The following is a 57,671-nucleotide window of genomic DNA, read 5'->3' as shown; positions in this document are numbered from 1 at the left end:
TCAATAGTCTTTTTGGTTATTAATTGATTGATATGATTATCCTCTACAACCAGAACTTTGAATACTTGACTTGAAGTCAAATCAACTTGAATATTACTTATTATTTCATTGGTTTTAGTTGCACTATATTCAAAATCGACAACAAAAGTGAATGTTGTACCCCTTCCTAATTCACTTTCAACAGCAATATCACTACCAAATAATTCCAAGAGTCTTTTAACTATTGATAAACCAAGACCTGTCCCCTGATAATCTACTTCTTTTCTTCCTACCTGAACAAATTTATCAAAGATTTTATCCTGATCCAAAGGAGCAATACCTATTCCATTATCTTTTATTTTAATCTCAATAGTATGTATTCCAGCAACTTCTTTAAGCTGATTTGCAATAAGATGAACATCACCATTTTTGGTAAATTTTAATGCATTACTTATCAAATTCATCAAAATTTGAGCAAACCGAAGTTTGTCACCAATTAAATTTTCTGGAATTAATTGATCGACATGCACATACACTTTATTATTATTCTTTTTAGCAATAAATGACAGTGAATTCTTTACCATATTTAATTCGTCGGTCAAATTGAATGTTAAATTATCCAACACAATTTTGTTTTCTTCAATTTTATTGATCTGTAAAATATCATTTACTAATGACAGCAAATAACGTGCTGAGAATTTTAAGGAATTCAAATGCGGACTTGAGGCAAGTTCTTTATGTTCTTCTAAAAGTAAATCAGTAATCCCTACTACACCATAAAGAGGGGTTCTTAATTCATGACTAATGGTTGATACAAATTGTGTTTTTAAAATAGCCGATTCTTGTGCCTTTTTATTGGCGACAATCAATTCCTCATTAGCCAACATCAAATCGGCGTTTGATTTCAGTCGAAACCTGTTATTTTTAATCAATGAATTCAGAAAAAGCAGCAATACAAAAATGGCAATTATAAAAAGTAACACAATGATTCTTGATTTTTTTAAACTCTGATATTGCAAATCCTTTTCATTTTCAATTTTATCAATAGTTCTTTTATATTCATCCAATTCAAAATTAATCCCTTCAACATTTGCTTTCTCTAATTTTTCATCAGCATAAATTTCATCATTGAGTTTAGTGTACAAATCTAGATTTTCATAGGCTCTTTTATAGTCTTTTCGTTGTAACAAAAATTTTGAAAATTCTAAATGAGAAAAAGACAAGTCTGATTTCGCATTAAGTTTTTTTCCAAGTCGAATGGCTTCTTTAAAATAAAACTCAGCTTTTACATCTTCATTTTTATAATTGAAATACATGCCGTTAAGCATGTTTAATACTACAAGAATTGAATTATTAGCATGCTTTTTATAATAGGCATTAATCATTTTCAAATTTTCCCGACCTTCTTTAAACTTGCCAATATCAAAAAAAGCCCAAGCTATATTAAGATTCGTAAAAGCCATTTGAGAAGAATCAGTTATTTTTTTACTATATTCAAGTGCTTTTCTATAATAAAGAATACCTTTTTCGTATTTCTTTTTTTCAAAACAATACATATTTCCAAGATTATTATTAATCCTCTGTTTTATAGTATCGTTTTCGGTGAAATTAGCATAAATCAAGGCTTTATTGTAGTAAAAAATAGCCTTGTCGAATTCGACTAAATCATTATAATTGGCCGCAACATTATTATAATTTTCGGCAATGAGAACATTGTCGTGTATAACTATCGATTTGCGCAAAGCTATTCTTGAAATCAGTAAAGATTTTTCAAAATTACCGGACTCACGAAGTTTGGTTGCTTGCGTAGTTAATTTATCAATTTCTCTTTTAATAGGCAATTGTGTTTGGCCATTTAAAGCTGCACCAAAGAAATTAAACCATAAAAAAACTAACAAAACTATCCTCATTGGGGGTATAAATAGTGGTTATTTCTCCAAATATACATCATAATCCATAGATATTTCACATTTTAATTCATAATGTTTTATAAATGTAACATTCAAATATAAAAATAAAAAAAGCAGTAACATCAAACAATGCCACTGCTTTTCATTTTATATTATGCCTCTTTAATTTTTACTTTTTATATCAAAAAAAGAGTGCTTTTCCTTAAATACCTGATTTCTCTTTTTCATCTTCCCATTTCCCAACTACGGAAGTTGCTAGGGCATTACCTAAAACGTTCGTAGCACTTCTAAACATATCACAAAAATGATCAATTGGTAGTATTAAAGCAATCCCTTCAATTGGAATTTTAAACATACCGCAGGTTGCCGCAACAACTACCAAACTGGCTCTTGGTACTCCAGCAATTCCTTTACTGGTTAGCATTAAAACAAAAAGCATTGTAAATTGAGTAGGATAATCCAAATGAATTCCATAGGCCTGAGCAATAAAAATCCCAGCAAAGGTCATATACATCATACTTCCGTCAAGGTTAAAAGAATACCCTAAAGGCAACATAAAAGAAACTATTTTATCTTTTACACCAAATCGTTCTAATTCTTCAGTTAATTTCGGAAAAACAGCTTCAGAACTTGTTGTACCAAAAGCAATAATCAACGGGCTTACAATATGTTTTAGTAATGTCTTCATTCTTTTTCCAAGAAAAAAGAATCCTATCATTATAAGTATTACCCAAAGTGTGCCAATACCAATAAGAAATGAACCAAAGAATTTGAAATAAGTAATAGCCAATTCTTGAAAATCTCGAACTGCAAAAACTCCTGCTATGGCACCAAAAACACCAATTGGAGCAAATTTCATTACAAAATTTACCATTTTTAAGACAATATGTGATGTTCTATCTAGAAAATCAATAACAGGTTTTGCATTGTCTCCTATTGAAGCAGCAGCTAATCCAAAGAAAATAGAAAAAATTACAATCTGTAAAATTTCATTGGTTGCCAATGCTTCAAAAAGACTTTTCGGCACTATATGTTCTATAAAATTCTCAAAAGATAAACTTTGAGTTTTTGCAGTTACATCAGTAGCTGTAGCTAAATCAATATTGGACAAATTTAATCCAACTCCCGGTTGCAATAAATTTACATACAACATTCCAATTAATAATGAAATAAAGGAAGCGGTAAAAAACCACGCCAAAGCTTTCCCTCCTATTCTACCTACTGCTTTTATATCCCCTAATTTTGCAATACCAACTACTAGAGTTGTAAAAACCAATGGCGCAATAATCATTTGAACTAATCGAATAAAAATTGTAGCCAACATTTTTATTTTATTACTAAATTCTTGTGCATTTTCTATAGTTGCTGTATTGTGAATAATAACACCCAGCACAGCTCCTAAGAGCATAGCTATTAAAATCTGTCCCGTAAGACCTTTAAAAAAAGATGGTTTTTTGCTTGTAATTGTAGTCATTTAATTAATTTCAAGATTAAAGCTCAGTATTTAGCTCGTCAAAACACTGAGTAAGCTTTGCAACTATTGATATGTTTTATTCAAAAGATAAAAATCAGCAAGAACCATTGCTGCCATTGCTTCAACAATTGGTACAGCGCGAGGAACAACACAAGGGTCATGGCGTCCTTTTCCTGTCATTTCGGTAATATTTCCTTTATTATCTAATGATTCTTGTTTTTGCATTATAGTAGCAACTGGTTTGAAAGCCACGCGGAAATAAATATCCATTCCATTACTTATTCCTCCTTGAATACCTCCCGAAAGGTTGGTTTGGGTGGTTCCATCTGGATTGTATAAATCATTGTGTTCACTTCCTTTCATTTTAGAACCTTCAAAACCACTTCCAAATTCGAAACCTTTTACAGCATTAATTGACAACATTGCCTTTCCTAGTTCGGCATGTAATTTATCAAATACCGGTTCTCCAAGTCCAACAGGCACATTTTGAATTACACAAGTAACAACACCTCCTACTGTATCGCCTTCTTTACGGATTTGTTTGATATAATCCTCCATTGTCGCAGCCATCGATTCATCCGGACAACGTACAGGATTGCTTTCTATTTTAGAAAAATCCAATTCATGGTAAGGCATATCCAAAGAAAGAGGACCTACAGCCGAAACATAAGCATTAATCTTAATATTTGAAAGCATTTGTTTGGCAATAGCTCCCGCCACTACTCTACTTGCCGTTTCACGAGCCGAACTTCTTCCTCCTCCACGATAATCTCTAAATCCATATTTCTGATCATACACATAATCAGCATGACTTGGTCTGTAGTTGTCTTTGATGTGCGAATAATCGTCTGATTTTTGATTCGTATTGGGAATAATAAAACCTATCGGAGTTCCAGTTGTTTTCCCTTCAAAAATTCCAGATAAAAACTGAACATCGTCTGGTTCTTTACGTTGCGTTACTATTGCAGATTGACCTGGTTTTCTTCTGGACATTTCAAACTGAATTGCATCCAAATCCAGTTGAATCCCTGATGGACAACCATCTATAATTCCACCCAATGCTTCTCCATGTGATTCCCCAAAAGTAGTTACTCTATATAGTGTACCGTAGCTATTTCCCGCCATTGTTTTAAAATTTTAGGCAAATGTAAGTCTTATGAATTAAACAAAAAATTTTAAATTAGTAATATTTCGCTATAATTTCACTCGAATTCGTTATAAAACACATGTTTTTTAACCAATAATAAACACCAAATTCTTAAAATACGATTGATGTTTTTGACCAGTATAATTTCAATTTATAATATATTTTCAAAACCGAAAAGACATTAATTTTTAAAAAAAAGCATAAACAACTGATAAAGAACACTTAATTCAATTTTTATGTTTTTTTTGTATTTTTATAAAACTTATTTTTTGCTAATCCTTGACTGAATTGATTAAGAGTAAATACTATTTCTTTTTATATTTGATAATTGCGTTTGCATTTTCCAGTCAAGCGCAAGAAAATATCTCAAAAAATGCAATTGGACTGCGATTGGGAAATAATTATGACTTGCGAATTGAAATCTCCTATCAAAAAAACTATCTGAAAAAATCGATTGGAGCTTGATTTTGGATGGAAAGAACACAATAATACCGATGTTTTAAAAATATCGGGGATTTATCAATGGCATTCGAAAACTGAAGACGAATCAGATTGGTATGATGGATTTGGTGGAGGATTAGGCTCTTGGAATACTCAAGATAATTACAAAAACGGATCTGCTGCTACAATGGCCTTTTTTGGTGTACTTACTTAATGGAGATGTCTGAATTGAATACAATTTTAAAGAAATTCCATTCCAAATTGCTATTGATTCAAGGCCTGAATTCATTTTTAATAATTACAAAAAAATGAGTTCGAATTTAATGTAGGTTTAGCAGTCCGTTAAAGATTCTATAATAAAAAAAACATCTAGTCCTAAAACAAGATGGTTTTCAAAAATTATTTATACTGATTGATTGCTTTTGCGTAAAGCGCTTCATAAATAGGAAGAATGTTTTTTATGTCGAATTTCTCCGCTACATGCAAAGCATTCTTCTTAAATTCAGCAAGAATACTATCGTCTTTTAATATTTTCAACGCATTTTGAGCCATTTCATTGATCTCACCTACGTCACTCAAATAGCCCGAAACACCGTCAAGATTGACTTCGGGTAAACCTCCAGAATTACTGGATATTACAGGAACTCCACATGCCATTGCTTCAAGTGCAGCCAATCCAAAACTTTCGGTTTCTGAAGGCAAAAGGAATAGATCCGTAAGACATAAAATTCTATCAATTTCATTACTATTACCAAAAAATATCACTTTATCCTGAATACCAAATTTTCGGCACATTCTTTCGGCCTTTTCCTTTTCAGGGCCATCCCCTACCATCATTAACTTGGCTGGAATTTCTTTTTGGATTTTATAAAATATTTTAATGATATCCGGAATTCGCTTAACTTTTCTAAAATTACTGATATGAGTGATTATCCGTTCATTTGGATTAGCCATAACCGAACGGCTGCAAGGAACACTTGGATCGTAATTATTTTTATCCAATTCAATAAAATTAGGAATTACCTGAATTTCATTTTTTATTTTGAATAATTTTAAGGTATCGTCTTTCAAACTTTGAGAAACCGATGTGACATAATCCGATTTATTGATGCTAAATGTTACTGCAGGTTTGTAAAAAGGATGGTTTCCCACCAAAGTGATATCGGTACCGTGAAGCGTTGTTACCATCGGAATATCAATTCCTTCGTCTTTCAACATTTGTTTTGCCATATAACCCGCATACGCATGAGGAATTGCATAATGTACATGCAATACTTCAATTTTGTACAATTTAACCATATCCACCAGCTTGCTGGATAAGGCTAACTCATAGGGTTGAAAGTGAAATAATGGATATTCTGGAACGATTACTTCGTGATAATGAACATTGGGATTTAATAATGCCAAACGCACTGGTTGACTATACGTTATAAAATGAATTTCGTGTCCTCTTCTAGCTAATTCAAGACCTAATTCTGTAGCAACTACGCCACTTCCTCCAAAAGTTGGATAACAAACAATTGCTATTTTCATGTATGATTTTTAATTGGAACGAAATTAAGGAGTTTAGACGGGGAATATTATAAAAAAAAAGTTAAAATTTAACTTTTTAGATTTCATTCATTTGAACCTAAATCACTTTTAATGCAGGTTTTGAAATGCCCAAATATTTTTACTGATCTATAAGTAATTACACTGATTTTGCTATTTTTTCCATAATGGAATAATCAGAACCAAATTTGCAAATAGCATCACATTGACTTCTCAACTCCGAAAACAAAATGTATTTGATATTCATTTTTGAGTTTTTTATAACTGGTCGGTTGAGTTGTTGAATAACATCTTTCTCTCGACTGTCTGGAATGATGATATAAAAAACTTCTTCTCCGTTAGAAATACTAAAATATAAATCAGATAATCGCAATATTCCGGAATAAATACTAGTGCTTTTCTCCACTTCAAAAGCTCCAACTATATTGTTTGTCCCTTTTTCAAACCAAAGAACATCGATTAATTTTATTGTATTTTGAGTGTCTTTGTCTGTTGGCAGTTCAGGGGATTTATTAATTGAAATGAAAGAAAATTTTTGTCCGTTAAATTCTTTATTCTTGTCATTGCTTGCTGGTGTTACATCATAATTCAATGACGCACCTATTTTCAATAAATGATACTGCATTTCATTGTGAAGATTATCGGCTAATTTTTCTTCTTGGATCTCTTTTTGACGCTTTAGGATATTTTTTTCAAATTTCGTTCGCTCTTCTTCGCTCAAATATTCATCGTTGCCAATTAACATTTTTTGGGTTCCAATTTCAAAACACAATCCTGCAATAGCTCCTAAATCATTCGATAATTCAGTTTTGTTTTGGGCATTGGTTTCTATTAATGTTTCTCGAATTTTAAGATATTCTGTCCAGCTACCTAATTTCTTTTTGTCTTTGAACAGAAAATTAAATCCGTTGAGAATGGCAGTGTTAAATGGAGGAAACCAAGTGGGATGCAAAAAATATAAAATGCTTGCAACTGCTGGTCCTAAACCTTTAATTTTTAATTCATCCAATTTTACGATTTCTTTTAAAACCTGTTCGCTACTTTTGGCATTGACACAGTTTTCAAGAAATTGTCCAAAAGCAATTTTATTATTCTGGTTTTCATAAATATCAGGAATCCGTAATTTTGGTTTCCAATAAAAAGGATGAGCAACCCCTACAAAAACTTGCTTTTGTTCGGCAATACAACTCAAAACAAATTCTAAACTACTGCCTTTGAAATCATTTGGAAATGTATTGTTTTTAATATCTTCTACAACCTGAAAAACACCACGACGAATCGTCCGAAATGCTTTTAATCTTTGATCATTATCTACAAACCAAGTATTGTAAACGCTTTCTGAATCAATTTTATATTGCTTTATGATTTGGGTAAAATTATCCATTTGTATTTATGTTGTTATTTAAAATTTATTTCAATAAAAACCGCTTTCTTTTCCAATTTATATTCGTTGTTTTTATGACATAAATAATCCTTTTAATAAACTGAACTTTAGCTTTGCTGTTTTATTGAAAATCCTAGCATATCATAAAACAAATGGCTCGTTTTTCACGAACCATTTGTTAAATAACTATTTTTTAGATTTTTCCTTATTGTTCTTTTGTTCCAACAATAAACAATGGGCGGCACAAGCATGGAGTTTGTAATTTTGATGTACATTACCCATATTATGACCTTTCGAATCCAGTATTTCACACTTTTCTCCTTCTGTTTTTCCAACATTAAGCACGTTTTCACCTTTAATGTTGTAATACGAACCATTCTTTTTAGCTTTACCCAACTTGTTCCCCTTAGAATCAATGACATTACCATTTGCATCAATAAAATAGATGGTTTTGCCTTCATTATTTTTCACGATATCCTCTTTGGTAATAAATCCTAATTTAGTACCGCCGTGGTTGTAAATTTCACCCTTTTTATTGATGTAAATTTTTTCATCAGAGGTGGAGTTTGATTTAGCTTGCGCATTAACACTTAACGAGATTACTAACAAAAACATAGTTAATAGCAATCCCTTTTTTGCTGAAATTAATCTTTGAATTCTCATAATAAAAATATTAAATTATCAGACAGTTCCGCTGTTGACCGGTCTTCAGTATCGCTGTTACCCGATTTTAATTTCTAAAACTTCAAATTCCTTACTATCAAAATATTTTCAATTACAGTTACTGAACCAAAACTACATTGTTACGGCTATATTATGAATTTCAATTACTGGTTTTAACCATCACATCTTCATTCCTGCCATTGGATCACTTCCTTTTCGGAACTTATATTCGCTGTTTATGGCGTAAGCTCCAGTAATTACCACTTTTTTTGAAGTATCTAAATCAGATTTGATTTCGATCATTCCATTGGTTTCGATTCCAGTTTCTACCATAACATTTTCAAACACCCCTGGTCTTTTTTCAACCCAAATATAGGAAGCATTTTCGTCTTGGATTACCGCATCAATTGGTATAAAAAGACCTTTAACATTGGATTGCGTTAATTTAACTGCCGCCTGCATTCCAGGTTTTAATTGTAAACCTTGATTGGGAATTTCCATTCGGATTAAAATCAATCGAGTGTCGGGATTGATTTCAGGATTGATAAAGGCAACTCGGGTCTTTATTATTTTATCCGGGAAATCAGTAAAAGTAACACTAGCTATTTGACCTATTTTTAGACTTTTCACATAGTTTACGTTTACTTGTGTTTCCAACCAAAGGCTGTTTAGATCAGCTAGTTTTATTATGGCTCCTCCTTCCATCACATAACTTCCTTCGGTGGCAATAATTTCTGAAACTGTTCCGCTATAAGTGCTGTAAAAAATTGTATTTGGTGAAACATCTTTATTGGTTTTAATGCTTTCAATTTGGGCATTGGTAAGACCGTAAAACAGCAATTTTTGCTTCGCACTGGCTAGCATATTTTTTGCGTTTTTTCCAAAATCTCCCGGCATTGACAGTTGCTTGTACGCCGTCAAATAATCCTGTTTGGCTATGGCGATATCTTCACTGTACAATTCATAAACAGCTTGATTTTTGGCAACATAATCTCCAACTGTCTTGAAAAACAATTTTTCAATTCGCCCCATCGCTCTTGATGAAACTGAATTGATTTTCTCTTGATTAATTGCCAAAGTACCTATATAACTTTGTTTTAAACTGCTTTGGGATGCCACAATGGACTGCGTGCTAATATTACCCAATCGAATTTGCGGTTTACTCAAGCTTATTTCATTAGGATCTTCATCATTTTTTTTTGTTGGAGATAATGTCATGTGACAAATGGGACATTTCCCTGGTTTGTCTTCTTTTACCTGTGGATCCATAGAGCAAGTGTAAAAAATGGTTTTGTCTGCCATTTCGTGACCATTATGGTTCTCTTTATTTTTGGAATTACAAGCTACTAAAAATATCATTAGTAGAATACTGATTTTTTTAATCGTTCTCATCCTTATTCGGTTTTGATGAAGCTTTCGCTATCAATTAGATATTGCGCGTTTTTGACAATTGTATCTCCTGCAGAAATACCTCCAATAATTTGAACAGAATCATCTATTTCTATACCCGTTTGTATGGCTGTTGCTTTGAATCCGTTGTCCATTTTAACAAAAACTATTTTTTTCTCACCCAAGCTAACCAAAGCTTGCTTTTGCAACCAAATAGCCTTTGCTGAATTTAATTGTACAACGCCTTGCAATCTCGCACCTATGGGTAATTCATAATTTTCATTATTCAGATATACCCGAATTTTATTGGTTTTATCCGTAGGATTTAATTGTGTTTCCACAAAATTTATTTTTGAGTAAATGATGTTCTTTTCATCCAATTCAGAAGTAATATCAATAGACTGATTGGTTTTAATTAGGCTATTGTTCCCTTGTAAAATATTGAAAACACCCCAAACTTTAACGGTATTCATCAACTTGAAAACAATTTGCCCTTTTTTAACATAACTTCCTTCTTTTATGTCCAATGTTTCGGTATTGCTACTTGCACTAGACATTGAAGAAATATTTGAATTAGCCATCTTTTCGGTTCCAGTAATAATTCCGTTAGCAGGACTATAAATAGCAATTATAGGATTCACTTTCTTAGCGGAAGCCAATGCATTTATCTGATTGTTTGTCATACCATAAAGCAATAATTTCTGTTTGGCCGAATTAATAATCGATGTGTTTTGACTATCATTGGAAATCAAATAGATAAAATTCTGTTGTTCAGTTAATAATTCAGGACTGTACAATTCAAATATCTTTTGCCCTCTTGTGACTCTTTGGTACTTATAATTGACGTACATTTTTTCAATTCGACCACTTATTCTGGCTGAGATATTTACCGCCGAATTCAAATCGTAAGTTACTATTCCAGGTAAACTGATTTCACTACGTATAACTGTGTCTTTTGCAATTGTGGTTTCATAATTACCTACGACAAAATTATCGGTACGTTTCAAAAGGTCGTCAATAGAATCATTTTTTTCGGAATGATCTTCGGTAACTTTTTCAACTAATGTCATTCCGCAAATAGGACAACTACCGGGTTTATCTCGAATGATTTCAGGATGCATTGAACAAGTGTAAACCTCATTTTGATGGTCCATTTCAGAATGTTTATCTGATTTTTTGCTAAAGAAATAAATTCCAGTTCCAACCAAAACTACGACCAAAAATAGTATTGCAAATTTTAAATATCTGTTCATAATTTTTCGGTTTCAAGTTGTTTTTCGATTTGCACTTGTGTTGTTAAAATCGATTTTAATTTGTCTAAAGCATCAATTTGTGTCATATTCATTGCTTCCCAAGCTTCTAACGCCACGAATAAATCTCCGGTATTGTTTTGCCAAGCTAGAATGGCGGTATCATAGTTTCGTTTTAATGCAGGAATAATATTCTCTTGTGTAATTTGGTATTGTTTTTTTAGGTTCAAAAACTCAGTATTCATGCCTTTTATCATTCCGCTTGCTTCGGTCGCAATCATTTGCTTTTGCCAATCCAAACTTTCGTTTTTTATGCGATAACTTTCCATATTGGCCTTATTCATTTTGGTAGACCAAGCCATAGGAATAGTCACCATTCCCATCAATGAAAATTGCTGTGGCTGATTCCCAAAAGCAAACATATGATCGTATTTTACGCCAAATTCTGGTCTTGTACCTGCTTTCTCTACCTCAATTTTAAAGTTGTTAATTTCTTTAGTTTTATCAATTGCTTTAATATCGCTTCGGTTGTTAATATAGGAAGACAAATCAGTTTCAAAAAGATTGAAATCTTTAATTTCATAATTGGAATCAATTTCAAAGTCCTCATTTTTATCACGAGCCATTAAGGTATTGAGCATATATTTCCGTTGTGACACATCATTTTCCAACATTACAATCATACTTTGCAAAGTGGCGTATTGCGATTTGGCCTTATAATACGATGATAATTTGTCCATATTATACTGGTAGCGTATTTCCATACTTTTAATCATGTAATTCAGGAGCTGAAGATTGTCTTGAGCTATCTTTATTTTTTTATTAATGATAATCCATTCAAAATAATAGGTTTTGGCTAATGCATTTAGCTGATTTAATGTAAAATTTTTATTTTCACTTTCGACCAATGACATGGCTTTCATCAAATTTTCATTTGCATTTAACTTAGAAGCATTCGGAATCATTTGGGTAACGCCTAACATATAATTCCCCATTCCCGGTCCCATTTCATTGGCTTTCCATAAATTGGCATTGTAAGGCGTCATAAAGAAACCCGTTTCTACTTGTGGTGCCATCCAACTTCTGGCGCCTTTGGCAGAAGCATCCATACTTTGAATATCGGCATCATACATTTTTAATTGTGGATTATTTGTTCTGATGGTACTCAAAACATTATCCAAAGTAAGTGTTTGGGCTTTACTATTTGCAAAGCTTAAAATCAAACAACTTAGAGCGATATAAAATTTATTCTTTAACATCTATCAGATTTATTTTTCCTTTTGTTCTCAATTCGTGAAGTTTCACCATTTCAAAAACAACGGGGGTTACTAATAATACATAAATCGTTGAAGTAATTGTCCCGCCTATGAGCGGAACAGTGATTGGGAGCATTACATCGGCTCCTGTTCCCGTTGCCCAAAGAATGGGTATTAATCCAAATAATGAAACCGAAACGGTCATCAATTTTGGACGCAATCGCTTGGCAGAACCTTCAATGATATATTCTCTTACTATTTCTTCTGTCAAGGTTTCTTTGGTATTTCCGTGTTTGGCAACCATTTTATTCATAGCATCATTGAGATAAATGGTAATCAACATAGCCGTTTCGACAGCCAAACCAAACAAAGCAATGAAACCTACGGCTACCGCAACCGACAAATTAATCCCATAAAAATAGACCATAAAAACACCCCCGATTAATGCAAACGGAACTGTTATCATAGTAATTAAAGCCTCTTTCATAGAATGATAGGTGAAGTATAAAATGAGGAAAATAATCACAACAACAATTGGTAAAATTAAACTCAACGTTTTATTGGCTCTGATTTGATTTTCCCACTGACCACTCCATTCCACATAATATCCTTTGGGCATTTTGGTAATCATTTCATTCAGTTTTGCCTGTGCTTCTTTAACCGTACTTCCTAAATCACGGTCTCGAACATTAAACAATACACTACCACGGAGCATTGCATTTTCGCTGTTTATCATGGGTGGACCATCGCTTATTTTTACATCGGCAACCGTTTCTAAGGGAATTGGACCAAATTCCATTGTTTGTACTTGGAGTTTTTTTAAGGCCTCAATACTGTTTCGGTATTCTTGTGCATATCGCGCATTGACCGAGAAACGCTGTCTTCCCTCGATGGTTGTGGTGAGTTTCATTCCGCCAATAGATGCTTCAACAACTGTATTTATGTCATCAATAGAAAGTCCATATCTGCCTATGACTTCACGTTTGGGTATAATGTCTATGTATTTCCCCCCTGTAATGGGTTCGGCATACAAATCTTTAACTCCCGAGGTTCCCTCCAAAGCCATTTTTATCTTTTGTGATAAAGCATTGATGGTGTCTAAACTTTCTCCGTAAATTTTTATACCCACATCGGTTCTGATACCAGTAGAAAGCATATTGATACGGTTAATAATAGGTTGCGTAAAACCATTGGTAACTCCCGGAATTTGCAGTTTGTTGTTGATTTCATTTATAATATCCGCTTTCTTTTTACCATCTCTCCATTCGTTGCGGGGTTTTAGCAAAACAATTGTTTCAATCATACTCACCGGACTGTTATCGGTTGCTGTATTGGCTCTACCTGCTTTTCCCAAAACATTGGCCACTTCGGGAATTGATTTTATCAATCGATCCTGAACCTGCAAAATCCGTTTCACTTCAGAATTGGACACATCAGGCAAAGTTACTGGCATAAACAAAATGGAGCCTTCGTCGAGCGGAGGCATAAATTCTGAACCCAAACGAGTAAACATCAATACGCCAATCAGCAGTGCCACAATATTGACAGCCAAAACTGTTTTCCTCCATTTCAAACAAAGCGTTAAAATGGGCGTGTAAATACTTTCCAATTTTCTGTTTATCGGATTTTTGTTTTCTGTACGAAGTTTGCCTTTGAGTAAAAAGCTAATCAACACAGGTGTAAGCGTAATCGCAAAAAAAGCATCCACAATTAGTATAAACGATTTTGTCCAAGCCAATGGACTGAACAGTTTGCCTTCCATGCCTGTAAGCAGGAACACGGGTAAAAAAGATGCAATTACGATTATTGTCGAATAAAACACACCGGGCCCAACCAATTTGGAAGAAGCTTCAATAAGTTTCAGTTTCTCCTCCGAAGTCAGCGGATCGTTTTCTTTTTTGAATATATTTTTCAGTTTATCTTTCATTTTTTAATATTTAGGGGAGACAAAAAATAGTGCATCTTTAAGAGTTTCTATTCCCCTTTAGGGATTAGGGGCTTCTTCCTGTTTCTCCGAAATTGTCCTGTACGCATTCTCGACCATTACAATTCCATCGTCAACCAAAACACCTATCGCCAAAGCAATTCCTGTAAGAGACATTATATTTGAAGATATCCCAAATGCCTGTAGAAAAATAAAGGCAACTGCAACAGATATCGGTATTTGAATCAAGATAATTAAAGCACTTCTCCAATGAAAAAGAAAAAGCAATACCACTATTGAAACGGCAATCATTTCTTCAAATAGTGTTCCTTTAACGGATTCGATTGCTTTCTCAATCAATTCGCTTCTGTCGTAAGAGGTTTTAAAAGTTACGCCCTCAGGCAATCCTTTCTCCACTTCTTTCATTTTAGCTTTGACTGCTTTTATTACTTTGTCTGCATTCTCTCCGTATCGCATCACTACAATACCACCGACGACTTCTCCTGTGCCATTTTCATCAAAAATTCCCAAACGCAAATCACCTCCCATTTGGATTGAACCAATGTCTTTTACCCTCACTGGAATAGAATTGTAATTTTTGATGGCAATTTCTTCTACGTCTTTTATGTTCTTTATATAACCTAAACCTCTAATGATGTATGACATATCACTCATTTCAAATTTCCGTCCTCCAACATCATTATTATTGGCTTTGACAGCATTCATCACTTCCATCATACTGACTTTGTAATGCTGCATTTTCAAAGGATCTAAAACCAATTGATATTGTTTTTCAAAACCTCCAAAAGAAGCTACTTCAGCAACTCCGGGAACGGTTTGCAAGGCAAATTTCACATACCAATCTTGCAAGGCTCTTTGCTCGCCTAAGTCCATACCATTGGCATTTAAGTGATACCAAAAAACATGACCAACACCTGTACCATCAGGCCCAAGCGTAGGAACCACATTTTGTGGCAGCAGCCGTTGGGCATAATTGAGCCTTTCTAAAACTCTTGTTTTTGCCCAATAAATATCAACGTTGTCCTCAAAAACAATATAGACGAAACTCATTCCAAACATAGAAGCACCGCGAATGTTCTTAACTTTTGGAATTCCCTGAAGATTTGAAACCAAAGGATAGGTTACTTGAGATTCGATAACTTGCGGGCTTCTTCCCATCCACTCCGTAAATACAATTACTTGATTTTCGGATAAATCGGGAATGGCATCTATAGGATTTTGTTGCACACTATAAACGCCCCAAGCAAATAAACAGGCCGAAACGAGCAAGACAACAAATCTATTTTTTAATGAAAATGATATTAATTTTTCTACCATAATGTTTTGGATAAATTTCCCTTTCAGAATAAATACTCCGGAAGGGAAATGAATTATTTCACTTCTACAGTCAATTTCATTCCACATTTTGGACATTTGTCATTTAGTTTGCCTTTAGCTTCTGGATGCATCGGACAAGCATAAACTTTATCAGTGACTGTGGTGTCTTTTACTATCATTGTTGAATCTTTCATTGTCATTGTTGAATCATGTTCCATCATTGGAGCATTTTTAGTTTCAATTTCTTTGTTTTTTTGGTTACAAGAAACCAATGTAAATGCCATAATTAAGGCTAAAAGGATTGCATTTTTCATTTTTATAAATTTTAGTAAACAGAGAATTGACTAAGCCAAAAGATTCGATTTAGTGAATTTTCGTTTTGTTTTTAGTTTAAATAATATTGAATTAAATAGGCTATAGAATAATAAAACAATAGTAAAAACTATGATTTAATAATTCAGTTAACCGATAATAGAATTGATTTTTAAAGCAAAAATTGCTTTGAATTTGACACACTTATGGCTATCAAAATCTGATTTAGCATATTTTTGGTATAAGCCATAAAGAATTGAAACCAGAAGAAATGTTGGTTTCATAGTTGCAAAAACCTTGTTTTCCTGAAGAGAAATTAAAACGATTAATAGTACTATTCCATTCAGCAATCGAAACAGAGCTATTACAAGAGGAAGCACAACCACATTTTGAATGATTGCATTTACCGCCACAACCATCATTGTTTTTGCTTTTTGAATGACTGTCTTTTTTGCAACAATCGTCATTGCACATTTTGGAAGAAATCTCTTTTCTAGAAGAATGATTTGCAGAATTCATTTCACATGCAAAAACATCACCTGGCGTCAGTAAGAAGCCAAACAGTATTAGTATTAAAATGTGAAATTTATTCATTTTTGTTTTCTTAATTTCAATTCAAATTTAATTAATTTATTTTGATTGATTCCTAATAAGGTGTTAAAAACGTAATACAGATAAATCAAAAAGGATGTTTATAAATTACAAAAGCCTTTTTCGAATCCAATCTAAAATTTCATTCTCTGAATCCGAACAGCATTTAAAATAGCCAATAATGCCACTCCAACATCGGCAAAAACTGCTTCCCACATTGTTGCCAAACCTCCAGCACCGAGGATTAAAACAACGGCTTTCACTACAAATGCCATCGTGATATTCTGCCAAACGATTTTTTTAGTTTGCTTTCCAATGTTTATTGCGGTATAAATTTTTGAAGGCTGGTCGTTTTGAATGACAATATCAGCCGTTTCGATAGTAGCATCACTTCCCAACCCGCCCATTGCGATTCCAGCATCGGCAAGTGCAATCACAGGCGCATCATTTACGCCATCACCAACAAAAGCGACTTTTAAATTTTGTGCTTTTAATGCTTCAACTTGTTCCGCTTTATTTTCTGGCAATAAATCTCCATAAGCCAATTCGATATTCAGTTCTTTTGCAACAGCATCAACAACAGCTTGCTTATCACCCGAAAGCATTATGGTTTTAACATTTATTTTATGCAAACTTTGAATAGCTACTTTGGAATCTTCTTTTATTTCATCGGCGATTAAAAAATAGCCCGAATACACTTTATTAATAGCTACAACTATAATGGTAAATGGCGAATTATCCAGTTCCAAATCATAATTAATATTGAATTTCTTCATTAAATTTACATTCCCAACTATTATTTCTCTATCATTTATTTTCCCTTTGAGTCCATGCCCTGCGATTTCTTCAACTTCAGTAACTTTTAAAGTTGGATCTAATCCTTTTACATATTCCACAATAGCAGTTCCCACAGGATGTGTAGATTTAGATTCTATTGCCGCAGTATATTGAACCAAATCTTGTTCCGAAATACCAGCAGCCACCACTTTTTGAACAGTAAATACCCCTTTGGTCAACGTTCCTGTTTTATCCAAAACAACTACTTGAATTGCTGCCATTATATCCAGAAAATTGGAACCTTTGAATAGAATTCCATTTTTGCTCGCGGCTCCAATTCCCCCAAAATACCCCAAAGGAATAGAAATCACCAAAGCACATGGACAAGAAATCACCAAGAAAACCAAGGATCGATACAGCCAATCACTGAACACATAATGGGCAACAAAAAACATAGGTACCAAACAAATTGCTAGTGCCAGATAGACTATAATTGGTGTATATAGGTTGGCAAACTTTCGAATAAACAATTCGGTTGGTGCTTTTTTGGTAGTTGCTTCTTGCACCATTTCCAAAATTTTAGAGAGCTTGCTATCATTATAAGCAGTCGTAACTTGGACTTCTGCAACAGTATTCAAGTTAATCATTCCTGCTAAAACAGTATCATTTTTTTTGTTTGTATTTGGCTTACTTTCACCTGTTAAAGCTGCAGTATTGAAAGTAGCACTTTCAGAAAGCAACTTTCCATCTAAAGCTAATTTTTCTCCCGGTTTTAATTGAATAATTGCTCCAATGCTAATTTCGGAAGCTTTTTTTGATATTATGTTATGTCCTTCTAAAACAGTTGCAAAATCAGGTCTTTGGTCTAATAATAATTTTATATTGGACTTAGCCTTTTTCACCGCTATCCCCTGAAAATTCTCACCAATACCGTAAAATAACATCACTGCAACTCCTTCAGGGAATTGCTCAATGGCAAATGCTCCTAACGTCGCTATTACCATCAATGAAAATTCTGAAAAAAATTGTCCGTTTTTAATACTCTCAAAAGTTTCTTTTAAAACGGGTAAACCAACCGGAATGTAAGCAACAATATACCAGCCTATTCGAACCCAATCTGTGAACCAAGTTTGAGGAAAATAATTATCGAAAACAATTCCTATCAGCAATAAGCAAAAAGAAATTACAGATGGTAAGAACATTTGATAATAGCTTCCCTCTCCGTGTGAATGATTGTGATCGTGACCATCTCCGTCATTATGATTTTGCGACGCACTATCAATCGAACAACAGCTTGAATTGTTTTTTTTTGCACTTGTTTTTTCTTTAATGGTACAACACGACTCTTTGCCATTTATATCTTGCTTTTCCATTTGTTTCATATCCAGATACTATTTATTTTTTATAGGAACTTAGCATCGCTATTCTCTATTTGTGATTGTGATTGTGATTAAAAAATCTGTTGATTTTATATTATTCTCTTTTTGTATTCGATAAAAAACAAGAAGTAAGCAATAACGAATGCTGTTGCTATAGCTGTAACCAAAAAGGTTGTATTTGCACCAAATTCATACCAAATAATTCCCGTCAACGAACTGGCAATCATAGCGCAAATACTTTGAAATGCTGAATACGTTCCAATTGCTGTTGCTGTATCCTTTTTATCAGAAACGTTACTAATCTAGGCTTTTGAAATACCTTCAGTTGCCGCAGCATATATTCCATAAATAAAAAACAATGAAGCAATAATGTAAATATTGGTACTAAGCGCCATTCCGAAATATACTATCGAAAATAACAAAAGTCCAAAAACAAACATTTTCTTGAGCCCTATTTTATCAGCGTAAAAACCTAATGGAAAAGCGCAAAGAGCATAGACTAAATTATAGAAAATATAAACTCCAATAACCGACGTATCATTTAAACCCGCTTGCTTGGCCTTTAGCAATAAAAAAACATCCGAACTGTTAAATACCGCGAAAGCCAAAAGTCCTATCAGTATTTTGCGATACCGCAACGGACTAGTTTTCCAATACTTCAGAAAAGACAAAAAAGAAGTTTTCTTTACTTCGGGTAAACTCTTTTTGTTTTTATCTTTCAAAAAAAAAGAAGAAGCTATTGCTAATAAACCAGGTATAAAAGCAATATAAAAAAGTGTTTTGTATTGCTGTGGATAAAAATAGAGATACAATAATGCCAAAGTGGGTTCAAAAACAGCACCAAAAGTATCCATAGAACGATGTAATCCAAATATCTTTCCTTTGGTCTCGACAGTTGCTTCATCCGATAGTATGGCATCTCTTGCAGCTGTACGAATCCCTTTTCCGAATCGATCCATTGCCCGCGAGAAGAAAATCCATATTGGAAATGAAAAAATGGCCATCATTGGCTTTGAAATCGAACTTAGTGCATATCCCAGTTGTACAAAAGGAATGCGTTTCCCTGAATCATCCGATAATTTCCCAAAATAACCTTTACTTAAACCTGCTAAAGCTTCTGCAAAACCTTCTAAAACCCCTATTAAAACAATTGAAAACCCTATTGTTTTTAAATAAATAGGCATTATGGGATACAACATTTCACTAGCAGTGTCAGTAAACAAACTGATTAAAGAGAGTATCCAAACTGTTCTAGAAATAGACTTAAATACTTTCATTTTCAATATCCTTAACATTCATTAACAAAAATAGGCATTATATCTATTCTTCTTCTCCGCTCCCTTTGGTTAGTTCCGATAATAAATAATATGCACCTTTGATTACCACTTTTGCATTCTCAGGAACTACATCAATTACCTTAACTTCTGTAAAGCCTAAATCTGAAGTGCCAATAGTCACTTTTATTTGTTGAAACCTGTTTTTTCCTATTGAAATAAAAATAAAATGATCATTGCCATTGTTGACAATAGCTTCCGTTGGCAGTGCCGTTGTGTTGTTATTATCAATTTTTACACGTGCTTCTACATACATTCCTGGCAACAGCGTTTCGGTTATCTCATTCATTTTGGCATGTACCAATACCGCTTGTTCATTTGGTTCAAATGCTTTATTGATAGCATAAATCTTGGCTGGATGTGTATGCGAAATATCATTCGCATCACTAAATAGTATTTCTTGTCCAATTTTTATTTTGTGAATATCCTTTTCAAAAACTTTTAAATCCAAATGTAAAAAACGATTGTCAATGATTTCAAACAATACAGCATTTGCGTCGGCATATTTACCCATACTCAAATTAATATGCTGTATATATCCGCTTATAGGTGCCGAAATAGCGATGCTTGAGGCAATGTTTTTTGACGATAACTTATTTGCGTTGATACCCAATTGCATCAATTTGGAACGTAAAGTTTCTTTTTTTGCTTGTGCAATCTGTAATTCTCTTTGAGCCTGCTGATAGGTTTTACCAGCATTTATATTATCGTCTCTCAACTCTTTTTGGCGTTGGTACTCTTTTTCTAAATAATTAAGGTTGGCATTATTTTCTAAATAATCTTGCTGCAATTGTATCACTTCAGTATTGGCAATTGTTGCCAGCGTTTTCCCTGCGGTCACATATTCTCCTTCTTGAACCAAAATGTTTCTTACAACACCACCCATCAATATACTCACTTGCGATTGATGTTGTGGAGGTAACGATAATTTTCCATTAATTTTTAAGGTTGTGGTTAAGTTTTTATTTTCAAAATTACCTAAATGTAAGTCTACCGCCTTTATTTGTGCATCTGTAAAAGTCACAACTGATTTATCTTCTACTACCTCTTTCGAATCATTAACTATTGGTATTTTATCTGCATTATTTTTACAGGAGAATAGAGCTAAAACAAGAAAGAATAAGGTTGCTATATTATTTTTCATTACTGTATTTTATTTATTTAGTAAAAATTGAATGTTGATTATCGTTTGATTGTAATTGTTCATTGCAATCAAATAATCATTCTTGATTTTGTTGGCATCTTTCAGGTTTTGGGTGTATTCAACATAACCGATGTCACCTGATTTGTATAGCCTCTGAGCCGAATTTACAATCGTTTCAGCCATTGGAATTCCCTCGTTTTTATAATAATTGAGTTGCTCCAAATATTGTTTTTGAAGCTGGTATTGTTGCAAATAAACAGTAACCAATTCCTGTTGTGATTTCTCCAATTCTTTTTTGGCAATTTCGGTTTCTAATTTTGCCACTTGCGTTTTTGCTTCAATTCCGTTTCTGAATAATGGAATATTAATTCCTACACTTCCATAATAAAACGGCGTTTCTTTGTCCATACTTTGTGCATTCACACCAACATTAAATGATGGATTTGCTTTGGCCTTTTCTGATTTTATAGTCAGTTCTTTTGCGATAATCTGCTGCTGCAAAAGCTTTAAAACTGGGTGATTCTTTACCAATGTACTATCGCTCAAATCAACTTCTTGCAATGTTTCATATTTTGCCGGAGCTTCATAAACTAAAACATTTCCTGTCCATTTTTGCAATTCAGCCAAATAAAAAGAGACTCGAGTATTGACCTCTGATAATTGCATTTTTAAATCTTTGTGTTGCAATGTGGCGCTAATTTTTTCGAGTTTATTACTTTCACCTACTTGAAATTTCTTGTCTGCATACTTTTCATAATCTGCAAAAAGAGCATCTATTTCAAGTAATAACTTGTACTGTTGCACATTGTAAATCCACATAAAATATGTACTTGAAACGTTTTTAATCAATTCGTTTTTGGTAACCGCTTCAAATGATTTGGCAACGGTTACATTTTGATTCAAAAGATTCCGATCTGCTTTATTCGACAATTTAAAACCTTGAGCAACTCCCAAATTGTAATCAAACCATTTACTGTTCATTTGCCCCAAATTACTATTAATATTGAATGGATCCAAAACTGTGGCCGTTTTTGTCAATGCCTGTTGTTGCTCCGTTTGTAAAGAAGCCTGTTGCATCGTTGGATAATTTTTGGTTGCCAAATCGAGTGCATTTTGCAAAGTAAAAGTTTGTGCATTTGCATTAAAAGAAAAACAAGTAAAAAACAAAACAACAATTGATGCAATTTTTGGATTTACTTTTATTTTTTTTGAAGACATGACTAAATAATATAACACAGGTAAAACAAATAAAGTTAGTAATGTCGAGGTCAATAAACCACCGATTACAACTGTTGCCAAAGGTTTTTGAACTTCCGAACCTGCACTTGTACTTAAAGCCATTGGCAGAAAACCTAATGATGCAACTGTTGCTGTTGCTAAAATTGGTCTTAATCGGGCACTGCTTCCTTTGTAAATACGTTGCAATAAATTGTCTTCTCCTTCCTCTTTTAACTGATTATAATAGCTGATTAATACGATTCCATTCAGAACAGCGACGCCAAAAAGCGCAATAAAACCTACACCCGCCGAAATACTAAAATTCATTCCTCGCCCCCATAAAGCTAAAACTCCACCAATAGAAGCCAAAGGAATCGCTGAAAAAATTATCGTTGCTTCCTTGAGAGAGCCGAACGACAAAAAGAGGAGAAAGAAAATAAGTAAAAGCGCAACCGGAACAGCCAATAGCAATCTACCTTTTGCTTCTTGAAGGTTTTGAAATTGCCCTCCATATTTTATGAAATAACCCTCTGGCAATTTTAATTTAGCATCGAGTTTCTTTTGGATTTCCAAAACTACGCTTTCTACATCTTTACCGCGAACATTGGCCTCAATGACAATTCTTCGCTGTGCCTCTTCCCTGCTTATTTGTGATGGTGCAGTTTTGAAAGATATTTCGGACACTTCGTTCAACGGAATTTGATTTCCGCTCGGCGTTGGAATTAACAAAGATTTTAAAGCGTCAATATCGGTATTTTCATTTTTAGGAATACGAACAACCAAATCAAACTTGCGTTCTCCCTCATACACCACTCCGGTTATCCCACCAGCATAAGCCGTGTTAAGAATGCGGTTTACTTCGGCAATATTCAATCCGTATTGTGCAATTTTGTTTCGATTATATTTCACAACCAATTGTGGCATTCCTGTAACTTGCTCTACTTTGATATCCGTGAGACCTTGAATTCCCCGTATAATTGGAACCACCTTATTTGCTTCCGAAAATAATTTATCCAAATCATCACCAAATATTTTTATGGCAATATCCGATTTTACCCCTGCAATCAGTTCATTAAAACGCATTTGAATGGGTTGTTCAAAAGATAAATTACAACCTGGAATCTGACTTAATTTTTCATTCATTTTCTCGGCCAAATCTTCTTTATTATCTGCTGTTGTCCAATAATTTTTATCTTTCAAAACCATAATAATATCAGCACTTTCTATAGGCATTGGATCAGTAGGAATTTCACTGGTCCCTATTTTACTAACTACTTCTTTTACCTCTGGGAATGCCAGTGCCAATTTTTCCAACTGTGTGCCCACTTCAATGCTTTGTGGCAAACTGCTTCCTTGACGAATTGTATAATTCATTGCAAAATCGCCTTCATCCAATTCAGGAATAAACTCACCTCCCAATGAATTAAAAATGAATATCGAAGCAATAAGCAAAAAACCTGCAATGCATATAACTTCAACTTTTCTTTTCAATGCAATAACCAAAACCGGGTGATACCAATTATTCAATTTATTGATAAATCGGTCGGTAAAATTCGGTTCGTTATTGATATTTTTACTTAAAAATATACTACTCGCCCATGGCACATAAGTTAGTGAAAGTAATAATGCACCAAGTATTGCGAAACTTACCGTTTGCGCCATTGGCATAAACATTTTGCCCTCTACTCCACTCAATACAAATAATGGTATGTAAACAATCAGGATTATAATTTGTCCAAAAATGGCAGAACTCATTATTTTTGAAGAACTTTTTATTACTTCATGGTCCATTTTCTTTTGAGAAAGAATATTGTTCTTATAGTGTTTAGAAAAAATATGCAAAGTAGCTTCAACAATAATTACGGCACCATCTACAATTAGTCCAAAATCCAAAGCTCCCATACTCATCAAATTGGCACTCAAGCCAAAGAGATTCATTATGATTATTGCAAAAAGCATTGCCAAAGGAATAACTGATGCTACAATTAAACCAGCTCTCAAACTTCCTAAAAACAACACTAAAACTAGTATCACAATTAATGCTCCTTCCAACAAATTGGCAGAAACCGTACTGACCGTTTTTTCAATAAGTTTGGTTCTGTCAACAAAAACATCAATTTTTACGCCTTTCGGCAAGGATTTTTCTATTGATTGTATTTTTCCTTTAACAAGTTCAATTACTCTAACAGCGTTCTCCCCTTTTTGCATTAGAACAACTCCTCCAACAGTTTCTCCTTTTCCATTTCTGGTCATAGCTCCATAACGTGGGGCAAAACCAAATTTAACTTCGGCAATGTCTTTTATCAAAATAGGGACACCTGAGTTGTTTTTTATGACAATATTATTGATGTCTTCAATATTTTGGATTAATCCTTCTCCACGAATAAAATATACATTAGGTCCTTTGTCAATGTAACTCCCGCCAGTGTTTTCATTGTTATTTTGTAACGCATCAAAAACTTCAATAAGAGTAAGATTATTGGCTGCCAATCTTTCGGGCTTTACAGAAACTTCGTATTGCTTTAATTTTCCACCAAAACTGCTCACATCTACAACTCCAACAGTACCTAATAATTGACGACGTACAATCCAATCCTGAATTGTTCTTAATTCAGTTAGATCATATTTCTCTTCATATCCTTTCTGGGGAACCAATACATATTGAAAAATTTCGCCAAGTCCTGTCGTTGGTGGCAATAATTCTGGTATTCCATATTGTTTCGGAATATTATCCGTCGTCATTTTTATTTTTTCATCAACCCGTTGGCGGGCAATATTAGCGGGTACATTATCTTTGAAAACAATTGTAATTACAGACAAACCCGAACGGCTTGTACTCCGTAATTCAATCATATCGGACAATGATTTGAATTCAGTTTCTAATGGATAAGTTATAAATTGCTCTACTTCTTGAGTAGCGAGGTTCGGTGCATTAGTTATTACTTGCACCTGATTATTCGTCACATCCGGTAATGCATCAACGCTTAATTGCGTAAATGAATAAACGCCAAACATAACAAAAATGGACAATAAGACTCCCGTAATCAACTTGTTGTTTACTGAAAATGTAATGATTTTTTGTACCATTGTTTTAATATAATGAATGAGAAATCAGACCCAAAAAGGTCCACTTTTTTCTGTGGAAAAGCCACAGCTCTCTATCCCAATCTTCAATACCAATTGGAATCAGGTTTCATTATACTATTTGAGGCGGTTGCCAAATACTTCCGAAGAAATTGGAAGCAAAAATTGATTTGTATTCAGGAATTTTATTTTCTATTGTCTTTTTGATAATGACTAAATCTAGACTACAAATAGTAGTATCAAAAGCAAAAACTTGCGAACTGCAACAATTGCAAATACAAAATGGAGAACAAGCGTCATAATCCTGATTATGTTCTGAACTACTTTTTTCTACAAGAGTTTGTGATAAACTATTCCCCCCCTTATCTGCACATGGCAAACAGGAAAGCAATAAAAATACAATTGATAATATAGTACTAGTCCATTTCACAAAAACAAAAATACGTTTTAAAATTTGAAAACCAAAATACAACTAAATGAGCACAAAGTGAATAATACAGTTACTCCCAAAGCTTTTTCTGGTGAGGAGCTCTTTTTTTGTTAATCCATTTATTCAATTTATAACACAAAAAAGCAGAACCACTACCTACAATAGCACCAGCTAAAACATCTGTCGGGTAATGTACACCCAAGTACATACGCGAATATCCTACCGCACCTGCCCATAAGAAAGATGGAGCAATAACATACCATTTTGGATAAGCCATACTCAATGATGTGGCTGTTGCAAATGCCGCTGAAGTATGAGCCGAAGGAAAAGAATAACTGGATTCTTCTGTGATATTATCAATTTCTGGATAAGAAACATAAGGTCTATCTCTTTTGGTAATGCTTTTCAACGCTAAAGAAATAAATGTAGAAGCTGCTAAAGATTCACCAATGAAAATTGCTTTTTTCTTTGTAATACTGTCTTTTTCAATTAATCCGACTGCATAAATAATGATAGGGGTGCCAATACTTACAGGCATGGCACTATTGGTAATCCCAATCATTGTTGATTCTAGATTTGTATTTCTATTTAAATTTATTTTCTTTAATAAATCTATATCAGAATTTTGGGCATTTGAAATTGAAAAACAAAAAAGAAATACTAAAAGTAAAAGGATTTTAGACATATTGATTTTGTAAAATTGGTTTAAAAAAATCGGCTATGCCAGCTATCCATAGCGGGAACTTCCCAAGATTCATTGAACTCCTCGATATTATTAACCAAATTATTAAAGACAATTGTATTTTCGGTAACTGCTTTATCTTTCGCCATTTTCTTAAAATCAATCAATGACTTGTGAGCAATATGATCTCCCAGTTTGAAGGTTACATTCATTTTATCCAACAAATCAACATTGTATTTTTTTTCCAAACTTTGGATAAACTCAACTGAAGAATCAATAGAACAACCAGTTGCTGCTTGAACTTCCTGATTCACGGCAATTATAATAAAACGATTGTATTTTAATAAATAGGAAGATTCAAGGCTAGTTCCGTGTGCAGCCCATTCGTTAAGGAAAGCTTGCAAATCGGTCTCGATTTCAGAAAACTCGGCATCCGAGAACTTTCTATTCGATTGATAAATCCAAATTCTAGATTCTTCGGGTAATTTTTCAAAAGGAACGTACATGGTATTTATAATTTTAGCCCCGATAGCTATCGGGAGCAGATTTATGATTTTAGAATTTATTGTTTCACAATATCTTTTAGTTTAAAAAGAAGAAACATAGCCAAATCCAACTTGCTTTCCATCGTAATAAGGAATAAACGCAGATTTTCTGTTTGGATTACTTTTCGACGCAAATAATTTATTTACAGTAGGAAACAGCCAATAGCCCGCTTTTGCACTTAATATCCCAATTCCTGCACCAGCAGCTACATCGGTGACCCAATGCCGATCATTATATACTCTAAATGCACCTGTGGCTGCGGCAACGACATAACCCGAAACACCATACCAAAGAGAAACATCTTTATATTCCTGATATAAAAATTCAGCTCCCATAAAAGCAGTTGCGGTATGTCCTGAAGGAAAAGAATTATTACTTGTCCCGTCAGGCCTTTCTACTTTTGTGATTGATTTTAAACTTAAAACAGTAATATTCATTATTAAAAATGAACTGGCAAGAATAATTGATTTATCTTTCAGATTATTTTTTCCTTTTACACCCAAGGCACCCAAAGCATAAACAGCAGCTGCTGGGGCATATTGGGTAAAGTCATCAATTGTTATTTGTTTATCGATGTGCTCAACAACTTCTTCACTTACTTCTGAATTAAAATCTTTAATTTGATCGCTATTAATACCAATAAAACCAAATCCTATTAAAGCAGTTGGAAGTATTAATTGTTTCGGATTGAATTTTAATGGCTTAGCTGCACTTGAATCAGGTATTGAATCTTGAAAATTTGCTTTAACCATAGTTTGTGCAAATAAGGAACTCCAAATTGGCATTAACAGCAGCAAAACAATTTTTCTAAAATTCATATTTAAAGATCTTGAGCGTTGGCAATCAATTCGGCTATATCCATAACTTTGACATCACCTTCTCTTTCTTTATTTTTAACTCCATCGGTTAACATGGTATTGCAAAAAGGACAACCTGCAGCAATAATGTCCGGCTTGGTTTCAAGAGCATCTTCTGTTCTTTCCACATTGATTTCTTTATTACCAGGCTCGGCATCTTTAAACATTTGGGCCCCACCCGCTCCACAACATAATCCATTTGCTTTGGAACGTTTCATTTCAAGCAATTCAACATCCAATTTCTGAATTAAATCTCTTGGCGCTTCATATACATTATTGGCTCTACCTAAATAACATGGGTCATGAAAAGTAATGCGTTTTCCTTTAAATTGTCCTCCTTCAATAGTCAATCGGCCTGAATCTAGCAATGATTTAAGAAATTCCGTATGATGCACTACCTCATAATGACCTCCTAATTCCGGATATTCATTTTTTAATGTATTGAAACAATGCGGACAAGCAGTAACAATTTTCTTTGCTTCATATGCATTCAGCACTTCGATATTCATCATGGCCTGCATTTGAAACAAAAACTCATTTCCTGCTCTTTTTGCAGGATCTCCAGTACAACTTTCTTCAGTACCTAAAACGGCAAAAGAAACATTCGCACGGTTCAATATTCTCACAAATGCTTTAGTGATTTTTTTTGCTCTATCGTCAAAACTTCCTGCACAACCTACCCAAAATAAAACTTCTGGTTGTTTTCCTTGGGCTAGCATTTCGGCCATTGTTGGCACATTTAAATTTTCTGACATAATATTTTATTGATTCGGTTATTTGTTTGTTTGTTTAACAGTCAATTTACTATCAGTTATTAAATTAAGCAAATAACCAATTTAACGGTTAAACTTTTAGTCGTTTTTCCAATTCAAACGGTCTTGCTGACTATATTGCCAAGGAGCCCCATTGTTTTCAATATTGGTCATCATCGCATTTAATGGCATTGGAGCAGCACTTTGTTCCATTACCAAATAACGTCTCATATCCATAATAATGGAAAGCGGACTGATATTTACAGGACATTCCTCTACACAAGCGTTGCATGAAGTACAAGCCCATAACTCTTCTGGAGTAATATAATCATTCAATAAAGATTTGTTGTCTGGCACAAAAACACCTTTATTGGAATCAATATTTTTTCCTACTTCTTCCATTCTATCTCTCGTATCCATCATAATTTTACGCGGAGACAATTTTTTACCCGTTTGATTGGCTGGACAAGATGAAGTACAACGACCACATTCGGTACAAGTATAAGCATTCAATAACTGAACCCAATTCAAATCCTGAACATCACTGGCGCCAAATTTTACAGGAACTTCATTTTCTGAAACAGGTGCTGCCGCAAACGGATCGGCATTGGGATCCATCATTAATTTCACTTCGGCAGTTACCGAAGCCAAATTATCGAACTGTCCTTGTGGATTTAAATTAGCAAAATAAGTATTTGGGAAAGCCAATAAAATATGAAGGTGTTTTGAAAAATACAAATAGTTCATAAAAACCAAAATTCCAACGATGTGCAACCACCAAAAACTTTCATTTAGCAACATTACTGCTTCATTAGGCATTCCGTTGAAAACTGGAGCAATAAATTCACTAATTGGAAAAGAACCAGCTTTTATAAAATGAGAAAAACCTCCAGGCACATTTTGCAAATGTAAATCGGTAGCATTCATCAATAAAAATAAAGTCATCAAAATAATCTCAAAATACAAAATGTAATTGGCGTCACTTTTTGGCCAACCTTTTAAATCAGAATGAATAAATCTTTTCAATTTAACGACATTTCTTCTTATCAAAAATACAGTAACGGCAAATAAAACTAAAAATGCCAATATTTCAAAAGAACCAATTAAAATATCATAAACCACTCCAAGGGGCGAAAAAATTCTATGGGTTCCAAATAAACCATCGATAATGATTTCTAACAGTTCAATATTGATTATCACGAAACCAACATAAACAATAATATGCAGTATTCCAGCAACAGGTCGTTTGACCATTTTGGATTGCCCGAGAGCAATCATTGCCATATTTTTCCAACGTGCTTTAGCATTATCTTTACGATTGACAGCAACACCTAGATTAATATTTCTAATTATTTTTTTTACATTCAAATAAAAGTATCCGAATCCAATAATTAATATAATGGCAAATAACACATTACTTAGATAACCCATAAATAGTAGTTTTTTTATTTTGTTATAGAATCTTTTGGAGCAATATATGGTTTGTTTTTCTTACCGAAAACAGAAACATTTACATAACGGGTTGGATTCAATCGTACATCTTGCAAAAGCAATTCTAATTCTTTCGAAGTTTTTTCTAAGTTGGCATAAAGAGCTTCATCTTTCATTAATTTGCCCATAGTCCCTTTACCCGATTCCAAACCCTTCATCAGACCATCAACTTTATTTAGAGTGGTATTCAAGTTTTTGACTGTTTGGCCTAAATTAGCTTTATTTAAAGAATCAGAAATTTTAACAAAATTATCAGAGACTTTACTAAAATTAGAAACAACTCCTTTTAATTGTCCCTTATTCTCATCCAAAATAACGTTAGCATTAGAAGCCACCTTATGAAATTGCTCCATAGTAGCACTAAGTTCCGCTAAACTCTTTTTTAAATCAGCTTGACCTTTGGCATCCAAAACGGTATTAAAACTAGTAATCAATTGATCGGCACTAGTCATTACTTTTTCTAATTTAGCCATAACCGGTGTGGCTTTATCACCCAATGAATCCATCAAACTGGCTTCAATTAAACCTTTCAAATAATCTCCGCTTTCAGCAATATTTTTATCATCATAATTGGGCTGAATAGAAATTTGCTTACCACCAATCAAACTGGCATCATATATTGAAGCCGTACTAGATTTTGAAATAGGAAAATCTGTATTTATTTGTAATTCCACCAATAAAGTTCCTTTATCTCCGATGGTAATTGTCTTTACTTTTCCAATTGTAAGTCCGTTTATGGTAACCAAGGCTGAAGGTGCTAGTCCTTCTACATTTGTATATTCTACATAAAATGTTTTATAGCTATTAAAAAGATCTTTTCCTTTTAAAAAATTATATCCCCAAATGAATAATAAAATTGATGTAATAACTAAAATGGCAGTCTTTATTTCTCTTGTAATTTTCAAAATTTTTGTTTTTTTTAATGGGCAAATTTAATATAAAATATTTGTATTTATAAGTATTATTTGATTGCTTCCTGCACACTTATTTTTTTTCCGTTTTTAAAAGCAATCAAAAAAGCAGAATCATATCCTTTGGATTTTACTTCTTTCAACTGATTTTTAGCATCTTCATAATCAGAAGTCTCACCATAAAGATACTTATAAATATTATCTTCATAAACGAGTGAAACATTCCTTAAACCTTTAAAATTTTTAGATTCTAAAGCTAGCTTCTTTTTACTTGCAGAAAGTTGAATTTTATAAATTGAACCTAGAGTATCTTTTTTAATTATTGCTTTATTCACCTCAGGAGCATCTGTGTTTTTTACAGGATTCTCTTTAATCATCTGTGAAGGTTTTTCTCCAAAGGTTTCGGCTCCACCATCTCCAAAATATTCATTTTTATAACTTATAATAGCATCGGCAATTGCTCGAGCAATATCATCTTGCCCATGTTCTGAATTCAGTAACTCACCTTCAACAGGATTGGATATAAAACCAGTTTCAATTAAAACCCTAGGCATATAGGCTTTATGCAATACCATGTAAGGAGCTTGTTTCACACCACCATGACGCAATTTTTTTCCTAACAAAGCGAATGCATCCTCTACTTTACTGGCCAATGAAATACTGTTTTCTAAATATTCCTCTTGCATTAATGTCATACCAATCATCGTTTCAGGGGAATTTGGATCAAAACCTTCATATTTTTGTTTATAATCTTTTTCTAAAGTGATTACCGCATTTTCTTTTTTAGCAGCTTCAAGGTTAGAAGCCACTTTGGTCATCCCCATAACATAGGTTTCAGTTCCATCGGCTGCCAAATTTTTATTGGCATTACAATGTATGGAAACAAAAATATGTGAATCTGCTCTATTGGCAATATTTGCACGTTCTACTAAATCGATAAAAACATCAGTCTTTCTTGTATATATGACATCAATTTTCGGATATGATTCCAAAATTTTTCCAACCTTAAGTACAATTGCCAAAGCAATATTTTTTTCAATTCTCCCACTATAAACTGCACCGAAGTCATGAGCGCCATGACCGGCATCAAGAGTTACTTTAAAATCATTGGATTGTCCATACGTTTCTATAGACAACATCACTATTAAAAATGTGAATGCAATTTTTATTTTTTTTGAGATATACATCTAATAGTTAATTTAATTATAAGACTTCCGTTATAAATTTATGATTTGATTATTTTTGCCAAAAAATTATAGTAATTTTGGCTCGCGAATATTCGAGTCTTCATTTTACAAAAATAGCATTTAAACCTTTGCATACAAACTTATTTAATATCGTTTTACTATCAATTTTCCTAACTTTAGGATGTTCTAATTTATATTCACAAGATATAAAAAAGAAGCAGGCAACAGTTCAGCCTAAGAAACAAGAAGTTAAAAAACCTATTCAGGTAGATAGCATTAAAAATCCACTAGCAGAATCCTCTACTGACACCATTAAATTAGACACTATTAAAGTCAAAAAAAACTTTCTTAATGGCAAAGTAAAATACAAAGCTGAAAACTATGTGAAAATTGAACAGAAGAAGAAACTCATCACTTTATACGACAAAGCCGAATTATATTATCAGGATGTTGAATTAAAATCGGGAATTATAGTAATGGATTACGAAAAAAATGAGGTTTATGCAGGGAGAATAAAGGACTCTCTTGGTAATTACACTCAGTTTCCGAATTTCAAACAGGGAGATAATGTTATCGAGCCCGACTCTATTCGTTTTAATTTTAAAACAAAAAAAGCATTAATTTGGAATTCCAGATCTACGCAAGGTGAATTTAATGTAAAAGCTGCCATTACAAAAAAAGAAAACGATTCGGTTTATTTCTTAAAAGGAGCACGATTTACAACTTCAAAAGATGTAGACAATCCTGAGTATTACTTTCAAACCAATAAAATAAAATTCATTCCTGGCAAAAAAATTGTTACTGGTTTTACAAATATGGTAATTGCTGGCGTGCCTACTCCATTATTTCTCCCGTTTGCTTATTTTCCACTTTCAAAAGAGACAAGTACTTCGGGAATTATTTTACCTTCTTATAATGATTCAAATGACAAAGGTTTTTCGCTTCAAAATGGTGGATATTATTTTGCACTGAGTGATCATTATAATTTGACTGTTATAGGTGATTACTATACTAACGGAAGTTATGGTTTAGGAATGCAATCATCTTATGCTAATAGATATCATTTTCAAGGAAATATTAATGTCCGATTTGAAAATAATATCACGAGCGAAAGAGGGTATCCTGACTATTCAAAGACCAAAATTTATAATATCCAGTGGTCGCATTCTCAAGACTCCAAAGCCAATCCAAATTCTACTTTTTCAGCATCCGTGAATTTGGGAAGTAGTGAATACTTCAAACAGACTATAAATCAAGTCAATGTAGGCTCTTCACTTAATAACACTTTAAGTTCCTCGATATCCTATAGTACCGTTTTTCATTCGGTACCCGAAAGCAGAATATCATTAACAGCGACACACTCACAAAATACACAAACAAAAGAAATCAACATGACGTTGCCTACCTTGCAATTCAGCGTAGATCGCATCTATCCATTTGCAATAAATGATGGTGCTAAAAAAGGTTTATTTAAAAACATCAACTTACAATACAATCTAAACGGAAAAAATAGTTTTGTAACAACCGATTCATTGTTTTTCAAACCCGAAATGTTTCGTGATGCAGAAATCGGCTTTCAGCACTCGATTCCTTTAAGTACTAATTTCAAAATATTTAAGTATTTTAGTGTTTCTTCTTCCTTGAACTATAATGAAGTTTGGTATTTTAATACAATCAAAAAACAGTACGATGATCAATTAAGCACCGTTGTTACAACTGATATAAAAGGATTTGATGCTTTTAGAACTTATGCTTCATCTACTAATATTGGAACTACCATTTACGGAACATTCAATTTCGGTAAAGACAAAAAAATACAATCTATTCGACACGTAATGCGACCAGGCTTATCGCATAGTTATGCACCAAGTTTTGAGAAATATTACGACACTTATGCAACAGATGGTAGTGGGGAAATGCAAAAAGATTATACTCGTTTTGATGGAGGTATGTATGGAGCTCCTGTCAAAAATAGTTCAAATAGCATTGGATTTGATCTTAGCAATACTTTTGAAGCAAAAATAACCGACAAGGATACTACAAAAGTAGAGCCAAAGAAAATTATGCTTTTAAATAACTTAAACTTTCAAACCAGTTATAATATTGATGCCACAGAACTTGCTTGGACACCTGTAAGAGTAAGCGGCGGGACCCAATTTTTTGACAATAAATTAAGTGCTAATTTTGGAGCTACTTTAGACCCTTATGCAATTGACAACTCTGGAAATAGAATTAACACCTTTAACATAAATAACGGCGGAAGCCTCTTCAGAATGACAAGCGCCAATTTGACAATGAATTATTCAATATCAAGCTCAGATGGAAAAGAGAAGAAAGATAAAAATGATCAAGGCAAAAGAAACGGAGGCCGTGAAGATGATTTATTTGGTTCAAATCTTGATGCTAATAGTGTTAAAAAAAGCCAGTTTGATGATACTGAAGAAAAAGAAGATGTTGTTTCAGAGTTCTTTAGATCAAAATTACCTTGGGACATGACATTTGCTTATTCTTTAACTTATGGAAATAACAATAGAGAGAAAAAAATAACTGGAAATTCTATTATGATTTCTGCCAATACTGACTTAACTCCAAAATGGAAAGCAGGAATCTCTACTGGATATGATTTTGTTCAAAAGGGTGTAACCTTTACACAATTGCGTTTTGAAAGAGATTTAATGAGTTGGAGAATGGCGTTTAACTGGACACCATTTGGAGATAATGCCAGTTGGAATTTTTTCATAGGTATAAAATCTGGAGTTCTAAGTGATATAAAATGGGAAAAACGAAATCTTACTAATCAATAGAGATTAATTCTAAAATAACAAGTTATGAAAACAATAATTTACACCGAAAAAGCCCCTGCTCCAATTGGTCCCTACAGTCAAGCTGTTTTAAAAGGGAATACTCTTTACACTTCTGGTCAAATTGCCCTAAATCCAGTAACAATGGAACTTGTGATAGACACTATTGAATCTGAAACCAAACAGGTTATGGAGAACATGAAAGCTGTTCTTGAAGCAGCTGGAATGACTTTTGAAAACGTAGTAAAGACCACCATTTTTATAATGAATATGAATGATTTTGGAAGTATTAATACGGTTTATGGATCTTATTTTAACGAAAAAACCGCTCCAGCTCGTGAAACGGTTCAAGTGGCTTGTTTGCCAAAAAATGTAAATGTAGAAATATCTATGATTGCAGTGCTATAGCATTCAATAATAATTGTGCAGTTGCTTCATTGGTTGCCAAAGGTACGTTATGAACATCACATACACGTATTAGCATATTGACATCCGCTTCATGAGGATGACTCGAAAGCGGGTCTTTAAAGAAGAAAACCATTTGTGTTTTTCCTTCTGCAACCCTTCCCGCAATTTGTGCATCACCACCCAGAGGACCAGAAAGCATTCTTTTAGTTGTAAAACCAACTTCTTCTGCTTTTCCACCTGTTGTTCCAGTCGCAATAAGTTTTATTTTCTCCTGCATTAAGATTTCACGGTTTTTTATAAGAAATTTTACAATATCTTCCTTTTTGCCGTCATGAGCAATAATTGCTATTTCCATAAATTAGCTATTTGCGACGTGATAAGCGATCAAACCATCAATAGGTCTTCTTAAGACATTACCCAATTGCAGTTCGTATTTTTCAAAAATTTCTGCTAATTCATCTTTTAGATAAAATGCTATAGAACCTACAAAATGTACAGGAACCTCTTTGCAGTTTTCAAATTGCTTGATATAATTCTTAATAAAAGATTTCATCTCCTTAAAAATTATTTTTCTACAAAATTCATGCTCCTTATTTTGAATTAGGAATTTTGCAAAAGTAGCAAGATATGCATTGGGATTTGGCTCTTTATATAATTTATTTTTTACATAATCTGGAGTCACATCATACTCTTTTTCAAAAATATCAGCCAATTCTTTTGGCATTTTGTTAAAATAGTATTTTCTGATTAACGATTTTCCAAAAACATTACCACTACAATCATCCATAACAATATAGCCTAATGATTGTACTCGTTGTTCTAAAACTTTACCGTCAAAATAACTGCAATTTGAACCAGTACCTAATATGCTTACAATTGCTTTTTCTCCTTTTGGAGTAGTAGCAAAAACTGCTGCATAAGTATCTTCTTCAACAACAATTATAGCATTAGGAAAGTAAACTTGAAAAATCTGAGAAAGCATACTTTTCATTCTTTCTGTACCACAACCTGCTCCATAGAAAAATAAATGGGTAGCTGTTTTTTTATTTTGTAATATATCAAAACGGTCATTCAAGCGATCAATAATTTCATCACCGTTAAGAATTTCTGGATTTAAACCTAATGTTTGTGTGGTAAACATAACTTTTCCATTATCATCTATCGCAATCCAATCTGCTTTAGTAGAACCACTATCAACTATTAATTTCATATGTAGATATTTATTATTTTTTATCGGTCATATGTAATTCGCATCTCTTCATTGGTGCCTGTAGCCAATTTACGCCCATGCTCATTTCATACTATTTGGTTTATTGGTTATGATTTTTATTATTCCTTAAATACAATTCAAAGCTAAAGGATTTAATAGAATAAAAAACAAAATCCCATTACTTTTACATAATGGGATTTTGTAAAATTATAGATTATTTTAAACCTGCAATATGTACAGATAAATCAATCAATTTACTTGAATATCCATATTCATTGTCATACCAAGATACAAGTTTAAAGAAAGTTGAATTTAAACCAATTCCTGCAGTAGCGTCAATTATTGAAGTTCTTTTATCAGAAATAAAATCCTGAGAAACAACAGCGTCTTCAGTAAATCCTAAAATACCTTTCATAGAAGTTTCAGAAGCTTTCTTCAAAACAGCCATAATTTCTTCGTATGAAGTTTCTTTAGACACTTTTACAGTTAAATCTACAACTGAAACGTCAGCAGTAGGAACGCGGAAAGACATACCTGTTAATTTTCCGTTCAACTCTGGAATAACTTTTCCAACAGCTTTAGCAGCACCAGTTGATGAAGGAATAATGTTTATGCTTGCTGCACGTCCACCTCTCCAATCTTTTCTAGAAGGACCATCAGCAGTCATTTGAGTTGAAGTTGTAGCGTGAACAGTTGTCATCAAAGCTTCAACAATTCCAAAATTATCGTGAATAACTTTAGCTAAAGGAGCTAAACAGTTTGTAGTACAAGAAGCGTTTGAAACAACAAGATCAGAAGCTTTTGCTGTTTCGTGGTTTACTCCCATTACAAACATCGGAGCATCTGCAGATGGAGCAGAAATAATTACTTTTTTAGCACCACCTTTAATGTGCTCATTTGCAGTTTCAATAGTTGTGAAAATACCTGTACACTCCGCTACTACATCAACATCAACTTCATTCCATTTTAAATCTGCAGGATTTCTTTCAGCAGTAATACGAATGTTTCTTCCGTTTACATAAAGTTTACCTTCTTTTACTTCTACAGTTCCATTAAAACGACCGTGAACTGAATCATATTTCAATAAATACGCTAAATGGTCTACATCTAATAAATCATTGATTGCAACTACTTCTACGTTATCTCTATTGAAAGTTTCTCTGAAAACAATTCTTCCAATTCTACCAAATCCGTTTATTCCTAATTTTACTTTTGACATTGTATTAAATTTAAATTATTTTTTTATTTTATTATCTTTTACTTTTAAATAGACATGATATCTGAAACTCGAAGCAATTCCTGATCAATTTCAGTATGTCCTTTTATAGCTTGTTCCAAAGGTGTTAATTCTATTTTATCACATAATAAACCAACCATGAAATTTGATTTACCCTCTAACAAACATTCAACCGCTTTGACTCCAAGTCGACTAGCCAGAACTCTATCGAAACAAGATGGAGCACCACCACGTTGCATGTGCCCCAAAACCGACACACGAACATCATATTCAGGGAAATTTGATTCAACATAATCTTTTAGTTCAAAAACAGTTTTACCAATTTTATCCCCTTCAGCTATTACCACTATACTTGAAGATTTTCCTGCTGCTTTACTTTTTCGCAAAGAATCTAGCAAACGTTCTAGTCCCAAATCTTCCTCTGGTATAAGAATTTCTTCGGCTCCAGCGCCAATTCCTGCATTTAATGCGATATGACCAGCATCACGTCCCATTACTTCGATAAGAAATAATCGGTTATGAGAACTTGCCGTATCACGTATTTTATCAATTACATCAACTACTGTATTCAATGCGGTATCATAACCCAAAGTATGACTTGTACCAAAAATATCGTTATCAATAGTTCCCGGTATTCCCATTACAGGAAAGTTATATTCAGAATTAAATAATAATGCTCCCGTAAAAGAACCATCACCACCTATTACTACCAGTGCATCTATGCCTGCTTTAATTAAATTTTTATGTGCTTTTTCACGTCCTTCTGGTGTCTTAAATTCCATCGACCGAGCCGATTTTAAAATAGTACCTCCTTTATTCACAATGTTATTTACACTTCGGGGTCCCATTTCTTTAAAATCCCCTTCAATCATCCCTTGATAACCTCTATAAATACCAACACATCCTATGTTATGAAAAGCACATGTTCGCACAACAGAACGAATGGCAGCATTCATTCCTGGAGAGTCTCCTCCAGAGGTAAGTACACCTATCTTTTTTATTGTTTTTGACATTTTTTTAAGTATTAAAGTGTAAATTTAGCAAATATCGAAGACAATTTAGGGGTGCTTTCTAACATTTTAATAAAATAACTGAAATTCAAACGTTTTCGTTGATAAGTTTTTTTAAATAAAAAAGGCTTGTAATTTATTTCCTTTTTAAATTTAATAATACCTTATAAATGATGAAATTCAGACAACAATTACAGCTAGATTTAGTAAAATCGTTCTATTAACAAGAATGTTTTATTCTTAGATAGAGTTACAAAAATTTTAAATCTAAAGTTAATCAAAACTTTTAATAAAAAAACAAGTTATTGAAATACAGATTTTTAAACTAATCTTCTTCAGGAAGTATAGCATCTTGATTAACTTTAGGCTTATCCACTTTTGGGTTAGTGGGTTTCGTGAAATTTATAAGTTCAGGATTCAAATTAGAATCTGAGTTATCTTCTTTCACTTTAGTTCTTTTTTCTATTGTTAACTTTTTACTTTTAAACATCTTATCAACCAACTCCCTAAAAGTATCAAAATCAACCTCATAAGTAATACCTGCACCTTGAGTATATCCAATATCTTGTCCAATATAATTTAAATCATTTTCTTTATTAAAAACATGGAAATTAAATGACCCATCATCATTCACTCTATATTTAATATCCACCGCACCTACAATTGCCGATTCATTTACTCCTCCAAACGGAACTCCGATTTTTCCATTTATTGTGATTCTTTCGTTCACTTTAGAAGAAACAATAGCTTCAACTCTGCCATCTGTTTGTGAGCTTGGTCTATTATCTGGTGAAACGACATTCAAGTTCATTTCAAACTTTTCATCATTAGATTGCACTATACTCCCCAACATACTGGAGGCAGTTTCGTACAAACTGGAAGCAACTGCCTGACTTGATCCATCCTTGCTTAAAAAACTACCTGTTGACAACAAATACAGAGCTTGGGTTTGCCTTACATCTTTATCAGCTAATTCTGTTTGAAGCTCTGACTTCAAAACGCTTGTGATCGTTGGAAACTCAATCATAAAATCTGGTTCCGGTCTGGTTAAATCTCCCCTAATTCCGATAACTACTTCAACATCTACTTTTTTGTTTACGCTTGAATTATCCAATAATAAGGCTGGATTTGCAGATGTTTTATAAACGGCTTCCAGATTTAATTGCGCTTTCATAGGATTACCTTCCCAAATAATTGAACCACCCTTTTTTACATTAAATTTTTTATCTATTATACCTCCGTACTTAAAATTATAGGTTCCATCATAGGGTAAGAAATCACCCCACATATTAAAATTACCCAATGTATTTATCTTAAATAAAAGCGTTCCGTTTCCCCTTCCTTTCATTCCGTGACCAGAGTTCCTGTCCAAAATCACTTCAACCTCTGCATTGGGTGTGATTTCGAGATCAAACTCTAATTCTAGACCATTATAGTTCTTTCTTTTATCAACAATTCCGTTTTGTAAATTGAATTTTTCTTTTGGTGTTACAAAATGAATAAAACTATTTTCACTAACACTTTCTGCATTATTAATTGGTATTTTTAATGCAGATCCCTTTTCCGATTTGGCATCCACTTTTATAAACAAACCATTTGAAGGACCTTTGATTGTTGCATTTCCATTAATAAATGCTGTCCCAAAATAAGCTGCATCTTCACTATCTTTCGTATCCAAAACCAAAAGCCTTTTGGAATTTATAGCCAAATCCAATTTCCAATCCGAAAAATTTTTATGCTCCACTACCCCATTTAAAGTTCCTGTAGTTTTGTATTTTGTATCGATCAAAGTGTTGTTTCTAAAAAGAAATTTTTCATCTGTCAAATCGACTATTGTTTTATCCTTAAGAGCATAATCGACATTGAGATACGGTATTGCCAAACCTCCGTCATTAACATAAAGACGCCCATTAATATCAGGTTTTTTTAATGTTCCACCAATAGTTGCATTACCAGACACCAAACCTCGTATGTTAGATATAACATCTCCTCCCAACACACTTAAAGTGGCCAAATTGAATCGATCAAATTTTAAATTTAAATCGAATAAAGTTTCTTTATTTATGATTTCAAAATTCCCATCGGCTGTAAATGATTCTAAATCTTTATTTTCAACAGAAGAGAATAATGTGAATTTTTTAAAATTCTCATCTCCTTTTATATCAAAGTTCAAAACGCCCAAATCATGATTATTAACTCTCAGATTATCAATGACTAAAGAAGCCGTCGGTTTATAAACCTGTTTATTTTGATTATAATTAATTTCGCCGTTTAAATTCCCGTAAATTTCGAAACTCTCCTGTGCTGATGTCAACGCATTGATATCAAAATCTTTAAACTTGACTTGAATATCCTTATAAGTTTGTCCTCTGAACTCACCATTAACTTTTATTTCTTGTTCCTTATTGGAGAGTATAAAATCATCGAGCTTAAATTCTTTTAAATTTTTATCGAAAATCAAACGATTATTTGATAAATTCAATTCATTTAAAAACCACAAACTATTTTTTAACTTAATCTCAGATTTACTAAACCCTATTACATTTTTATTTTCTTTATTAATAGTATGGTATAAATCTAAATTGAAATAATCTTCGCCCTTAGACCCTCCTTTAAATTCTGAACGAAAGAACAAAGTATCTTTTGATGTAACATTAATTAAACTAAAATCTCTGATTTTATACATTTTAGTTTTAATACTGTCCAATTCAATATAAGCATTATACAATGGATTTTTATTATCTATTGAAACTCGTATGTTATCAAACGAATTCTCAGATGCTTTTATATTTGGAGAATTAAAATTAAATTTGAATTCATTAATATCTGAGTTAATATTCCCTTTGATTATAGTGTTTTCACTTATCTTAATTTCGGGAAAGAATACTTCAACAATCTTATCATATACTTCAAAATTAAATTTCAAAAATTGGCCTTTCTTTACTTTTATTGGCTTGTAATTCGTATAAAGACTACCCAATGAGTTTGAAACCAAGCCTTTTAATTCAGCGAATTTATATTTTCCAACAACCGTCCCCTTCGCAATATCTGGAGCGGTTACACTTATGGTACGAATTCTTTTGTCATCAAAAGTGGAATTTAAATTGAAATCGTTAAATTGATATGTGGTTTTAGAATTATTATAAGTCGCATTGTTCACGTAAATATTACCATGCATATCATCAATAGAATTCCCTTGTACATCGACAATAATATTTCCGTTGAATCGGGAAATAGTATCGTTTACAAAATTCAGCTTATGCAGTTCAGCTTTATCAATTTTTATCTGAAAATCATATTGACTTTCTTTTTTGCTTAAATCAACTAAACCATCAAAATTCATTTTTAAATTGGGATCATTTACAATAATAGACCCTGTATATATAGGCAATTTAAAATTTCCGTTTACAGCAACATTTTTATAAGTATAGCCATTATATGCAATACTAGAAACCACTCCTTTCAAAGAAGTATTCAAATATTTTTCAGAAAATCCTTTACCATCAACATCAACATTTAAACTTACTTTAGACAAATCTTTATTATCCAACAAATTGCCAATATTGAAATCATTCAAAACAATATACCCCACATAGGCAGCCTTATCGTTTTGATCCATATCATTAATGGTAAATTTAGATTTTACCGTTCCTAAAGCAGTACTTGCTATAAGATTGGCATGAATTGAAGTTGTGGTCACCTGGGTATTTCCAACTAATGAAATATCACCAAATTTCTTTAAAACTACAGGTAGCTTTTCACCTAAAACATTTGGCAGAATACTCACTAAATCATCATAATTAGCTTCCAGTTGATCAAACTTTCCGTTCATATAGAATTTTTGATCTTTAGTTCCCAATAGATTTTTAAAATTAATAAATCCCCTCAATTTTGTACCTCTATTGTCTTTTAGGCTTAAATCCAGAAATTTCAAATTATTTAATGGTCCCGTAATATGAGATTTAACTCGAAAATATTGGTGCTTCCCTAATTCATTATAGAAACAACGAATATCATTGGATGCCAATTTTGCAGACTTTAACTTAACATCAAACTCTACTTTATTTTGAAAATCACTAAAATCTTCTATCATATAATTTAATGCAGCATATCCTTTAATACTAGATTCCTTAGTTTCAATTTCCATTTTATCCAATATCATATGCTGTTGGGTAAAACTATAGTTTCCTTTTAAGCTTTTTACGTACAATCCTCTGTGATCCAAAAAAGACATTTTTTGAATATTGGCATACACTTCCGGTCCATAAACTTTAAAATTAGTAACAGAAATATTTAGTCGCGTAAAATCAACCGATTTTGGTGTTTCATTATTTTCATCGGTCAAAATAAATCGACCATTCGACAAATAAATGCTTGATGCTGTTAATAAAAAATGTTTCTTGGAAGGTTCTTTACTTGGTGGACCAAAAGCATCAATAAAATAATCCAGATTGGTTTTCTTTTCCTTTTTGTAGGTTTTTAAATTAAAAAGAACACCATCCATTGCCAAATCACCGAAAATCAAATCCCCATCGAGGATTTTTTTTGCCCCTAGGATAGTCGTATTTATTCTTTTGGTGTAAATTAAAGTATCCTTATGATGATCAATGATTAATACTTTTTTGAGCTTTACACCTCCAAAAAGCGTGACCTGAGCTTCATCAATCTCCATGTGAATGCCATAATCTTCATTAATGCTTTTCATGAAATATTGAGCCAGTTGAGTTTGAACACTAGGCAACGTGAGGGCTATAAAGAGTACTAGCAAAAGCAATATTAGTCCAAGGAGAATACGGAATACTATTTTTTTAATCTTTTTGATACCTGTCGTTTTTATTTTTTTGAAACAAATAAATAATTTGCCGTTAGAATTGGTAATACCTTAACTAAAAAATCTTTAATTTTGGCACAGCTGTAAAAATACTATTTTTATGGTAATCCATCAAATATACTTTAAAATTCACCTGTTTATATGCAAATTCAAGAGGTTTTTATACTTGCCATTGAAAGTTCCTGTGATGATACTGCCGCTGCTCTATTAAGTAACGACAAAGTATTATCAAATGTTGTTGCCAATCAGTTAATTCACAATCAATATGGAGGCGTCGTTCCAGAACTTGCTTCTCGTGCACACCAACAGAATATTGTTCCAGTGATTGAAGCCGCATTAAAAAAAGCAAATATTAAAAAAGAGCAATTATCTGCAATAGCTTTCACACAAGGCCCTGGTCTTATGGGTTCACTTTTGGTTGGTAGTTCATTTGCAAAATCAATGGCACTAGCATTGGGGATCCCACTTATTGCCGTAAATCACATGCATGCCCATATTTTGGCTCATTTTATAGACGAAGAAGGTTTTGACAAACCAACCTTTCCTTTTTTGGCATTAACCATCAGCGGAGGACATACTCAAATTGTTCGTGTAAATGATTTTTTTGATCTAACAATTATTGGAGAAACTACAGATGATGCAGTAGGTGAAGCATTTGATAAAAGTGCAAAAATACTTGGCCTACCTTATCCAGGTGGACCTTTGGTCGATAAATATGCTCAACTAGGAAATCCGAAAGCATTTCCTTTTACAAAGCCCAAAGTTCCTGGTTTGGATTTCAGCTTCTCAGGATTAAAAACAGCAATTTTATATTTTATTCAAAAGAAAAAAATAGAGAATCCAGAATTTGTTAATGAAAACCTTAATGATATCTGCGCATCCATTCAAAATACCATTATTGAAATTTTGATGGATAAACTAAAAATGGCTGTAAAAGAAACCGGCATCAAACAAATTGCAATTGGCGGAGGAGTCTCAGCCAATTCTGGCATTCGCAATACCCTAAAAGCAACCGAAGAAAAATACGGCTGGAAAACATTTATCCCTAAATTCGAATATACCACGGATAATGCTGCAATGATTGGAATTGTAGGTTATCAAAAGTTTTTATCCCAAAAATTTGAAACCGCAACGGTTGTTTCAAAAGCACGAATACAATTTTAAATTATGCAATTATTTTATAACCCTACAATAAACGAAACTACCGAAACCTTTTCTTTTGACAAAGAAGAAAGCAAACATATTATTAAAGTATTACGTAAAAAAGATACCGATATACTATACGTGACTAATGGCTTTGGTCTTTTATTTAAAACAGAAATCACATTAGCTTCAGACAATAAATGTACCGTTCAAATTTTAAACATCGAAAAGACAGAAGCTCCTAAATACCAATTGCATCTTGCGGTTGCTCCAACAAAAATGAATGATCGTTACGAATGGTTTCTTGAAAAAGCTACTGAAATCGGGATACATGAAATCACTCCTATTATTTGTGATCGCTCCGAAAGAAAAGTAATTAATCTCGAAAGATTCGAAAAAATAATTCTTTCAGCAATGAAACAGTGTAACCAAATGTATCTTCCAAAATTGAATCCTGCAATTACGATGAAAGAATTTATAAAAAAGGAAAATACAGATCAAAAATTAATAGCACATTGCGAAGAAACAAATAAAAAGTCACTTAAGTCTATTCTGCAACCTAATACAGATTATACCATTTTAATAGGTCCCGAAGGAGATTTTTCGAACAAGGAAATTGAATTGGCTCTTGAAAATAATTATTTCCCAGTTTCATTAGGAGACACAAGGTTACGCACGGAAACTGCTGCTGTAGTAGCTTGTCATAGTATTGTTTTTATCAATGAAAATTAGGCTTCAAATTAAAAACTCATATCAACTTTACAATAGTTAAATGAAAAAATCATTGCTTATATTTTTATTATTCACCTCTTTAACGAGCTTCTCCCAAGAAATTGCTTTGTTAAAATATAGTGGCGGAGGTGATTGGTATGCAAATCCAACCTCTTTGCCTAATTTAATAAAGTTTTGCAATGCCAATATCAACACTCAGCTAAAATCCAAACCCCGAACAGTAGAGCCGAGCAGTCCCGACCTACTTTCTTATCCATTTGTTCACATGACTGGACATGGAAATGTTGTATTTAGTGAAACTGATGTAACAAATTTAAGAAATTATCTATTGGCAGGTGGATTTTTACATATAGATGATAATTACGGTATGAATCAATATATTAGGAAGGAAATTAGTAAAATATTCCCAAATAACAATTTGGTTGAAATTCCATCAAACCATATAATCTTTGAAAAACCTTTTCTTTTTGCAAATGGTTTACCTAAAATTCATGAGCATGACGGTAAAAGACCGCAAGCCTTTGGAATATTTATCGAAGGAAAATTAGTTCTACTATATACTTACGAATGCGATCTTGGAGACGGATGGGAAGATCCTGAAGTTAATAATGACCCCTCAGAGGTTCGTGAAAAAGCTTTAAAAATGGGTGCTAATATTATTAATTATATTTTCACAAATTGATTTGCAATAATTATTCTCTTTTTTTTAAATAAAATTAACAAGTTAAATATTAATGCATATCTGTTATTATTAACATTTAGGAAAGTTTGTTTATTTTAACAAGGTTCAAGCTACGTAAAAATCCCTAAATAACCATTAACCAAGTCAATAAAATCAATGATTTTTTAAAAACAGGAAAAAATACTGTTAAATAAATTTTAAATAATTAATCTTTTGTTATAAAATTGCAAAACAATTAACCAAATAAACTTTTATTTAACAAAATGATTACCTTTATGAAAAAATTAATTTTATCAGCAACAGCTTGCTTGATGTTGTTTTCTTGTCAAAACGACCAAACTGAATCTCTTAACGATTCAACAAATGCAATTACTCAAAGAAAATGTGCTACACAAGATGTTTTGGAAGCTCAATTAAAAGCTGACCCAACATTGGCAATTAGAATGAATCAAATTGAAGCTTTTACTCAAAACGCTTTATTGACAAAACGTTTAGTAAACGGAAAAGTAGTAATTCCAGTAGTTGTGAACGTATTATACAGAACTGCAGCAGAAAACATTTCGGATGCACAAATACAATCACAAATTGATGTACTAAACAAAGATTTCACTGCAACAAACCCTGATTTTGCAAATACACCAGCAGAATTTGCTGGAGTAGCCGCAAATGTTGGTATAACATTTGAATTAGTAAAAATCAATAGAAAGTCAACAACAAAAAGTTCATGGGGAACTAGAGATGCCATGAAAAAAACAAAACAAGGTGGACTAGATCCAACATCTCCGACAACAAACCTAAATTTATGGGTTTGTACAATTGGAGGAGGAATCTTAGGTTATGCTCAATTCCCTGGAGGCTCTAGTGCTACAGATGGAGTTGCAATAGATTCTAAATATTTTGGTTTATCAGGTACAGCAAATTATCCATACAATTTAGGAAGAACTGCTAGTCATGAAATCGGTCACTGGATGAACCTAAGACATATTTGGGGTGATGCATCTTGCGGAGATGATTTAGTTGCTGATACTCCAGTTGCAAAAACATCAAACTTTGGGGTACCTGTTTATCCATACGTAAGCACATGTCTTCCAGCTCATAATGAAATGACAATGAACTACATGGATTATACAGATGATAGAGGAATGTTTATGTTCACAAATGGTCAAAAATCAAGAATGAGTGCATTATTTGTTTCTGGAGGAGCTAGAGCTGCTTTTGGAATTTAATTTAATTTGTTATTAGAATGTAAAACTCGCTACTTGTTAGCGAGTTTTTTTTTGCTATTACTTAACTTTTTAAAAGAATATCGCATTCATTAGTATAAAAGTGCAATTCACCGATTTATTTATACCATGACAACAATTAACAGTAAATTAGCAATACAATAAACTGATAATCAATTTTTTAAACACAAATCAATTATTATGAAAAAAATTATTTTATCCGCTGTAACACTCATAATGCTTTTTTCATGTCAAAATGAAGATAATAGTTCAGGAATCTCACAAACAGGATCAACTACACTTCGTAATTGTGCTACTCAAGAAGTTCTGGAAGCACAATTAAAAGAGGATCCAACATTAGCATTGAGAATGAATCAAATTGAAGTTTTTACCAAAGAAGCAATACTTACCAGACGCTTAGTAAACGGAAAAATTGTAATTCCTGTAGTGGTTAATGTTTTATACAGAACTTCTGCCGAAAATATCTCTGACAGTCAAATACAATCGCAGATTAACGTCTTAAACAAAGATTATACGGCTACAAATTCTGATTTTTCAAGCACTCCAGCTGAATTTGCTCCAGTTGCTGCAAATATTGGCATTACATTTGAATTAGTGAAAATTGTGAGAAAATCGACAACAAAAACTTCATGGGGAACAAGAGATGCCATGAAAAGTTCAAAAAAAGGAGGCATTGACCCTACTACTCCAAGTACCACATTAAACATTTGGGCTTGCAAAATTGGAAATGGAATTTTGGGCTATGCACAATTCCCCGGAGGTTCATTAGCTACTGATGGGGTTGTAATTGATTCTAAATATTTTGGATTGTCTGCAAATGACAGTTATCCTTATAATCTGGGAAGAACGGCCACACACGAAATTGGACACTGGATGAATTTACGCCATATTTGGGGTGATTCCTCATGTGGAAATGATTTGGTCAATGATACACCGGTTGCTAAAACTTCAAATTTTGGTGTCCCTGAATATCCATATGTAAGTTTGTGCTTGCCAACTCATAATGAAATGACAATGAACTACATGGATTATACGGATGATAGAGGAATGTATATGTTTACTAATGGTCAAAAAACAAGAATGTCCGCATTATTTGTTTCTGGAGGAATAAGAGCTGCTTTTGCCCAATAATCATATAAATTTATAGTATTTAAAACTCGCTACTTATTAGCGAGTTTTTTTATCTTTATAACCTAATACAACGATATGATAACATCCAAAATTATTGCAAACGGAATTTTAAAAGCAATTGGCACTTTAATTTTAATAGCTTTGTTAGTTTATTTTCTGTATCAAATTCAAAATGTATTAATTTATATAGTCGTTTCATTATTACTTACCTTAATTGGTATACCAGTTTTAGAATTTTTTAAAAAAAGATTAAAATTCAAGCATACTATGGCAACCGTAGTCGTTATGTCAATATATATTCTACTTATGTTGGGTTTTATAATGATGTTTATCCCATTAATTATATCGCAAGGCCAAAATCTATCCCTTTTAAACACTGCTGAAATTGAAAAAAACAGCTTGGAACTAATCAAGCAAATAAACACATTTCTAGAACAGCACCATATTGACTCCGCTACTTTTTTTGATATAAAAAACTTTAAGTCAGTGATTAATTTCAATATAATCCCTAACTTTTTAAATTCAATACTTGGAACGATTAGTAATTTCGGAATGGCACTAGGCTCTGTCTTATTTATTACTTTTTTCTTTCTTAAAGACAAAACTATATTTCTGAATGGTGCCAAGCTACTAATTCCGGACACTCATGAAGAGAAAGTCTTAAACTCGCTTGATAAAATAAACCAATTGCTTTCTCGCTATTTTATTGGTTTGCTATTCCAGCTCTTCATCGTTTTTATATTATACACCATTGTTTTATCCATTTTTGGAATACCCGATGTATTTGTAATTGCTTTTTTATGTGCTGTTTTGAACATCATCCCTTATCTTGGTCCTTTAATTGCTTCAATATTAGCAGCTCTCTTAACAATGCTAAGCCATTTAGGATCTGATTTTCAATCTGAAATATTACCTACAACCATTTATGTATTAATAGGTTTTTGGATTGTTCAAGTAATAGACAATAATCTTTCACAACCCATCATTTTCTCCAAAAGTGTAAGTTCGCACCCACTGGAAATCTTTTTGGTTATTGTAATCGCCGGTTTCTCATTTGGTATATTAGGCATGATTATAGCCGTTCCTTTATACACTATAATAAAAGTGATTAGTAAAGAATTTTTCCCAGATAATAAATTTATTCAACTAATAACAAAAAACATATAAATTGAATATAGACATTTTAGATCCTAAAATACAAGATTTTATTGATTTAAACATTGGAGTTGCAGTTTCAAAATTAGCATTTCAAAAAAATCCATTTCCAACCGTAGAATGGATTTCAATCTTGAATCAAATTACAGCAAAGACAAAGGCAAAAGAGAAGCTTCCAACTTGGTTCTCGACTCCAAAAATCATTTATCCAAGCAAAATTTCTGTAGAGCAAACTTCTTCCGAAAAAACAGCACTTTACAAAGCGTCTATTGTTTCGGGAGAAAATTTAATTGATTTGACTGGAGGATTTGGAATTGACGATTACTATTTTTCAAAGAAAATAAAGAATGTGGCACATTGTGAAATCAATAGCGAATTATCCAACATTGTTCAACATAACTATAAACAATTAAATAGCAATAACATTACTTGTTATGTAGGTGATAGTTTTGAAACATTATCAAAATCAAACACCAAATGGAATTGGATTTATATCGATCCATCCAGAAGAAGTGATACCAAAGGCAAGGTTTTCTTGCTAAAAGATTGCCTGCCAAATGTTCCCGAAAATTTAGATTTTTATTTTGAAAAAGCCAATTCCATCTTGATAAAAACAGCTCCCATTCTTGATATATCAGCAGGCATTAATGAATTGAAGCATCTAAAATCCATACATATAGTGGCTATTGATAATGAAGTAAAAGAATTGCTTTGGGAATTAAATAAAGAGCATCAAGGAAGCATTACAATTAAAACTGTAAATCTCACAAAAGAGAAAGAAGAAACTTTTGATTTCATTTTGAATGAAAATCAAAATTATCCTAAGTACAGTTTACCAAAAAAATACCTCTACGAACCCAATAGCGCCATTATGAAATCAGGAGGTTTTGACGAAATTGGCCTTTTTTATGAATTGAATAAACTACAAAAACATTCGCATTTATATACATCTGATGTTTTGAAAACTTTTCCTGGTAGAATTTTTGAAATTAAAAACAGCTTTTCATACAACAAGACAGATATGAAACAACATTTAGAGAATCAGAAAGCAAATATCACTACCCGAAATTTTCCGGATTCTGTTGAAAAAATTCGAAAAAAATGGAAAATAAAAGAAGGTGGGAATTTATATTCTTTTTTTACTACTGATGAAAATAATTCCAAAATTGTATTAATTTGCAACAAAATAAAATAACGATAAAATAAAAATGAAATACATATCTGTTCTCCTCTTTTCCTTTTTAAGCTTACCTATTTTTGCTCAAAAGCCTTGTGAATACTCAACAAATGTCACCGATTCTATTGGGACTTATAAATCCACTAAAGAATACTTAATAAGTGAAAAAGTTTTTGGAGGAAATTCTAATTATATTTTTTACTCGTTGGTGCTAACTGATGGAGTACCAACTTTAAACGTTCAATTTATTCAAAAAAGCAAAGATTTTGTAAAAGCCAATTGTTTCGACAAAGATTCCAAAATTTATTTGCAGCTACAAAATGGTAAAATAGTAACCTTAATACACATCGATCAAGAAAGCTGTGGTACAATGATTCGAGATGACAAAGGTTTTGACAACAGAGTAAAAACAGGAATTTTCATGTTTATGAAAGACAACTACGAAGATTTAAAAACTTCTCCTGTTACTTTAATGCGAATAAAATACTTAACTGATACAGAAGATTATGTATTCAAGAAAGAATTCACTGCCGAATTGGATGGAAAAACGTACAAACCAGAAACCTATTTTATGGATAATATTCGATGTGTTGAATAATAATCATAAAGTAAATAGAAAAGACAAAACATTTTCAAAGGTTTTTACAAACCAATTGAAAATGTTTTTTTTTTAGAATTATTCGATACTATTTTTTTCGTTGTTGCAAACATAGTTTTTTACATTTCTAATTATTAGAGGTGCCAAAAAACCAACTAAAACGACTTCAACAAATGTAATTCCTGATTTATTTTCAGGGTCAATGCATTTTAAAAAACTTTTATGTAAAGTTATCATCATACTTAATCAAATTAAAAAATTAATTAATAAAAAAATTACTTGTCGTTTAACTACAGAAACTTCAACCGGTATATAGTTTTCTATAATTAACTAAATCATTTAAAACTAAACAATTTATGAGACAAAATTAAATATATAATTCAATTAAATAACAATATAATCGATTAAATGCATTTTTTTATTGTATTTTAAATATTTTACCTACATTTTACAACATTCACATAGATAAGAACTTAGTAACATTTTAATTTTACAAGAAAAAAAAACATTATTTACGAACAATTTCGTAACTACTTAAGAACTAGAAAAGAATAAAAAACAATAGATTTTAAAGAAAATTTAAAATTAGATAGAAGTATTTTTCTAAAAATTACATTCCCATTTAAAATTAGAAACGGCATCATTTAGACCAGCTTTCAAGTTATAATGCCACCATTCGGAATCAAAAGAATTGAATTTTTCCTTAGCCATAATTCTTCTAAGCAAGTTTCTGTTATTCTTGATTTCTTTGGAAAAATTTGGATAATCATGACTGGCTTCTTTACCAAAAAAATCAAAAGAGGTGCCCATATTCAATTCCTTCCCATCAAAATCTACCAATGTAATATCGACAGCTCCACCTCTATTATGAATTGAACCTTTACTTGGGTTTGCTACATATTGTGGATTTGGAACAATAGCCCACATTCTTTTTTGAATATCCAAAGGACGATAGCAATCAAATAGTTTTATTTTATAGCCTTTCTTCATCATTCTTTGATTAGCCAAAATCAATGCTTTTACTGTCTTATAGCGCAAATAACATTCAGCACAATCATATACTTTGGATTTAAGGAAATTATCCTCCGAAGCATACTTCATATCATATACAAAATCTCGGCTATAATCTTTTAAATTCACAAAAGTGGTGTCATTAACAAGAACTATTAGTTGAGAATTATTTGCTGCAGTTTGCGGATAACAATTACCTAAGTTTACCAAAAAAAGGAAAACCAACAAAGGTTTGAAGAAAGAAATCATATCGAATAAATTTTCATAAAAATAAGAAATTTTACACGGAGCTAATAAGTAATACTGATTAAAAAAAAATAAAAAATATAAAAACAAAAAAACCCACTGAATTCAGTGGGTTTCAAAGTGAACGCAGAAGGAGTACTCTCACACTCGTCAATACACATTATTACTGACTTCATTTATTTATTGTGGCAATTTTGTGCCAAAATTTCTTTTAATCTGGTTAACCTATCCTCTATTTCTACAACCAACTGGATGGCTTCTGTGCTATAAGAATCACTCGGTTCTTGTAACATATCATTTGTGTCATTATCCTCGGATGTCAGATAATTCAAATCTGCATCTGGGAAATACTTTCGTAATTTTTTAATGAAAGTCTTCGAAATTTCATCACTATTGACATAACGACCAACTAATTTCTCATTATAGTTGTCCATAATTCTAGCGACTTCTCTATTGGTCAATCCCTTGCTGTCAAAGTATTTCTTTATTTTTTCCGAAAACCCCATATTAAGAATGATTTTAAATTACACTAAAAAGTGGAATTATTTTTAAATACTACACTTTTTTGTAGAACTATTTAATACTTTTGTATAACAAATAACTATCTGATGACAAATGTAACAAAAAATAACAAAGCTAATAATGTGCAGTTGCATATTGAAAAAGCATATGAAATAATTGATAATTATTTGCCTGTCAATTATGTAGAAGCTGTTTTGGCAAAACTTCCAAAAAACACAAATATTACTAAAGGCATGATTAGAAATGCCAAAAAAAAACTATCAAAGCGTATTGATGTTATTAATGCTATGGTCGAAGTGGCATTGGAAAACAAGGCTTTAGTAGAGGAATTAAAAAGATTAACCACTTAAAATTTAAAAACCCATGACACAAACAGTACAATCAACCAACAGACTTTATCCAGGATTAGCAGATTCATCTATAGAATTTTTTGCAGATGGAAACGAAACAAAAGTTATACTAAATAGTAGAGTTTTACCCTTTAGTGAAGTTTCATTTTCTATTATCCAATTACTGGATGAAGAAATTGAAAAGGATTCTTTAGTCAAAATCCATTTATTGGATATGCACCCTACTTCTAAGATAAAAAGAACGGAACAATTTGCCCATTGCCGATTGGGAGGTTTAGATTACCAAGGAGACATCAATGGCGGACAACTACAAGAAGGAGAATATTGGGAATGTCCAAAAAGAGGGAATTGTAAGAGCGAGGGAATCCTTTGTAAACTTCCATCTTACAATGGTAAGCAACTTCAACCACAAGAAGTAAAATTACTACAGCTTACCGCCACCAACAAAACAAACGAAGTTATTGCCGAAGAACTAAACTTACCGCTTGGTTCTTTCCATAAGCTAAAAAAAATACTTTGGTCGAAACTAAGTATTCAGACCAAACAAGAAGGAGTAATGATTTCCTTTTTCTTAAACCTTATTCAGTTATAATACTGGGTCACGTTCTTACCAATCCTGTGTGTGCACTTACACACGTAAACCACTCCTAGTGGGTGGTTTTTTTATAACTAAACCGAAAAATAAAAATATATGTCAGACGATCTACTAAAATCTAAAATTGAATTGCTAAAAGAACAAATAGACAATTTAGAAAAGTCTGGTTTTTTTACCGAAAAAGAAATGGATAAGTACTCGTATTTATTAAGAAATGAAATTGAAGCCTATGAAAGACAATTGACCCGTGATAACATTGACGTTATCGACGCCCAAATACTAACCCCAAACCATCAGGAGGCCTAAACCATGAGTTACGTAAATTCCACTGACATACTTGACGCTACCAATGGCGGTCTAGATATTATTATTTCCTACTATCCTAATGCAAAAGACGTGATCGATAAAAGTTCACGCTTGTTCAAATTGCGTACTTCAGAAAAAACAGCGTCTGCATCTTTAAAAAAATTAGAGAGTGGTGTTTGGGTTGTAACAGATTTTGGAGGCGATAAAGTTCCGAGAAATGGAATTATGGTATGCCAACTTGAAGAGGGAATCTTATATGGAGAAGCATGTGCATTACTTGGATCCAATTATAATGTCAAAGGGGCAGAAATGCAAGTTTATAAACCAAAGATTGAAAAACGACCACTAAAGGCTAATGAACAATCGAAACAATATTATTTTGAATTTAATGATGCTTTATCACAAAAAGAATTGGCAATTATTGGTCCTCGTGTAAATCAAAAGCATTGCGATGATTTCAAACTAAAATCTTGCAAATCGTATGTGTATTGCAAAGAAAACGAAGCTATTGTAATTACATCAACTGATGATTATCCAATTTTAGTATTTGACTTTGGAATATGGCAAAAAATTTATCAGCCAAATGCCTTTGATAAAGCAGATCGATTTCGTTATGCTGGAACAAAACCTCCACGTCATATTTTCGGTTTAGATTTAATTGAAGCTGAATTTAAAAAAAGGAAAAAAAAGTTTGAAGATGAAGATTATGAAAGTTTTTCTATCCAAGATGCTTCAGATAATGGCGATGAAGAAACCGCACCGAAAAAGAAAGATCCAAAATTAGACGCTGCATTTATAATTAGTGGAGGAACTGATGGAATTAACCTATATAGTTTTAACAAATTTCCGCTTTTTACAAATTCGGAATCCGATCAGTTAGATTGGAATGAAATTAAAGATTTAAAGGTTTGGGTAAAAGACCTTTATTATATAGCCGACTTAGACAGTACAGGCGTTAAGCAAGCTATAGCAATGGGATTAAAATTTCTTGATATCAAATTGCTTTGGTTACCAGAAAAACTAAAACAATATAGAGATAAGCGCGGTAATCCATGTAAAGATTTTAAGGATTATGTTGAAAAATTTTACCGTTCAGAAAATGCAAATGCCTTTATCAATGGCTTTGATAAATTAGTAAACAACGCTTTACCGCTACAGTTTTGGACAGAGAGGTTTGCTAATAAAAAAATGAATTATAACTTATCTAATACCCGCCTTTATCATTTCCTAGCCAATATGGGATTTGGGCGTTATGAATCGGATAACTTGAAGGAGGGTTTTTTATATATCCGTAAAGAAGGTTCTATTGTAAAAGTCCTTCGTCCATACGAAATTGAGAACTACGTACACTCATTTCTTGAGGAAAGACAAATGCATCCAGATTTAAGAGATTATGTCTATAATAGCCCAAAATTAAGCGAACGCTCTTTATCTAAATTACCAAGTTTAAAAGTTGATTTTTCGGCAGCTGATAAACAGACTCAATATTTGTTTTTTTCCAAAAAAGTATTAAAAATAACAGCTTCTGAAATAATCGAATACAAGCAGGGCGAAGTTGAAAAATATGTTTGGGAGGATAAAATCATAGATTTTAATATCAAGACAGACAAAGAACCACAATTCAAAATCGATACGGATGCTGATGGAAATTTGGATATTGAAATTTTAAAAAAAGATAATCCTTATTTCAACTTCTTAATCAATGCAAGCCGTGTTCATTGGCGCAAAGAATTAGAAGAATCCTTTGAGGGCAGACCTGCAAAAGAAGCGGATTTGTATTTCAAAGAAAATCAATTCAATATCGCTGGTTCTAAACTTTCGGAAGATGAAATCTATGAACAAAAATTGCACATCATAAACAAGATTTATTGCATCGGCTATATGTTGCACAATTACAAGGACGAAAGTAAGCCTTGGTGTGTATTTGCTATGGACAATAAAATATCCGAAACGGGAGAAAGCCACGGAGGTTCCGGAAAGTCAATTGGATTGGGTTCGTTAGATCATATTCGAAAAAGGAGATTTTACATAAAAGGTCGTGATGCCAATGTAACAAAGAATGATTTCATCTACCACGGAGTTACAGAAGATACTGATTTCATATTGATTGATGATGCCAACCAATATTTGGATTTTGCTTTTTTTTATTCGGAAATTACGGGGTCATTAAAAGTAAATCCGAAAAATGGACAACCTTATGAAATACCATTTAAGGATTCGCCAAAGTATTTAATCACGTCCAATTTTACGCTTCGTGATGATGGTCCATCTACATCAAGACGATTGTTGTTTACTAGTTTCTCTGATTATTATCACGAAAATAATAATGACGAATACAAAGAATCCCGAAACATAGCCAGTGATTTTGATGGAAGAAACCTTTTTACAGGATTTACAGAGGCCGAATGGAATGACTACTATAATTTTTGTGCTCAATGTATTCAGTTCTTTTTATCACATCCTAAAAAAATAAGTCCACCAATGGACAATGTGACTAAAAGAAGTCTTCGTGCCGAAATGGGTGATGCTTTTGAGGGATGGGCTGACGGTTTCTTTGCCAACAAAACGCAAACAATTGAAAATGAAGAAGGATTCTTTACCTATCTGGATAATTATTTCTCTAAAGAAACTGCATTCGATGATTTTGTAAAAGCCACAAAGCAAAACAAATGGACAACAACAAAATTCAAAAAAGCAACAAAAGCCTATTGCCAATTGAACGATTACATTTTCAATCCAAAGGATTTGCATAATTGCAAATTCCAGTGATATTGACCACCCAATTCCAATTTAAAGTGACCACCTGATTCCAATTCAAAATGACCACCTAATTCCGGAGCAAAATGACCACCTCCATTTTTCATTAAAAACTACTTTTTTT

The 57,671-nt window shown here is 32.6% G+C and carries 46 protein-coding genes and 1 pseudogene (1 of these 47 running past the window's edge); 15 read left to right on the top strand and 32 right to left on the bottom strand.

Annotated features, from left to right (window positions below):
* The 3 genes from KZH69_RS16845 to aroC form a co-directional block, all read right to left on the bottom strand.
* Nucleotides 1–1,877: the 5' portion of a response regulator gene (locus KZH69_RS16845; protein WP_255558366.1), read on the bottom strand. Its footprint begins 310 nt before the window's first position; 1,877 of the gene's 2,187 nt are visible here — the first part of the coding sequence; it begins with the start codon at nt 1,875–1,877; its stop codon lies beyond the left edge, outside the window.
* A 214-nt stretch (nt 1,878–2,091) separates the two neighbouring features.
* On the bottom strand, nt 2,092–3,363 hold the full coding sequence (locus tag KZH69_RS16840; RefSeq protein WP_219318650.1) for a dicarboxylate/amino acid:cation symporter: 1,272 nt from the start codon (nt 3,361–3,363) through the stop codon (nt 2,092–2,094).
* A 63-nt stretch (nt 3,364–3,426) separates the two neighbouring features.
* Complete coding sequence (gene aroC / locus KZH69_RS16835) at nt 3,427–4,488, bottom strand: chorismate synthase (protein ID WP_219318649.1); 1,062 nt, start codon at nt 4,486–4,488, stop codon at nt 3,427–3,429.
* A 476-nt stretch (nt 4,489–4,964) separates the two neighbouring features.
* Here aroC and KZH69_RS16830 point away from each other — a divergent pair, with 476 nt between their 5' ends.
* Nucleotides 4,965–5,165 carry a hypothetical protein gene (locus KZH69_RS16830; RefSeq protein ID WP_219318648.1) on the top strand — a complete coding sequence of 67 codons (201 nt, stop codon included), beginning with the start codon at nt 4,965–4,967 and terminating at the stop codon, nt 5,163–5,165.
* Between the two features lie 185 nt (nt 5,166–5,350).
* Here the strand turns inward: KZH69_RS16830 and bshA are convergent, their stop codons facing one another.
* The 21 genes and pseudogenes from bshA to KZH69_RS16720 all read right to left on the bottom strand — a co-directional run bounded on the left by bshA (nt 5,351) and on the right by KZH69_RS16720 (nt 32,401).
* Nucleotides 5,351–6,484 carry an N-acetyl-alpha-D-glucosaminyl L-malate synthase BshA gene (gene bshA / locus KZH69_RS16825; RefSeq protein WP_219318647.1) on the bottom strand — a complete coding sequence of 378 codons (1,134 nt, stop codon included), beginning with the start codon at nt 6,482–6,484 and terminating at the stop codon, nt 5,351–5,353.
* 157 nt (nt 6,485–6,641) lie between these two features.
* Nucleotides 6,642–7,886 (bottom strand): type II restriction enzyme NmeDI-related protein, encoded by a 1,245-nt coding sequence (locus KZH69_RS16820; RefSeq protein WP_219318646.1) that lies wholly within the window; start codon nt 7,884–7,886, stop codon nt 6,642–6,644.
* Nucleotides 7,887–8,072: 186 nt separating this feature from the next.
* On the bottom strand, nt 8,073–8,549 hold the full coding sequence (locus tag KZH69_RS16815; protein ID WP_219318645.1) for a DUF3659 domain-containing protein: 477 nt from the start codon (nt 8,547–8,549) through the stop codon (nt 8,073–8,075).
* A gap of 180 nt (nt 8,550–8,729) precedes the next feature.
* Nucleotides 8,730–9,941: an efflux RND transporter periplasmic adaptor subunit gene (locus KZH69_RS16810; protein ID WP_219318644.1), complete on the bottom strand. Its 1,212-nt coding sequence runs from the start codon at nt 9,939–9,941 to the stop codon at nt 8,730–8,732.
* Between the two features lie 2 nt (nt 9,942–9,943).
* Entirely contained in the window at nt 9,944–11,191 is a 1,248-nt protein-coding gene (locus KZH69_RS16805) for a heavy metal-binding domain-containing protein (protein ID WP_219318643.1), read from the bottom strand.
* Complete coding sequence (locus KZH69_RS16800) at nt 11,188–12,447, bottom strand: TolC family protein (RefSeq protein ID WP_219318642.1); 1,260 nt, start codon at nt 12,445–12,447, stop codon at nt 11,188–11,190. Before KZH69_RS16800 ends, KZH69_RS16805 begins: the two co-directional genes overlap by 4 nt.
* Nucleotides 12,434–15,706: pseudogene (locus KZH69_RS20560) on the bottom strand (efflux RND transporter permease subunit). The gene KZH69_RS16800 and the pseudogene KZH69_RS20560 overlap by 14 nt, the downstream one beginning before the upstream one ends.
* A gap of 53 nt (nt 15,707–15,759) precedes the next feature.
* Nucleotides 15,760–16,020, bottom strand: coding sequence for a heavy metal-binding domain-containing protein (locus KZH69_RS16785; RefSeq protein ID WP_219318639.1), 261 nt, complete (start codon nt 16,018–16,020; stop codon nt 15,760–15,762).
* A gap of 223 nt (nt 16,021–16,243) precedes the next feature.
* Nucleotides 16,244–16,612 carry a hypothetical protein gene (locus KZH69_RS16780; protein ID WP_219318638.1) on the bottom strand — a complete coding sequence of 123 codons (369 nt, stop codon included), beginning with the start codon at nt 16,610–16,612 and terminating at the stop codon, nt 16,244–16,246.
* 131 nt (nt 16,613–16,743) lie between these two features.
* Nucleotides 16,744–18,768: a heavy metal translocating P-type ATPase gene (locus KZH69_RS16775; RefSeq protein WP_219318637.1), complete on the bottom strand. Its 2,025-nt coding sequence runs from the start codon at nt 18,766–18,768 to the stop codon at nt 16,744–16,746.
* Between the two features lie 299 nt (nt 18,769–19,067).
* Complete coding sequence (locus KZH69_RS16770) at nt 19,068–20,042, bottom strand: MFS transporter (RefSeq protein ID WP_255558361.1); 975 nt, start codon at nt 20,040–20,042, stop codon at nt 19,068–19,070.
* A 43-nt stretch (nt 20,043–20,085) separates the two neighbouring features.
* Nucleotides 20,086–21,243, bottom strand: coding sequence for an efflux RND transporter periplasmic adaptor subunit (locus tag KZH69_RS16765; RefSeq protein ID WP_219318636.1), 1,158 nt, complete (start codon nt 21,241–21,243; stop codon nt 20,086–20,088).
* Nucleotides 21,244–21,252: 9 nt separating this feature from the next.
* Nucleotides 21,253–25,548, bottom strand: coding sequence for a CusA/CzcA family heavy metal efflux RND transporter (locus KZH69_RS16760; protein WP_219318635.1), 4,296 nt, complete (start codon nt 25,546–25,548; stop codon nt 21,253–21,255).
* A 109-nt stretch (nt 25,549–25,657) separates the two neighbouring features.
* Complete coding sequence (locus KZH69_RS16755; RefSeq protein ID WP_219318634.1) at nt 25,658–25,975, bottom strand: DUF6660 family protein; 318 nt, start codon at nt 25,973–25,975, stop codon at nt 25,658–25,660.
* A 70-nt stretch (nt 25,976–26,045) separates the two neighbouring features.
* Entirely contained in the window at nt 26,046–26,660 is a 615-nt protein-coding gene (locus KZH69_RS16750) for a phosphatase PAP2 family protein (protein ID WP_219318633.1), read from the bottom strand.
* A gap of 20 nt (nt 26,661–26,680) precedes the next feature.
* Nucleotides 26,681–27,163: an ABC transporter ATPase gene (locus KZH69_RS16745; protein WP_219318632.1), complete on the bottom strand. Its 483-nt coding sequence runs from the start codon at nt 27,161–27,163 to the stop codon at nt 26,681–26,683.
* 81 nt (nt 27,164–27,244) lie between these two features.
* The gene (locus tag KZH69_RS16740; RefSeq protein ID WP_219318631.1) at nt 27,245–28,021 is read right to left on the bottom strand and encodes a phosphatase PAP2 family protein; all 777 of its coding nucleotides are present in this window, start codon (nt 28,019–28,021) and stop codon (nt 27,245–27,247) included.
* A 2-nt stretch (nt 28,022–28,023) separates the two neighbouring features.
* Nucleotides 28,024–28,815, bottom strand: a complete 792-nt coding sequence (locus KZH69_RS16735; protein WP_219318630.1) for a (Fe-S)-binding protein — start codon at nt 28,813–28,815, stop codon at nt 28,024–28,026.
* 96 nt (nt 28,816–28,911) lie between these two features.
* A complete protein-coding gene (locus KZH69_RS16730; RefSeq protein ID WP_219318629.1) occupies nt 28,912–30,243 on the bottom strand; it encodes a 4Fe-4S dicluster domain-containing protein in 1,332 nt (443 codons plus the stop codon).
* Between the two features lie 14 nt (nt 30,244–30,257).
* Nucleotides 30,258–31,208: an MlaD family protein gene (locus tag KZH69_RS16725; protein WP_219318628.1), complete on the bottom strand. Its 951-nt coding sequence runs from the start codon at nt 31,206–31,208 to the stop codon at nt 30,258–30,260.
* A 56-nt stretch (nt 31,209–31,264) separates the two neighbouring features.
* A complete protein-coding gene (locus KZH69_RS16720; protein WP_219318627.1) occupies nt 31,265–32,401 on the bottom strand; it encodes an N-acetylmuramoyl-L-alanine amidase family protein in 1,137 nt (378 codons plus the stop codon).
* Nucleotides 32,402–32,529: 128 nt separating this feature from the next.
* On the opposite strand from KZH69_RS16720, the gene KZH69_RS16715 reads away from it, so the two are divergent.
* The gene (locus KZH69_RS16715; RefSeq protein ID WP_439649469.1) at nt 32,530–35,205 is read left to right on the top strand and encodes a putative LPS assembly protein LptD; all 2,676 of its coding nucleotides are present in this window, start codon (nt 32,530–32,532) and stop codon (nt 35,203–35,205) included.
* Nucleotides 35,206–35,229: 24 nt separating this feature from the next.
* Entirely contained in the window at nt 35,230–35,610 is a 381-nt protein-coding gene (locus tag KZH69_RS16710; RefSeq protein ID WP_219318625.1) for a RidA family protein, read from the top strand.
* On the opposite strand, the gene KZH69_RS16705 is transcribed toward KZH69_RS16710, so the two are convergent.
* From KZH69_RS16705 to KZH69_RS16685, 5 genes are all read right to left on the bottom strand, one after another.
* Nucleotides 35,591–35,965 carry a methylglyoxal synthase gene (locus tag KZH69_RS16705; RefSeq protein WP_219318624.1) on the bottom strand — a complete coding sequence of 125 codons (375 nt, stop codon included), beginning with the start codon at nt 35,963–35,965 and terminating at the stop codon, nt 35,591–35,593. The two genes, KZH69_RS16710 and KZH69_RS16705, sit on opposite strands and share 20 nt — an antisense overlap.
* A gap of 3 nt (nt 35,966–35,968) precedes the next feature.
* Nucleotides 35,969–36,820, bottom strand: coding sequence for an N-acetylglucosamine kinase (locus tag KZH69_RS16700; protein WP_219318623.1), 852 nt, complete (start codon nt 36,818–36,820; stop codon nt 35,969–35,971).
* A gap of 214 nt (nt 36,821–37,034) precedes the next feature.
* Nucleotides 37,035–38,039, bottom strand: a complete 1,005-nt coding sequence (gap, locus tag KZH69_RS16695) for a type I glyceraldehyde-3-phosphate dehydrogenase (protein ID WP_219318622.1) — start codon at nt 38,037–38,039, stop codon at nt 37,035–37,037.
* A 44-nt stretch (nt 38,040–38,083) separates the two neighbouring features.
* Nucleotides 38,084–39,070 carry a 6-phosphofructokinase gene (pfkA, locus tag KZH69_RS16690; protein WP_219318621.1) on the bottom strand — a complete coding sequence of 329 codons (987 nt, stop codon included), beginning with the start codon at nt 39,068–39,070 and terminating at the stop codon, nt 38,084–38,086.
* Between the two features lie 322 nt (nt 39,071–39,392).
* Nucleotides 39,393–43,772: a translocation/assembly module TamB domain-containing protein gene (locus KZH69_RS16685; RefSeq protein WP_219318620.1), complete on the bottom strand. Its 4,380-nt coding sequence runs from the start codon at nt 43,770–43,772 to the stop codon at nt 39,393–39,395.
* A 267-nt stretch (nt 43,773–44,039) separates the two neighbouring features.
* Here KZH69_RS16685 and tsaD point away from each other — a divergent pair, with 267 nt between their 5' ends.
* The 8 genes from tsaD (at nt 44,040) to KZH69_RS16645 (ending at nt 51,760) form a co-directional block, all read left to right on the top strand.
* Nucleotides 44,040–45,062, top strand: a complete 1,023-nt coding sequence (gene tsaD / locus KZH69_RS16680; protein WP_219318619.1) for a tRNA (adenosine(37)-N6)-threonylcarbamoyltransferase complex transferase subunit TsaD — start codon at nt 44,040–44,042, stop codon at nt 45,060–45,062.
* Between the two features lie 3 nt (nt 45,063–45,065).
* Complete coding sequence (locus tag KZH69_RS16675) at nt 45,066–45,773, top strand: 16S rRNA (uracil(1498)-N(3))-methyltransferase (RefSeq protein ID WP_219318618.1); 708 nt, start codon at nt 45,066–45,068, stop codon at nt 45,771–45,773.
* A gap of 40 nt (nt 45,774–45,813) precedes the next feature.
* Complete coding sequence (locus KZH69_RS16670) at nt 45,814–46,455, top strand: DUF4159 domain-containing protein (protein WP_219318617.1); 642 nt, start codon at nt 45,814–45,816, stop codon at nt 46,453–46,455.
* 275 nt (nt 46,456–46,730) lie between these two features.
* Complete coding sequence (locus tag KZH69_RS16665; RefSeq protein WP_219318616.1) at nt 46,731–47,681, top strand: zinc metalloprotease; 951 nt, start codon at nt 46,731–46,733, stop codon at nt 47,679–47,681.
* Between the two features lie 198 nt (nt 47,682–47,879).
* Nucleotides 47,880–48,830 carry a zinc metalloprotease gene (locus KZH69_RS16660; RefSeq protein WP_219318615.1) on the top strand — a complete coding sequence of 317 codons (951 nt, stop codon included), beginning with the start codon at nt 47,880–47,882 and terminating at the stop codon, nt 48,828–48,830.
* Nucleotides 48,831–48,905: 75 nt separating this feature from the next.
* Nucleotides 48,906–49,997 carry an AI-2E family transporter gene (locus KZH69_RS16655; RefSeq protein ID WP_219318614.1) on the top strand — a complete coding sequence of 364 codons (1,092 nt, stop codon included), beginning with the start codon at nt 48,906–48,908 and terminating at the stop codon, nt 49,995–49,997.
* A 1-nt stretch (nt 49,998) separates the two neighbouring features.
* On the top strand, nt 49,999–51,180 hold the full coding sequence (locus tag KZH69_RS16650; RefSeq protein ID WP_219318613.1) for a THUMP-like domain-containing protein: 1,182 nt from the start codon (nt 49,999–50,001) through the stop codon (nt 51,178–51,180).
* 13 nt (nt 51,181–51,193) lie between these two features.
* Nucleotides 51,194–51,760: a hypothetical protein gene (locus KZH69_RS16645; RefSeq protein WP_219318612.1), complete on the top strand. Its 567-nt coding sequence runs from the start codon at nt 51,194–51,196 to the stop codon at nt 51,758–51,760.
* 603 nt (nt 51,761–52,363) lie between these two features.
* Here the strand turns inward: KZH69_RS16645 and KZH69_RS16640 are convergent.
* Nucleotides 52,364–53,020: a M15 family metallopeptidase gene (locus KZH69_RS16640; RefSeq protein ID WP_219318611.1), complete on the bottom strand. Its 657-nt coding sequence runs from the start codon at nt 53,018–53,020 to the stop codon at nt 52,364–52,366.
* A gap of 173 nt (nt 53,021–53,193) precedes the next feature.
* Complete coding sequence (locus KZH69_RS16635) at nt 53,194–53,523, bottom strand: hypothetical protein (RefSeq protein ID WP_219318610.1); 330 nt, start codon at nt 53,521–53,523, stop codon at nt 53,194–53,196.
* Nucleotides 53,524–53,625: 102 nt separating this feature from the next.
* Here KZH69_RS16635 and KZH69_RS16630 point away from each other — a divergent pair, with 102 nt between their 5' ends.
* The 4 genes from KZH69_RS16630 to KZH69_RS16615 all read left to right on the top strand — a co-directional run bounded on the left by KZH69_RS16630 (nt 53,626) and on the right by KZH69_RS16615 (nt 57,559).
* Nucleotides 53,626–53,889 carry a hypothetical protein gene (locus KZH69_RS16630; RefSeq protein ID WP_219318609.1) on the top strand — a complete coding sequence of 88 codons (264 nt, stop codon included), beginning with the start codon at nt 53,626–53,628 and terminating at the stop codon, nt 53,887–53,889.
* Between the two features lie 13 nt (nt 53,890–53,902).
* Entirely contained in the window at nt 53,903–54,481 is a 579-nt protein-coding gene (locus tag KZH69_RS16625) for a hypothetical protein (protein ID WP_219318608.1), read from the top strand.
* A gap of 99 nt (nt 54,482–54,580) precedes the next feature.
* Nucleotides 54,581–54,790, top strand: coding sequence for a hypothetical protein (locus tag KZH69_RS16620; protein WP_219318607.1), 210 nt, complete (start codon nt 54,581–54,583; stop codon nt 54,788–54,790).
* Nucleotides 54,791–54,793: 3 nt separating this feature from the next.
* Nucleotides 54,794–57,559 carry a hypothetical protein gene (locus tag KZH69_RS16615; RefSeq protein ID WP_219318606.1) on the top strand — a complete coding sequence of 922 codons (2,766 nt, stop codon included), beginning with the start codon at nt 54,794–54,796 and terminating at the stop codon, nt 57,557–57,559.
* Here the strand turns inward: KZH69_RS16615 and KZH69_RS16610 are convergent.
* Entirely contained in the window at nt 57,514–57,654 is a 141-nt protein-coding gene (locus KZH69_RS16610; protein WP_219318605.1) for a hypothetical protein, read from the bottom strand. The genes KZH69_RS16615 and KZH69_RS16610 overlap by 46 nt on opposite strands.
* Between the last annotated feature and the right edge of the window lie 17 nt (nt 57,655–57,671).

Origin of the sequence: Flavobacterium taihuense (assembly GCF_019351435.1) — a bacterium.
In the GTDB taxonomy this organism is placed as follows: Bacteria; Bacteroidota; Bacteroidia; order Flavobacteriales; family Flavobacteriaceae; genus Flavobacterium; species Flavobacterium taihuense.
The sequence above is the reverse complement of the archived record's forward strand: the minus strand, read 5'-3'. Positions and strand labels throughout refer to the sequence as shown.

What these genes read in the sequence shown, in the direction of transcription:
- KZH69_RS16840 (WP_219318650.1), bottom strand. Translation starts at nt 3,363, where the DNA reads ATGACTACAATTACAAGCAAAAAACCATCTTTTTTTAAAGGTCTTACG.
- aroC (WP_219318649.1), bottom strand. Translation starts at nt 4,488, where the DNA reads ATGGCGGGAAATAGCTACGGTACACTATATAGAGTAACTACTTTTGGG.
- bshA (WP_219318647.1), bottom strand. Translation starts at nt 6,484, where the DNA reads ATGAAAATAGCAATTGTTTGTTATCCAACTTTTGGAGGAAGTGGCGTA.
- KZH69_RS16820 (WP_219318646.1), bottom strand. Translation starts at nt 7,886, where the DNA reads ATGGATAATTTTACCCAAATCATAAAGCAATATAAAATTGATTCAGAA.
- KZH69_RS16815 (WP_219318645.1), bottom strand. Translation starts at nt 8,549, where the DNA reads ATGAGAATTCAAAGATTAATTTCAGCAAAAAAGGGATTGCTATTAACT.
- KZH69_RS16810 (WP_219318644.1), bottom strand. Translation starts at nt 9,941, where the DNA reads ATGAGAACGATTAAAAAAATCAGTATTCTACTAATGATATTTTTAGTA.
- KZH69_RS16805 (WP_219318643.1), bottom strand. Translation starts at nt 11,191, where the DNA reads ATGAACAGATATTTAAAATTTGCAATACTATTTTTGGTCGTAGTTTTG.
- KZH69_RS16800 (WP_219318642.1), bottom strand. Translation starts at nt 12,447, where the DNA reads ATGTTAAAGAATAAATTTTATATCGCTCTAAGTTGTTTGATTTTAAGC.
- KZH69_RS16785 (WP_219318639.1), bottom strand. Translation starts at nt 16,020, where the DNA reads ATGAAAAATGCAATCCTTTTAGCCTTAATTATGGCATTTACATTGGTT.
- KZH69_RS16780 (WP_219318638.1), bottom strand. Translation starts at nt 16,612, where the DNA reads ATGAATAAATTTCACATTTTAATACTAATACTGTTTGGCTTCTTACTG.
- KZH69_RS16775 (WP_219318637.1), bottom strand. Translation starts at nt 18,768, where the DNA reads ATGAAACAAATGGAAAAGCAAGATATAAATGGCAAAGAGTCGTGTTGT.
- KZH69_RS16770 (WP_255558361.1), bottom strand. Translation starts at nt 20,042, where the DNA reads ATGAAAGTATTTAAGTCTATTTCTAGAACAGTTTGGATACTCTCTTTA.
- KZH69_RS16765 (WP_219318636.1), bottom strand. Translation starts at nt 21,243, where the DNA reads ATGAAAAATAATATAGCAACCTTATTCTTTCTTGTTTTAGCTCTATTC.
- KZH69_RS16760 (WP_219318635.1), bottom strand. Translation starts at nt 25,548, where the DNA reads ATGGTACAAAAAATCATTACATTTTCAGTAAACAACAAGTTGATTACG.
- KZH69_RS16750 (WP_219318633.1), bottom strand. Translation starts at nt 26,660, where the DNA reads ATGTCTAAAATCCTTTTACTTTTAGTATTTCTTTTTTGTTTTTCAATT.
- KZH69_RS16745 (WP_219318632.1), bottom strand. Translation starts at nt 27,163, where the DNA reads ATGTACGTTCCTTTTGAAAAATTACCCGAAGAATCTAGAATTTGGATT.
- KZH69_RS16740 (WP_219318631.1), bottom strand. Translation starts at nt 28,021, where the DNA reads ATGAATTTTAGAAAAATTGTTTTGCTGCTGTTAATGCCAATTTGGAGT.
- KZH69_RS16735 (WP_219318630.1), bottom strand. Translation starts at nt 28,815, where the DNA reads ATGTCAGAAAATTTAAATGTGCCAACAATGGCCGAAATGCTAGCCCAA.
- KZH69_RS16730 (WP_219318629.1), bottom strand. Translation starts at nt 30,243, where the DNA reads ATGGGTTATCTAAGTAATGTGTTATTTGCCATTATATTAATTATTGGA.
- KZH69_RS16720 (WP_219318627.1), bottom strand. Translation starts at nt 32,401, where the DNA reads ATGTATATCTCAAAAAAAATAAAAATTGCATTCACATTTTTAATAGTG.
- KZH69_RS16710 (WP_219318625.1), top strand. Translation starts at nt 35,230, where the DNA reads ATGAAAACAATAATTTACACCGAAAAAGCCCCTGCTCCAATTGGTCCC.
- KZH69_RS16705 (WP_219318624.1), bottom strand. Translation starts at nt 35,965, where the DNA reads ATGGAAATAGCAATTATTGCTCATGACGGCAAAAAGGAAGATATTGTA.
- KZH69_RS16700 (WP_219318623.1), bottom strand. Translation starts at nt 36,820, where the DNA reads ATGAAATTAATAGTTGATAGTGGTTCTACTAAAGCAGATTGGATTGCG.
- gap (WP_219318622.1), bottom strand. Translation starts at nt 38,039, where the DNA reads ATGTCAAAAGTAAAATTAGGAATAAACGGATTTGGTAGAATTGGAAGA.
- pfkA (WP_219318621.1), bottom strand. Translation starts at nt 39,070, where the DNA reads ATGTCAAAAACAATAAAAAAGATAGGTGTACTTACCTCTGGAGGAGAC.
- KZH69_RS16685 (WP_219318620.1), bottom strand. Translation starts at nt 43,772, where the DNA reads ATGAAAAGCATTAATGAAGATTATGGCATTCACATGGAGATTGATGAA.
- tsaD (WP_219318619.1), top strand. Translation starts at nt 44,040, where the DNA reads ATGCAAATTCAAGAGGTTTTTATACTTGCCATTGAAAGTTCCTGTGAT.
- KZH69_RS16675 (WP_219318618.1), top strand. Translation starts at nt 45,066, where the DNA reads ATGCAATTATTTTATAACCCTACAATAAACGAAACTACCGAAACCTTT.
- KZH69_RS16670 (WP_219318617.1), top strand. Translation starts at nt 45,814, where the DNA reads ATGAAAAAATCATTGCTTATATTTTTATTATTCACCTCTTTAACGAGC.
- KZH69_RS16665 (WP_219318616.1), top strand. Translation starts at nt 46,731, where the DNA reads ATGAAAAAATTAATTTTATCAGCAACAGCTTGCTTGATGTTGTTTTCT.
- KZH69_RS16660 (WP_219318615.1), top strand. Translation starts at nt 47,880, where the DNA reads ATGAAAAAAATTATTTTATCCGCTGTAACACTCATAATGCTTTTTTCA.
- KZH69_RS16655 (WP_219318614.1), top strand. Translation starts at nt 48,906, where the DNA reads ATGATAACATCCAAAATTATTGCAAACGGAATTTTAAAAGCAATTGGC.
- KZH69_RS16645 (WP_219318612.1), top strand. Translation starts at nt 51,194, where the DNA reads ATGAAATACATATCTGTTCTCCTCTTTTCCTTTTTAAGCTTACCTATT.
- KZH69_RS16640 (WP_219318611.1), bottom strand. Translation starts at nt 53,020, where the DNA reads ATGATTTCTTTCTTCAAACCTTTGTTGGTTTTCCTTTTTTTGGTAAAC.
- KZH69_RS16635 (WP_219318610.1), bottom strand. Translation starts at nt 53,523, where the DNA reads ATGGGGTTTTCGGAAAAAATAAAGAAATACTTTGACAGCAAGGGATTG.
- KZH69_RS16630 (WP_219318609.1), top strand. Translation starts at nt 53,626, where the DNA reads ATGACAAATGTAACAAAAAATAACAAAGCTAATAATGTGCAGTTGCAT.
- KZH69_RS16625 (WP_219318608.1), top strand. Translation starts at nt 53,903, where the DNA reads ATGACACAAACAGTACAATCAACCAACAGACTTTATCCAGGATTAGCA.
- KZH69_RS16620 (WP_219318607.1), top strand. Translation starts at nt 54,581, where the DNA reads ATGTCAGACGATCTACTAAAATCTAAAATTGAATTGCTAAAAGAACAA.
- KZH69_RS16615 (WP_219318606.1), top strand. Translation starts at nt 54,794, where the DNA reads ATGAGTTACGTAAATTCCACTGACATACTTGACGCTACCAATGGCGGT.
- KZH69_RS16610 (WP_219318605.1), bottom strand. Translation starts at nt 57,654, where the DNA reads ATGAAAAATGGAGGTGGTCATTTTGCTCCGGAATTAGGTGGTCATTTT.